The 55,581-nt window shown below is 66.6% G+C and carries 56 protein-coding genes (2 of these 56 cut by a window edge); 27 read left to right on the top strand and 29 right to left on the bottom strand.

What is annotated here, in order from left to right:
- The 5 genes from V7S63_RS07855 to bla form a co-directional block, all read left to right on the top strand.
- On the top strand, positions 1-934 hold the 3' portion of the coding sequence (locus V7S63_RS07855; protein ID WP_336529807.1) for an ATP-dependent nuclease. 773 nt of this gene lie to the left of the window's left edge; only the last 934 of its 1,707 coding nucleotides appear in the window; its start codon lies beyond the left edge, outside the window; it ends in the stop codon at positions 932-934.
- Positions 935-1,123: 189 nt separating this feature from the next.
- Complete coding sequence (locus tag V7S63_RS07850) at positions 1,124-1,945, top strand: hypothetical protein (protein ID WP_336529806.1); 822 nt, start codon at positions 1,124-1,126, stop codon at positions 1,943-1,945.
- Positions 1,946-2,133: 188 nt separating this feature from the next.
- Positions 2,134-3,309, top strand: a complete 1,176-nt coding sequence (locus V7S63_RS07845) for a phosphoserine transaminase (protein WP_336529805.1) — start codon at positions 2,134-2,136, stop codon at positions 3,307-3,309.
- Positions 3,310-3,494: 185 nt separating this feature from the next.
- Positions 3,495-5,084, top strand: a complete 1,590-nt coding sequence (gene serA, locus V7S63_RS07840) for a phosphoglycerate dehydrogenase (protein ID WP_336529804.1) — start codon at positions 3,495-3,497, stop codon at positions 5,082-5,084.
- 178 nt (positions 5,085-5,262) lie between these two features.
- Positions 5,263-6,273, top strand: coding sequence for a class A beta-lactamase (gene bla / locus V7S63_RS07835; RefSeq protein ID WP_336529803.1), 1,011 nt, complete (start codon positions 5,263-5,265; stop codon positions 6,271-6,273).
- 69 nt (positions 6,274-6,342) lie between these two features.
- Here bla and V7S63_RS07830 read toward each other — a convergent pair whose 3' ends face one another.
- Together V7S63_RS07830 and V7S63_RS07825 are read right to left on the bottom strand one after the other, a co-directional pair.
- A complete protein-coding gene (locus V7S63_RS07830) occupies positions 6,343-7,662 on the bottom strand; it encodes an MFS transporter (protein WP_336529802.1) in 1,320 nt (439 codons plus the stop codon).
- A gap of 59 nt (positions 7,663-7,721) precedes the next feature.
- Positions 7,722-8,384, bottom strand: a complete 663-nt coding sequence (locus V7S63_RS07825; RefSeq protein WP_336529801.1) for a flavin reductase family protein — start codon at positions 8,382-8,384, stop codon at positions 7,722-7,724.
- 149 nt (positions 8,385-8,533) lie between these two features.
- On the opposite strand from V7S63_RS07825, the gene V7S63_RS07820 reads away from it, so the two are divergent.
- The 4 genes from V7S63_RS07820 to V7S63_RS07805 all read left to right on the top strand — a co-directional run bounded on the left by V7S63_RS07820 (position 8,534) and on the right by V7S63_RS07805 (position 10,408).
- Positions 8,534-9,178 (top strand): GntR family transcriptional regulator, encoded by a 645-nt coding sequence (locus V7S63_RS07820; protein ID WP_100959571.1) that lies wholly within the window; start codon positions 8,534-8,536, stop codon positions 9,176-9,178.
- Between the two features lie 262 nt (positions 9,179-9,440).
- Positions 9,441-9,650: a cold-shock protein gene (locus V7S63_RS07815; RefSeq protein WP_091836184.1), complete on the top strand. Its 210-nt coding sequence runs from the start codon at positions 9,441-9,443 to the stop codon at positions 9,648-9,650.
- Positions 9,651-9,840: 190 nt separating this feature from the next.
- Positions 9,841-10,107 carry a 30S ribosomal protein S21 gene (rpsU, locus tag V7S63_RS07810; protein WP_091836186.1) on the top strand — a complete coding sequence of 89 codons (267 nt, stop codon included), beginning with the start codon at positions 9,841-9,843 and terminating at the stop codon, positions 10,105-10,107.
- A gap of 22 nt (positions 10,108-10,129) precedes the next feature.
- A complete protein-coding gene (locus V7S63_RS07805) occupies positions 10,130-10,408 on the top strand; it encodes a hypothetical protein (protein WP_091836189.1) in 279 nt (92 codons plus the stop codon).
- Between the two features lie 235 nt (positions 10,409-10,643).
- Here the strand turns inward: V7S63_RS07805 and V7S63_RS07800 are convergent, their stop codons facing one another.
- Entirely contained in the window at positions 10,644-11,552 is a 909-nt protein-coding gene (locus tag V7S63_RS07800; RefSeq protein ID WP_248307361.1) for a DMT family transporter, read from the bottom strand.
- A gap of 113 nt (positions 11,553-11,665) precedes the next feature.
- Here V7S63_RS07800 and V7S63_RS07795 point away from each other — a divergent pair, with 113 nt between their 5' ends.
- Positions 11,666-12,547 (top strand): type 1 glutamine amidotransferase, encoded by an 882-nt coding sequence (locus V7S63_RS07795; RefSeq protein ID WP_336529800.1) that lies wholly within the window; start codon positions 11,666-11,668, stop codon positions 12,545-12,547.
- A 3-nt stretch (positions 12,548-12,550) separates the two neighbouring features.
- On the opposite strand, the gene V7S63_RS07790 is transcribed toward V7S63_RS07795, so the two are convergent.
- Genes V7S63_RS07790 through V7S63_RS07780 form a run of 3 tightly spaced genes read right to left on the bottom strand, consistent with a single transcriptional unit; the run spans position 12,551 to position 16,293 of the window.
- Complete coding sequence (locus V7S63_RS07790) at positions 12,551-15,091, bottom strand: HWE histidine kinase domain-containing protein (protein WP_336529799.1); 2,541 nt, start codon at positions 15,089-15,091, stop codon at positions 12,551-12,553.
- Entirely contained in the window at positions 15,088-15,639 is a 552-nt protein-coding gene (locus V7S63_RS07785; protein WP_100959574.1) for a biliverdin-producing heme oxygenase, read from the bottom strand. Before V7S63_RS07785 ends, V7S63_RS07790 begins: the two co-directional genes overlap by 4 nt.
- Positions 15,640-15,687: 48 nt before the next feature.
- Complete coding sequence (locus V7S63_RS07780) at positions 15,688-16,293, bottom strand: NAD(P)H-dependent oxidoreductase (protein WP_336529798.1); 606 nt, start codon at positions 16,291-16,293, stop codon at positions 15,688-15,690.
- A 77-nt stretch (positions 16,294-16,370) separates the two neighbouring features.
- On the opposite strand from V7S63_RS07780, the gene V7S63_RS07775 reads away from it, so the two are divergent.
- The 4 genes from V7S63_RS07775 to V7S63_RS07760 all read left to right on the top strand — a co-directional run bounded on the left by V7S63_RS07775 (position 16,371) and on the right by V7S63_RS07760 (position 21,669).
- Positions 16,371-16,979: a TetR/AcrR family transcriptional regulator gene (locus V7S63_RS07775; protein WP_336529797.1), complete on the top strand. Its 609-nt coding sequence runs from the start codon at positions 16,371-16,373 to the stop codon at positions 16,977-16,979.
- An 80-nt stretch (positions 16,980-17,059) separates the two neighbouring features.
- Complete coding sequence (locus tag V7S63_RS07770) at positions 17,060-18,682, top strand: ABC-F family ATP-binding cassette domain-containing protein (RefSeq protein ID WP_336529796.1); 1,623 nt, start codon at positions 17,060-17,062, stop codon at positions 18,680-18,682.
- A 213-nt stretch (positions 18,683-18,895) separates the two neighbouring features.
- Complete coding sequence (locus tag V7S63_RS07765) at positions 18,896-19,807, top strand: hypothetical protein (RefSeq protein ID WP_336529795.1); 912 nt, start codon at positions 18,896-18,898, stop codon at positions 19,805-19,807.
- Between the two features lie 182 nt (positions 19,808-19,989).
- Positions 19,990-21,669: a mucoidy inhibitor MuiA family protein gene (locus tag V7S63_RS07760; RefSeq protein WP_336529794.1), complete on the top strand. Its 1,680-nt coding sequence runs from the start codon at positions 19,990-19,992 to the stop codon at positions 21,667-21,669.
- A gap of 164 nt (positions 21,670-21,833) precedes the next feature.
- Here the strand turns inward: V7S63_RS07760 and V7S63_RS07755 are convergent, their stop codons facing one another.
- The 3 genes from V7S63_RS07755 to V7S63_RS07745 form a co-directional block, all read right to left on the bottom strand.
- Complete coding sequence (locus tag V7S63_RS07755) at positions 21,834-23,045, bottom strand: amidohydrolase (RefSeq protein WP_336529793.1); 1,212 nt, start codon at positions 23,043-23,045, stop codon at positions 21,834-21,836.
- Positions 23,046-23,224: 179 nt separating this feature from the next.
- Positions 23,225-23,803: a tyrosine phosphatase family protein gene (locus V7S63_RS07750; protein WP_336529792.1), complete on the bottom strand. Its 579-nt coding sequence runs from the start codon at positions 23,801-23,803 to the stop codon at positions 23,225-23,227.
- Positions 23,804-23,890: 87 nt separating this feature from the next.
- Positions 23,891-24,457, bottom strand: coding sequence for a dihydrofolate reductase family protein (locus V7S63_RS07745; protein ID WP_336529791.1), 567 nt, complete (start codon positions 24,455-24,457; stop codon positions 23,891-23,893).
- 304 nt (positions 24,458-24,761) lie between these two features.
- Here V7S63_RS07745 and V7S63_RS07740 point away from each other — a divergent pair, with 304 nt between their 5' ends.
- Positions 24,762-26,054 (top strand): adenylosuccinate synthase, encoded by a 1,293-nt coding sequence (locus V7S63_RS07740; RefSeq protein WP_100959581.1) that lies wholly within the window; start codon positions 24,762-24,764, stop codon positions 26,052-26,054.
- Between the two features lie 31 nt (positions 26,055-26,085).
- A complete protein-coding gene (locus V7S63_RS07735) occupies positions 26,086-27,309 on the top strand; it encodes a serine/threonine-protein kinase (protein WP_336529790.1) in 1,224 nt (407 codons plus the stop codon).
- Between the two features lie 13 nt (positions 27,310-27,322).
- On the opposite strand, the gene V7S63_RS07730 is transcribed toward V7S63_RS07735, so the two are convergent.
- Positions 27,323-28,720, bottom strand: coding sequence for a hypothetical protein (locus tag V7S63_RS07730; protein WP_336529789.1), 1,398 nt, complete (start codon positions 28,718-28,720; stop codon positions 27,323-27,325).
- Positions 28,721-28,854: 134 nt separating this feature from the next.
- Entirely contained in the window at positions 28,855-30,477 is a 1,623-nt protein-coding gene (locus V7S63_RS07725) for a peptide chain release factor 3 (RefSeq protein ID WP_336529788.1), read from the bottom strand.
- Positions 30,478-30,659: 182 nt separating this feature from the next.
- Between V7S63_RS07725 and V7S63_RS07720 the strand changes: the two genes are divergently transcribed.
- Positions 30,660-32,342: a methyl-accepting chemotaxis protein gene (locus V7S63_RS07720; RefSeq protein ID WP_336529787.1), complete on the top strand. Its 1,683-nt coding sequence runs from the start codon at positions 30,660-30,662 to the stop codon at positions 32,340-32,342.
- 16 nt (positions 32,343-32,358) lie between these two features.
- On the opposite strand, the gene V7S63_RS07715 is transcribed toward V7S63_RS07720, so the two are convergent.
- From V7S63_RS07715 to V7S63_RS07695, 5 genes are all read right to left on the bottom strand, one after another.
- Positions 32,359-33,126: an ABC transporter permease gene (locus V7S63_RS07715; RefSeq protein ID WP_091836227.1), complete on the bottom strand. Its 768-nt coding sequence runs from the start codon at positions 33,124-33,126 to the stop codon at positions 32,359-32,361.
- Positions 33,123-34,049, bottom strand: a complete 927-nt coding sequence (locus V7S63_RS07710) for an ABC transporter ATP-binding protein (protein ID WP_336529786.1) — start codon at positions 34,047-34,049, stop codon at positions 33,123-33,125. Before V7S63_RS07710 ends, V7S63_RS07715 begins: the two co-directional genes overlap by 4 nt.
- Positions 34,050-34,183: 134 nt before the next feature.
- Positions 34,184-34,348, bottom strand: coding sequence for a hypothetical protein (locus tag V7S63_RS07705; RefSeq protein WP_336529785.1), 165 nt, complete (start codon positions 34,346-34,348; stop codon positions 34,184-34,186).
- Positions 34,345-34,845, bottom strand: coding sequence for a hypothetical protein (locus tag V7S63_RS07700; protein WP_336529784.1), 501 nt, complete (start codon positions 34,843-34,845; stop codon positions 34,345-34,347). Before V7S63_RS07700 ends, V7S63_RS07705 begins: the two co-directional genes overlap by 4 nt.
- Before the next feature lie 113 nt (positions 34,846-34,958).
- On the bottom strand, positions 34,959-35,585 hold the full coding sequence (locus V7S63_RS07695) for a hypothetical protein (RefSeq protein ID WP_336529783.1): 627 nt from the start codon (positions 35,583-35,585) through the stop codon (positions 34,959-34,961).
- A 147-nt stretch (positions 35,586-35,732) separates the two neighbouring features.
- On the opposite strand from V7S63_RS07695, the gene V7S63_RS07690 reads away from it, so the two are divergent.
- A complete protein-coding gene (locus tag V7S63_RS07690; protein WP_336529782.1) occupies positions 35,733-37,028 on the top strand; it encodes a DUF3422 family protein in 1,296 nt (431 codons plus the stop codon).
- On the opposite strand, the gene V7S63_RS07685 is transcribed toward V7S63_RS07690, so the two are convergent.
- The 5 genes from V7S63_RS07685 to V7S63_RS07665 form a co-directional block, all read right to left on the bottom strand.
- Positions 37,029-37,586, bottom strand: coding sequence for a L,D-transpeptidase (locus tag V7S63_RS07685; protein ID WP_336529781.1), 558 nt, complete (start codon positions 37,584-37,586; stop codon positions 37,029-37,031).
- 65 nt (positions 37,587-37,651) lie between these two features.
- On the bottom strand, positions 37,652-38,887 hold the full coding sequence (locus V7S63_RS07680) for an FtsX-like permease family protein (RefSeq protein WP_336529780.1): 1,236 nt from the start codon (positions 38,885-38,887) through the stop codon (positions 37,652-37,654).
- Positions 38,884-39,594, bottom strand: a complete 711-nt coding sequence (locus V7S63_RS07675) for an ABC transporter ATP-binding protein (RefSeq protein WP_336529779.1) — start codon at positions 39,592-39,594, stop codon at positions 38,884-38,886. Before V7S63_RS07675 ends, V7S63_RS07680 begins: the two co-directional genes overlap by 4 nt.
- Positions 39,587-40,027, bottom strand: a complete 441-nt coding sequence (locus V7S63_RS07670) for a hypothetical protein (protein ID WP_336529778.1) — start codon at positions 40,025-40,027, stop codon at positions 39,587-39,589. The genes V7S63_RS07675 and V7S63_RS07670 overlap by 8 nt, the downstream gene beginning before the upstream one ends.
- 38 nt (positions 40,028-40,065) lie before the next feature.
- Positions 40,066-41,805, bottom strand: a complete 1,740-nt coding sequence (locus V7S63_RS07665; protein WP_336529777.1) for an alkaline phosphatase — start codon at positions 41,803-41,805, stop codon at positions 40,066-40,068.
- Between the two features lie 335 nt (positions 41,806-42,140).
- Here V7S63_RS07665 and V7S63_RS07660 point away from each other — a divergent pair, with 335 nt between their 5' ends.
- Complete coding sequence (locus V7S63_RS07660; RefSeq protein ID WP_336529776.1) at positions 42,141-42,758, top strand: glutathione S-transferase family protein; 618 nt, start codon at positions 42,141-42,143, stop codon at positions 42,756-42,758.
- Between the two features lie 8 nt (positions 42,759-42,766).
- Here the strand turns inward: V7S63_RS07660 and V7S63_RS07655 are convergent, their stop codons facing one another.
- Entirely contained in the window at positions 42,767-43,708 is a 942-nt protein-coding gene (locus V7S63_RS07655) for a pentapeptide repeat-containing protein (RefSeq protein WP_336529775.1), read from the bottom strand.
- 242 nt (positions 43,709-43,950) lie between these two features.
- Here V7S63_RS07655 and V7S63_RS07650 point away from each other — a divergent pair, with 242 nt between their 5' ends.
- Positions 43,951-44,097 (top strand): hypothetical protein, encoded by a 147-nt coding sequence (locus tag V7S63_RS07650; RefSeq protein ID WP_158673272.1) that lies wholly within the window; start codon positions 43,951-43,953, stop codon positions 44,095-44,097.
- Between the two features lie 491 nt (positions 44,098-44,588).
- Entirely contained in the window at positions 44,589-45,008 is a 420-nt protein-coding gene (gene rnk / locus V7S63_RS07645; protein ID WP_336529774.1) for a nucleoside diphosphate kinase regulator, read from the top strand.
- Positions 45,009-45,056: 48 nt separating this feature from the next.
- Here the strand turns inward: rnk and V7S63_RS07640 are convergent, their stop codons facing one another.
- On the bottom strand, positions 45,057-46,103 hold the full coding sequence (locus V7S63_RS07640) for an MBL fold metallo-hydrolase (protein ID WP_199777361.1): 1,047 nt from the start codon (positions 46,101-46,103) through the stop codon (positions 45,057-45,059).
- A 90-nt stretch (positions 46,104-46,193) separates the two neighbouring features.
- Here V7S63_RS07640 and V7S63_RS07635 point away from each other — a divergent pair, with 90 nt between their 5' ends.
- Positions 46,194-47,123 carry a tyrosine recombinase XerC gene (locus V7S63_RS07635; protein ID WP_442896434.1) on the top strand — a complete coding sequence of 310 codons (930 nt, stop codon included), beginning with the start codon at positions 46,194-46,196 and terminating at the stop codon, positions 47,121-47,123.
- Between the two features lie 80 nt (positions 47,124-47,203).
- The gene (locus V7S63_RS07630) at positions 47,204-47,785 is read left to right on the top strand and encodes a DUF4337 domain-containing protein (protein WP_100962945.1); all 582 of its coding nucleotides are present in this window, start codon (positions 47,204-47,206) and stop codon (positions 47,783-47,785) included.
- Positions 47,786-47,805: 20 nt separating this feature from the next.
- Here the strand turns inward: V7S63_RS07630 and V7S63_RS07625 are convergent, their stop codons facing one another.
- Positions 47,806-48,714: an SDR family NAD(P)-dependent oxidoreductase gene (locus V7S63_RS07625; RefSeq protein WP_244543868.1), complete on the bottom strand. Its 909-nt coding sequence runs from the start codon at positions 48,712-48,714 to the stop codon at positions 47,806-47,808.
- A 91-nt stretch (positions 48,715-48,805) separates the two neighbouring features.
- Here V7S63_RS07625 and V7S63_RS07620 point away from each other — a divergent pair, with 91 nt between their 5' ends.
- Genes V7S63_RS07620 through V7S63_RS07605 form a run of 4 tightly spaced genes read left to right on the top strand, consistent with a single transcriptional unit; the run spans position 48,806 to position 50,250 of the window.
- Positions 48,806-49,129: an ArsR/SmtB family transcription factor gene (locus V7S63_RS07620; RefSeq protein ID WP_336529772.1), complete on the top strand. Its 324-nt coding sequence runs from the start codon at positions 48,806-48,808 to the stop codon at positions 49,127-49,129.
- Positions 49,126-49,554 (top strand): SRPBCC family protein, encoded by a 429-nt coding sequence (locus tag V7S63_RS07615; protein WP_336529771.1) that lies wholly within the window; start codon positions 49,126-49,128, stop codon positions 49,552-49,554. The genes V7S63_RS07620 and V7S63_RS07615 overlap by 4 nt, the downstream gene beginning before the upstream one ends.
- Positions 49,555-49,592: 38 nt before the next feature.
- Entirely contained in the window at positions 49,593-49,814 is a 222-nt protein-coding gene (locus tag V7S63_RS07610; protein WP_336529770.1) for a hypothetical protein, read from the top strand.
- Positions 49,815-49,824: 10 nt separating this feature from the next.
- Entirely contained in the window at positions 49,825-50,250 is a 426-nt protein-coding gene (locus V7S63_RS07605) for a DUF1801 domain-containing protein (protein ID WP_336529769.1), read from the top strand.
- A gap of 152 nt (positions 50,251-50,402) precedes the next feature.
- On the opposite strand, the gene V7S63_RS07600 is transcribed toward V7S63_RS07605, so the two are convergent.
- The 5 genes from V7S63_RS07600 to V7S63_RS07580 form a co-directional block, all read right to left on the bottom strand.
- On the bottom strand, positions 50,403-51,797 hold the full coding sequence (locus V7S63_RS07600; RefSeq protein WP_336529768.1) for an amidase: 1,395 nt from the start codon (positions 51,795-51,797) through the stop codon (positions 50,403-50,405).
- Between the two features lie 27 nt (positions 51,798-51,824).
- A complete protein-coding gene (locus V7S63_RS07595; protein WP_336529767.1) occupies positions 51,825-52,682 on the bottom strand; it encodes an ABC transporter permease in 858 nt (285 codons plus the stop codon).
- Positions 52,679-53,626 carry an ABC transporter permease gene (locus V7S63_RS07590; RefSeq protein WP_336529766.1) on the bottom strand — a complete coding sequence of 316 codons (948 nt, stop codon included), beginning with the start codon at positions 53,624-53,626 and terminating at the stop codon, positions 52,679-52,681. Before V7S63_RS07590 ends, V7S63_RS07595 begins: the two co-directional genes overlap by 4 nt.
- Positions 53,627-53,776: 150 nt before the next feature.
- Positions 53,777-55,267 carry an ABC transporter substrate-binding protein gene (locus tag V7S63_RS07585; RefSeq protein ID WP_336529765.1) on the bottom strand — a complete coding sequence of 497 codons (1,491 nt, stop codon included), beginning with the start codon at positions 55,265-55,267 and terminating at the stop codon, positions 53,777-53,779.
- Positions 55,268-55,345: 78 nt separating this feature from the next.
- Positions 55,346-55,581: the end of a GntR family transcriptional regulator gene (locus tag V7S63_RS07580; protein WP_336529764.1), read on the bottom strand. Its footprint extends 502 nt past the window's final position; the window shows 236 of its 738 coding nt (coding positions 503-738); its start codon lies beyond the right edge, outside the window; its stop codon occupies positions 55,346-55,348.

Genomic DNA, 55,581 nt, shown 5'->3' with positions numbered 1-55,581 from the left:
GCCGCAGGCGAAGCTTCTCGGAAAGCACATCGCTCCTGCTGATCGGGCGATGCAGACCATCGTCGCCACTCACAGCACAGACGTGCTCCAAGGCCTACTCTCGGCTCGCTTTGGAACGACAGACGTGGTCCGACTGGCGCGTTCGAACAATAAAATAACAGTCAGGCACCTTCCGGCAGATCGGGTTGCGGCACTGTGGCGCGATCCGATACTTCGCTTCAGCAAGTGTCTCGACGGCCTATTTCATGATGGCGTTGTCATTTGCGAAGCAGAGGCGGACTGCCGATTTTATGAGGCATTGGTCGATAATTCTATTCCTGCGACAGACCGGCCAGATGTTCATTATACATATAGCGGCGGCAAAGACCGGCTCCCCGTCGTAATTGCCGCTTTGGCGGGGTTGGGAGTACCGGTCTCGACTATCGTTGATTGCGACGTGCTGAACAATGAGCAGCCATTGCGACGGATCGTCGAAGCGAGCGGAGGCGCCTGGACCGACTACGCCGCCGATTGGGTCTTAGTGAAGGACGCTGTTGAACAGCGCGGAGTTCATCTCACGGCCCCCGCATTCGCCCGGGAGCTACGCAACGTGGCTGATCAGCTTCCACTAAGTGGTGCCGTCGCCCGCGAGATACTCGCTCGAATCAAGAAAATGACACGCAACGCTTCACCTTGGGACACCGTTAAAGACGGCGGGGTTGCCAATGTTCCAAAAGGCGAGCCGACCCTGGCGGCGGAGCGGCTCTTGGCGGCTTTGGCACACATCGGCGTATTCGTTGTTCCCTGCGGAGAAATGGAGGGCTTTTTTCGGAACACCACAGCGCATGGCAATCGGTGGGTAGAAGAAGTGCTTCAAATGGATCTCGCAATTGATCCTAAACTCTCCGCTGCACGGTCCTTTGTAAAACAGGTTCTGGCCCGCCTCGGTCAGTAGGAAGTCCTGCATATGCGGACTGTTGAGCGAAAGCCTACACCTGGGGCGAGATCTACGCCTTCAGCCAGCCGTTCACCATTCCGTCGAGCCGGGGGGAACCCCAGCCGCCTCTGGAGCCCCCGAAACAGGGGGCGCTTTTCTGATCGGCACGCTGAGGCCGACTCTCCCCGCTAACAATGGACCAGGCTAATGACACTCGTAGTGATCTGGAAAACTACAAAAGGCATCGGGGTCATCGCGGACAGTCGTTTCGGCAACGGGGGCGACACGGTTTCGATCTCTGGTCCAAAGATTTTCGCATCGACACCTGTGCTGAACAGAGCGCGAGATGGGAGAAAACGCCGCCTGCCTAGCATGGGTTTCGCTTTTGCTGGAGCCACCCCTAGTGGCTTGGTCACAAACGCTTTGGCATCCACCTGCCTCCAAAACTTGGCAGCTGAAGATTTCGACGATGGGCCGACCGTCCAGGACGTCGCGAACCTCTACGAGCGATGCGGGGTACTCGCGATCGACGATTTCCGTAAATGGAAAGCCTACGACTTTTGTTTCGAAGCGGTTGTGTTCGGACGAGACGGTCCGAGTTCCCCTTCCCGTGCTTTCGTCTTGGATTTTCGAATTGGAGATGACGGAAATGCCCAATGCACTTCAGCGGAGATCGATTTCTCAATCCATCGCATGATGCTTCTCGGGGCTGGAGTGGATCAAGTCCGCGATATTTTTGCGCGCGCCGCCCCCAATGAGGTGTTGGTTCCCTCAAAGATTCTGCAGGCAGTTATGGACAACCCAGCCGTACCGAGCGTCGGAGGTTATCAGCAGGCGGCGCTCGCAGCAGTCGACGGAGTCGAACTGCACCCAAGTCTGGCATCATTTTGGCGCAAAACGCCCGAAGGAATGGAAACCGTCCTGGGCCCGACAGAGCGAATTATCGAATTCCGTCTGATGGGGTTCGAATTGAGCAAAATCGGATCTGTCGGAAGATACTCGCCTACGGCAAACCACTTCGCATCATAACCGCCTACTTCCTCCAGCAAGAGAGCAAAAGACGATCTGTTGCCATTTGATTGTTCGCTCAATGCCATTTGAAAGTTCGCGCTACAACTGCTGCATTAGCTTGACTCCCCTCCCCGTCCCATCCTACCCCCATCGACGGGACACGCCGCCCCAACGCGGCGCGCCCATCTGCAAGGATGGAGACATCGATGGCGAATACGATTCCGGCCGCGCGCCCGCGCGTGCCGCATTTCTCGTCCGGCCCCTGCGCCAAGCGCCCCGGCTGGACCCTCAAGACCCTCTCCGACGCGGCGCTCGGCCGCTCGCACCGCGCCAAGATCGGCAAGGACAAGCTCAAGCTCGCGATCGACCTGACGCGCGAGGTGCTGCAGATCCCGGCCGATTACCGCATCGGCATCGTGCCGGCCTCCGACACCGGCGCCGTCGAGATGGCGATGTGGTCGCTGCTCGGCGCCCGCGGCGTCGACATGGTCGCCTGGGAAAGTTTTGGCGAGGGCTGGGTCACCGATGTCGCCAAGCAGCTCAAGCTGGCGGATGTGCGCACCTTCACCGCCCCCTATGGCGAGTTGCCGAACCTGAAGAAGGTCGACACGAAGACCCGCGACGTCGTCTTCACCTGGAACGGCACGACCTCGGGCGTGCGCGTCGTCGACGCCAGCTGGATCGCCGACGACCGCGAGGGGCTGACGATCTGCGACGCGACCTCGGCCGCCTTCGCGCAGCGCCTCGACTGGCCCAAGCTCGATGTCGTCACCTTCTCCTGGCAGAAGGTGCTCGGCGGCGAGGCCGCGCATGGCATGATCGTGCTCTCGCCCCGCGCGGTCGAGCGGCTCCTGACCTACAAGCCGGCCTGGCCGCTGCCGAAGATCTTCCGCATGACCTCGGGCGGCAAGCTCTCCGAAGGCATCTTCGCCGGCGAGACGATCAACACCCCGTCCATGCTCGCGGTCGAGGATTATCTCGATGCGCTCAACTGGGCCAAGAAGGTCGGCGGGTTAGAGGGGCTGGTGAAGCGCGCCGACGGCAATGCCCGCGTCATCGCCAAGTTCGTGCGCGAGAACGACTGGATCGACTTCCTCGCGGTCAAGCCGAAGACGCGCTCGAACACCTCGGTGTGCCTGAAGTTCACCGACCCGGCGGTGACGGCGCTGCCGGCGGATGCGCAGGCGGCCTTCGCCAAGCAGGTGGTCTCGATCATCGAGAAGGCCGGCGCCGGCTACGATCTCGGCCATTACCGCGACGCCCCTCCCGGCCTGCGCATCTGGTGCGGCGCGACCGTGCAGAGCCGCGACCTTAAGGCGCTGCTGCCGTGGATCGCGTACGCCTTCAACGAGGCGAAGGCCGGGCTGAAGAAGGCGGCGTAAGCGCGACCTAACCCCTCCCCCTTGCGGGGAGGGGCAGGGGTGGGGGTCGCAAACGCGGGCTCGCCCCTCGGACATTTTGCGCGACGCCGATCGAGCCGTCGCGCCTCTCCGCATTCGGCTGCACCCAGTCGTTCCACCCCCACCCCTAACCCCTCCCCACAAGGGGGAGGGGAATGGAGGCTGCCATGACCAAGCCCCGCGTCCTCATCTCCGACGCCCTCTCCCCCGCCGCCGTCCAGATCTTTCGGGATCGCGGCATCGACGTGACCTTCGATCCCAACCTCGGCAAGGACAAGGACAAGCTCGCCGCCGTGATCGGCGATTATGACGGCCTCGCCATCCGCTCGGCGACCAAGGCGACCGCCAAGCTGCTGGAGGCCGCGACGAAGCTGAAGGTGATCGGCCGCGCCGGCATCGGCGTCGACAATGTCGAGATCCCGGCCGCGACCAGCCGCGGCGTGATCGTGATGAACACGCCCTTCGGCAACTCGATCACCACCGCCGAGCACGCCATCGCGATGATGTTCGCGCTCGCCCGCCAGATCCCCTCGGCCGATGCCTCGACCCAGGCCGGAAAGTGGGAGAAGAACCGCTTCATGGGCGTCGAGATCACCGCCAAGACGCTCGGCCTGATCGGCTGCGGCAATATCGGCTCGATCGTCGCCGAGCGCGGCATCGGCCTGAAGATGCGCGTCATCGCCTTCGATCCCTATCTCTCGCCGGAGCGGGCGGTGCAGCTCGGCGTCGAGAAGGTCGAACTCGAGGACCTGCTGAAGCGCGCCGACTTCATCACCCTGCACGTCCCGATGACCGAGAAGACCAGGAACATCCTCTCGTCCGAGAACCTCGCCAAGACCAAGAAGGGCGTGCGCATCATCAACTGCGCCCGCGGCGGGCTGGTCGACGAGGCCGCGCTGGCCGAGCTGATCAAGTCCGGCCATGTCGCCGGCGCCGCCTTCGACGTGTTCTCGGTCGAGCCGGCCGAGCAGAACCCGCTGTTCGGCCTCGACAATGTCGTCTGCACACCGCATCTCGGCGCCTCGACCAATGAGGCGCAGGAGAATGTCGCCCTGCAGGTCGCCGAGCAGATGAGCGACTATCTTTTGAAGGGCGCGATCACCAATGCGGTGAACTTCCCGTCGATCTCGGCCGAGGAAGCGCCGCGGATCAAGCCCTTCGTCGACCTGGCGGAAAAACTCGGCTCCTTCCTCGGCCAGCTCACCGAGGCGCCGGTCAAGGGCATCCGCATCGAGTACGAGGGCGCGGTCGCGAGCCTGAATCTCAAGGCGATCTCGGCCGCGGCGATCACCGGCGTGCTGCGCCCCTTCCTGCCCGAGATCAACATGGTCAACTCGGCCATGGTCGCCAAGGAGAAGGGCATCGTCGTCGAGGAATTGACCCGCGAGGTCGCCGGCAATCTCGAAAGCGTCATCCGCATCGTCGTCGAGGCCGAGGACATGCCGCGCCATGCCTCGGGCACGGTCTTCCATGACGGCAAGCCGCGCATCATCGAGATCCGCGACATCCAGGTCGATGCCGAGTTCGCGCCGCACATGCTCTATGTCCGCAATGCCGACAAGCCCGGCTTCATCGGCCAGTTCGGTTCCTTGCTCGGCGCCGCCGGCGTCAACGTCGCGACCTTCAATCTCGGCCGCGACAAGCCGGGCGGCGACGCGATCTGCTATGTCGCCGTCGACGAGCCGGTCTCGGACGAATTGCTCGCCAAGATCCACGAGATTCCGATGGTCAAGCGGGCGAGAAGGCTGAAGTTCTGAGGGCTGGCCTTGTCATCTCGTCATGGTCGGGCTTGTCCCGACCATCCACGTCTTCGCTTCACTGCGGCGCATGCGGTGTTCAAGGCGTGGATGCTCGCCACAAGGGCGAGCATGACGGTGGTGGCCCTACCCACGCCGCAATCACCCTCCCCTGTGGCGCCACCACAGGGGATTTTTCATGCCGACCCGCCGCGCCTTCGCCTTCGCCTCCACAACCGCCCTCGCCTTCCTCGCCGCCTCCCCCGCTTTCGCCGACTGGGACAAGGGCAAGCTCGATGCAGGCATCAAGACCATCGAGCAGGGCACGAAGGGCCGCATCGGCGTCGGTCTGATCGACCTCAAGGATCGCAAGAGCTGGACTTATCGCGGGGGCGAGCCCTTCCCGCTGCAGAGCGTGTTCAAGCTGCCGCTCGCGATCGGCGTGCTGCAGGCGGTCGAGGCTGGCAAGTTCAAGCTCGACCAGAAGATCACCGTCACCCGCAACGACCTCTCGCTCTATCACAGCCCGCTCGCCAAGGACTTCAAGGGCGAGCGCAACGACTATCCGCTGCGCGAGCTTCTGACGCGCTCGACAGCCGAGAGCGACAACACCGCCGCCGACCTCTTGCTGCGCCTGATCGGCGGGCCGCAGGCGCTGACGGCCCTGCTCAGGGACGGCGGCGTCACCGGCATCTCGGTCGATCGCTATGAGCGCGTCTTCCAGCCGGAGATCCTCGGCCTGCCCGGCTATGGCTGGGACCAGCAGATCGACACCGCCAAGTTCTACGCTGCCATCAGCGCTATACCCGCCGCAGAGCGCAAGAAGCGGCTGCAGGCGACGCTGACCGACAAGCGCGACGCCGCCTCGCCCGAGGCCTCGATCGCCTTCCTCGAAGGCCTCGCCAGGGGCAACTGGCTGCGTGATCCGGCAAACGCCGCGCTGCTCGACAAGATCATGCTGGAGGCCAAGACCGGCCCGAACCGGATCAGGGCGGGCCTGCCGAAAGGCGCGCGCTTCGCCCACAAGACCGGCCTCGGGCCGAGCGCCGACGGGCTCAACCACGCCACCAACGATATCGGCATTGTCACCCTGCCGGATGGGCGGCGCTTTGCCATCGCGGTCTATCTCGCCGGCGCCCAGGTCGGCGAGAAGGAGCGCGAGGCGGCGCATCAGGCGGTCGCGAAGCTGGCGGTGGAGAGCTTGCGCTAAGCCGCAAATTCATCACGGGCGCGCAGCCAATCACGCAGTGCGCCCGTGAACTTCTTCAAGCGGCGCCGCCTAGTTGGACAGCCGGCCGGTGTCGGGCCGGTCGAGGTCAAGCGTCCGGGTCTCGGGAATGAGCAGGCCGGTGATTAGGGTGATCCCTGAAACCACCATCAGGTAGACCAGGAACAGCCGCTGCTCGCCCGCTTGCGAGAGATAGGTGTTCACATAAGGAGCGGTGCCACCGAAGATCGCGGTCGCGAGCGAGAGTGGCCCGCTTACTCCGGTTGCCCTGACCTCGGTCGGGAAGACCTCGGCCCACACCGCTGTGTTGACCCCGAACAGGCAGGCCAGGATCAGCAAGGCGCAGATCATGGCCGTCAGCAGGCCTGAGAAGCTGTTGGTGATGAGCGCGTCGAGCTGGAAGGTCGCGGCGATGAAACCGACCCCGAACAGGATGATGAAGATGCGCCGCCCGAAGCGGTCGGCGAGCCAGCCCACGATCGGGATCGCGACGAGGAAGACCGCCTGCGCGATCAGGCTGGCGGTCAACGCCGATTTGGCGTCGAGCCCGCGATTGATCTGCGCGAAGGTCGGGCTGTAGATCAGCCAAGTGTAGAACATGATCGAGCCGCCAGCCGAAAGGCCGAAGACGACGGCAACGCCACGCCAATTCCGGACGAGCGGCCTCAGCCCGCTCCCGGTGTCGGAGCGCTGCGCTTTAACCTTCTCGAAACTGTCGGTCTCGGTGAGTTTGCGCCGCAGATAAAGTCCATAGAGGCCGAGCAATCCACCAAGCGCAAAGGGAATACGCCAGCCCCAGCTTTCCAGCGCCGGCCGATCGAGGTTGGCATTGAGCAGAAGACCGGTGACGGTCGCGATCATGGTCCCGAGCACGACGCTCATCCAGGAGGTGCTGCCATAGAGAGCGCGCCGATGTCGCGGCGCGCGCTCGACCAGATAGGTGACGGATGTACCCATCTCGCCGCCATGCGCGATGCCTTGGGCGAGCCGCGCCACGAGCAGGATGACGGAGGCCGCAAGCCCGACTGTCGCGAAGGTCGGCGCGCAGGCGATGACCAGGCTGCCGCCGGCGGTGATGAACATCGCCAGCGTCAGGCTTTTCTTGCGGCCGACGCGGTCGGCATAGAGCCCGAACAGGAAGCCGCCGAGCGGGCGGGTCAGGAAGCCGGCGGCGAAGACGGCGAGGGCCGCGAGCAGGGCCGCCGACTTGTCGGCCGACGGAAAGAACTGGAGCGCAAAATAGGGCGCGAAGATCGTGTAGATCGCCCAATCGAACCATTCCAGCGTGTTGCCGAAATTGACGGCGACGAGATCCTTCATTCGCCGGGATACGGCAGGACGAAGCTCGCCTGTTGCAGCGATGTCAGACATGGTGACCCCTCTTTTATTTGATGTTTGCTGGTGTCCGGCGCGACGTTGCGCGCGGTGCGTCAGCGGCTGGCGGCGCGCCCTTCGAGGCCGAAGCGGGCATCGGCGTCCGCTCCCGGCACGCGCATTTCGAAGGTTTCCTTCACCACCGCGTAGTCAAAGTAGCCGAGGCGGGCGATCGGCTTGATCGCTGCGATATCGAGCTTGCCATCCGCGGTGATGAACCTGTCGTCGATATGGATCGTCTCGACCTGGGCGAAGACGATATCGATCGTGCCGACCGCCGAGTTGCCCTTCATCCGGTGCGTGCTGAGATATCGGCACTCGAACTTGACCGGGCTTTCTTGGACCATCGGGATGCGCGCATTGTCCGCATACTCCCGGGTCACGCTCAGGCGATCGAACTCGCTTTCCTGCGGCGGCAGCGCCATTGCGCTTAGATTGACGTCCTCGCGCAGATCGTAGGTCGCCATGTTCCAAACGAACCAGCCGGTTTCCTCGGCATTGAGCACCGTGTCCTTGCGCCGCCCGTCCGGGTACTGGTTCGCCGAGAACATTACCATCGGTGGGTCGAAGGTCAGATTCTGCCACTGGCTGTAAGGCGCGATGTTCTCGACGCCGGCCGCGCTGACACTCGACAACCAGCCGATCGGCCGCGGCACGGTACAACTCTTGAACGGCGAATAGGGCAGCGGGCTCGGCTCGATCTGGGGAGAGTACTTCATGGCGCATCCCGGCTGTCTGGTGGCATTCAAATAATATCCCACCGATATATCGGATGGATCACGGTTTGGAAAGCCCGTGAAATCGGCTATCGAGATTCCTGGGATTCGCCGTACCTGACCGGGCACGGCCGTCGCTATGGAAAGGCCGGATGAACCAGTCGGAGCAGGCGCTCGGCGCCCTCGAGAGCCTGATCGAGCAAGGCGCTCTCAAGCCGGGCTCGATGGTGTCCGAACGCGGCCTGATGGATCTGACCGGACTCGGCCGGACACCGGTTCGCGAGGCGATCCAGCGCCTCGCCCTCAATCACATGCTGAAGATTCACCCGAACAAGGGCATCGAGATACCGGCGATTTCTGTCGAGGACCAGCTCAGCGGGCTGGAAGTGCGTCGCGTCGTCGAGGTCCTGGCGGTCGAACTCGCCTGCAGCCGGGCCTCGGCGAAAGACATCCGCGAGATCGAGGCGCTGTCGTCAGCGCTGGATGGCGAGTTCGATCTTCGCGACTACTCGCAGACCGTTCGCCAGACACATGCGTTGATCATCCAGGCCGCCCGTAACCCTTATCTGGAAGCGCTGATGGTCCCGCTGCAGACCCTCTCCCGGCGTTTCTGGATCATGCATGTAAGGGATGAGCAGCAGGAGATCGCCCACGGAAAGCTGTTGCATCAGGCCATTCTGCGAGCGATCGCCGCGAGGGACATGTCCGCAGCCACCGCAGCCTCGTTGGCGCTCAACAGCTATTTGGTGGAATTCGCCCTGTCCGTAGTCGCGCGGATGGCCGTATCGCGCAGTTGACCGCGGCTACCGGCAACAGCGAGCCTCCAATCCGGCTCCTCGTCGCTCAGCCCCGGGGCGTTCTGTCGACGCCATTTCCGACATACACGGGAAAGTTGCATTGACAAATGAAGGACAAACCCCCATTTGTAGTGCTCGATCTAGGCCGAACGAATTGGCCCGCGCTATTTTTGCGCACCGCTGACGACCTTCCTGCTCAAATCGAAAACATGCGTGGCATGCGGCTGCGCGTGAATTGCCAACCGCAAGAAGGAATATGACTATGGCCAACGGTACTGTGAAATGGTTCAACGGCACCAAGGGTTTCGGCTTCATCCAGCCGGATGATGGCGGCCAGGACGTGTTCGTCCACATCAGCGCCGTCGAGCGCGCCGGCCTGCGCGATCTGCGCGACGGTCAGAAGATCTCGTACGAGCTCGTCCAGGACAAGCGTTCGGGCAAGATGTCGGCCGACAATCTGCGCGCCGAGTGAGCTGACGCGCTGTCCAGCGTGAGAGATCAGCGGCCGGCGACCACGGATGTACTGGCGCCAGGCCCGCTCCACGCGGGGTAGCTCAGGAAGGGTCGGGATCTACCCGGCCCTTTTTGTTTTCAAGAGATGTTCGGCCAAGGCGTTTCGACCAGACGCCTCGACCAGATGCTTTCACGAGAGGTAAGTCCGAATGCAGGTTCTCGTCCGCGACAACAATGTCGACCAGGCGTTGCGCGTCCTGAAAAAGAAGATGCAGCGCGAAGGCGTGTTTCGCGAGATGAAGCGGCGCTCGGCCTACGAGAAGCCGTCGGAGAGGCGCGTTCGCGAGAAGGCCGACGCGATCCGCCGCGCCCGCAAGCTCGCTCGCAAGCAGGCGCAGCGCGAAGGCCTGCTCCCCGCTCCCAAGCCGAAGCCGCGTCCGGCCCGCCCGCCGCGTCCGGCAGCCGTCGCGTCCTGATCCTCATAAAGGAGCCGCTGCCATGGCAACAAAAGGACTGACCGCCGAGCAGGCCAAGCTTCGCGCGGAACGGAACTTCGCCAAGACCGAGCAGCGGCGACAGGAAGCCGAGAACGCCATGGCGGCGGTTCAGGCCGAGCGGCGGGCCGTCGCCGAGAAGACCGCGAGGCTGCGCGCATTGCGTCTGGCCAAGGAGGCGGCAGACGCACAGACCGCCGCCGAGCAATTGGCGGCGAAACCAGTGGCGACGAAGAAACCTGCCGCCCGTCGCACCGTCGGGAAAGCCAGCGCCGCGCGCTGACTCTCCGGCGGCGCAGCCTCGACGTCGCAGAACAGCGCAATAGTCGCTATCCCGGTCTTGTCTCGGCTGGCTTTCGAGCCGGGCAGGATAGCTGCTCAAGGCGCGCCCCGGCCCATGCCAGGAGGCGCCCTTCCCTGCAGCTCCCGGCGCATCCTTCCAGCCGGGCTCGATCCCGTCATGGTCGGCAGCAGATGCGCGATGCCCGCGTGGCAGTCGATGCGGCCCCGGGGCGATGTCAGCGCGGCCTGCGTTCGGCGATCAAGATGCCGCCCAGCACCAGCGCCAGCGCGAGTCCGTGATAGAGCGCGAGCTGCTCGCCGAGGATCGCGACGGCGAGCAATGGCGCGAACACCGGCACGAGATTGACGAAGACGCCGGCACGGCCGGGTCCGATCAGCTCGATCGCGCGCATGAAGAAGAGCTGCGACAGGATCGAGGGGCCGATCACCACAAAGGCCAGGATCAGCCAGCCCTTCGGCGTCGGCCAGAAAGCCTTGCCGGTCGCGATCTCGACCCCGAGCAGCGGCAGCGAGACCATGCATGCGACGATCGCCATCGCAGTGAAGAAGATCAGCCCGGGCATTGGCGGGCGCGTGCGGATACCGACCGTATATCCCGCATAGAAAATGCAGGCGATCATCATCCACAGATCGCCCGGTACGAAACTGAGCTGCGAGAGGACGTGCCAGTCACCTCGGCTCGCCGTGACCAGGACGCCGACGATCGTCACAGTGACGCCGAGCGCCTGCAGGCCGCCGATCGGCGTGCGCAGGGCAAGAAAGGCACCGAGCAGCACGAAGACCGGGATCGAGCCCTGCAGAATGCCGATATTGATCGCCGTGGTCGAATAGGCCGCGATGTACATCAGCGTGTTGAAGCCGGTGAAGCCGAATGCGCCGAGCAGGATCACCTTGAGCCAGTTCACCTTCAGCGCCGGCCAATGCTCTCGCAGGCCCCGGCGGAACAGGTAGGGCATGACGGTGCAGACGAAGACCCAGCGCAGCGCCGTCAGCGTCATCGGCGCGATCTCGCCAACGGCGAGCCGGCTGGCCACGGCATTGCCGGCCCACATCAGCGTGGTCAGCGTCAGCAGCACATAGGCGTTTGCCCAGAAACGCTGCGGGAGGGAGGCTGCCGGCTGCAAGACGCATGATCCTCATGTCTGCGGAGCGCTTGCATAGCCTTGCACACAGCGCTTCTCCTATGAGAGGAGGCGCAATACAGCCCGTCGCCGCACGCAAACGTGCCAAGGACCTCATGAACGTGTTCAGCCGCAAGCCGCTCCGCGTCCTCGTCGTCGACGGCTACAAGCGCGAAGGGCGCGAGGAGTACATCCGCGACGCCGGCGCGACGCCGTCGGAGGCCTATGCGGCGGAACTGCGCCGCATCGAGCCTTCGCTGATCACCGATATCTGCCTGCCTGCCGACGAAGGCGCCAACCTCCCCGACGGCGCCGGCCTGTCCGCCTATGATGGCATTGCCCTGACCGGGTCTTCATTGCATATCCACAGCCCCGAGCCCGCCGTGACCCGGCAGATCGAGCTGATGCGAGCGATCTACAAGAGCGGCACGCCCTGCTTTGGCTCGTGCTGGGGCATCCAGATCGGCGCCGTCGCCGCCGGCGGCACGGTCGCGCTCAATCCTAACGGTCTCGAGATCGGCTTCGCCCGCCGCATCGCGGTCAACGAGACCGGCGTCCGCCACCCACTGCTCGCCGGCCGGCCTGCCGCGTTCGATGCCCCGGCGATCCATTTCGACAGCATCGTCGTCCCGCCCAGCGACACGACCATCCTGGCCTCGAATGCGATGAGCCCGATCCAGGCCGCCGAGTTTCGCCAGGACGGCGGCACCTTCTGGGGCGTGCAGTACCACCCGGAATTCTCCCTGCGCCTGATCGCCACCATCCTGCGGCGGCACAGCCGGACCCTGATCGAGCGCGGCCTGCGCAAGGACGAGGCCGCCGCGGCCGCCTGGATCGCCGATCTCGATGCGCTCGACGCCGACGCCACCCGCAAGGACCTCGCCTGGGGACTTGGGCTGGACGAGGAAGTGCTCGATCCGGTCAAGCGCGTGACGGAGCTGCGCAACTTCCTGGAAATGCGCGTCAAGCCCCAGGCGAGCGTCCGCGGGCGCGCTTAATCCTCAGCCGCGGCTCAGGGCGGCGAGCGCGCTCGCCAGCGCCGCGCGTGTATAGGGCTTGCGCAGGGCCGGTACGCCAGCTTCCAGGGACGGTACCGCATCATAGCCCGTCGCGAAGATATAGGGCACTTCGAGCTCGCGCAGGCGCTGCGCCACCGCGTCGGAGTTTTCGGCGCCGAGGCTGACATCGAGCACGGCGCATTCCGGCTTGCGCCGCCCGATCGCGGCGAGTGCCTCGCGCACGCTCGCACAGGAGATGACCTCACCTGCCCCGAGCCCTCGCAGCATTTCCTCGACCTCCATCGCGATCAGGAACTGATCTTCGACGAGGAGCACGGTCTTGCCGGCCAGCGGCTCGCCTTCATCCAGGAGCGCCTCATCAGGTCCGCGCTCGGTCTGCGCCTCTTCAGCGGCCGGCGTCGAAAGCCAGGTCACGAACACCGCCGGAATCGCGAGGCGCGCCTCGACGCCTTCGGGTAGGTACGAGACCTCGCTGCTGCCACCCAGATCGAACGGAATGCTGCGCGAGACCAGAACGCTGCCGAAGCCCTCGCGCGTCGGCGCACTCACAGGCGGGCCGCCGCGCTCGCACCAGAGCAAACAGCAGCTGCCATCCTCGTCCCGCTCCCAGCTCAAGGAGAGCTGTCCGCTCTCGCGCGACAGCGCGCCGTATTTCGCGGCGTTGGTCGCAAGCTCGTGGATGACCAGCGCCATCACCGAGAAGGCGCGCGAGTCGAGCGCGACTTCGGGCCCGGCGATCGACAGACGTCCGGGCGCCGTCTTGTACGGGCTGAGCTCGGCCTCGATCAGCGCCCTGAGCGCGCCGCCGCCGGCACTGCGCATGACCTGGTCATGCGCCAGCGACAATGCTTCGATACGGCCCTTGATCGTCTCGACATAAGCGGCGATCGCGACTTCGTCGCCGAGCGGATAGGAGATGATCGACTTGATCACCGAGAGGATGTTCTTGACCCGGTGATTGAGCTCCTGGTTGAGGATTTTCTGGCGCAGATCGGCCTTCTTGCGCTCCTCGGCCAGCAATTCGCCCTGGCGCAGCACCACTTCGACGAGCGCGCTGCGTGCCGATTCCGCCAGCTCGCGCTCGATCTGCGTCCACGGACGCGAACGCTTCTCCACCGTCTGCTTCCAGACGGCGAAGCTCTGGCGCGGCGTCAGCCGGTCGCCGAGCGGGCCTGAGGTGTAGGTCTTGTTGGGATCGCCGCCCCATTCGATCGTCTGCACGAATTCGCGGCGGAAGAAGAAAAGATGATCGCGCGGCAATTGCGAGAGAGGCACGGCGATCACGCCGGAGACGTCGGCGCTGAAGGCGGCAGCGTCCGGCAGCGAAGCGCTCAGGCAATCGCTGCTCCAGACGCTCCCCGGCGCGATCATGCCGACATGGCCGGCGAGCTCCGGCACGAACGCCTCAGGCGGCACAGAACCGATCGCCGACCACTGTCCCTCCATCAGCAGCCCAATGCCGTCGCAGGCCAGCAATTGCCGAAACTGATCGAGGTTCGCCCGCAGAAAGCCCGCGACATCCGTGCTGTGCGAGGCCGAGGCCAGGAGATTGCCGAGAAAGGCGCGTGCCCGGTCGATCGCCTCCAGCGCCTGCTTCTGCGTCAGGGCACTGAGTTGCAGCGCGAAGAACTCGCCGAAGATCTCGGCCGCGATGCGCTGGTTCATCGACATCGAGCGTGGCGTGTAATGGTGGCAGGCAATCAGCCCCCAGAGCTCGCCGTCGACGATGATCGACACCGACATCGACGCGGCGACACCCATATTGCGCAGATATTCGCAATGGATCGGCGAGACGCTGCGCAGATGCGCATAAGACAGGTCGAGCGGCTCGCCGCCCTCGTCGAGCACCGGCTCAATCGCGAAGCGCTCGCCGCTCGAATTGGAGACCAGCCGGATCGGGTTGAGCAGATAGAGCTGCCGCGCCTGCTTGGGAATGTCGGAGGCCGGAAAGTGCTGCCCCATGAAGCTTTCGAGATCGGCGCGCTTGGACTCGCTCACCACCTGGCCGGAGCCGTCGGCCGCGAAGCGATAGATCATCACCCGATCGTACTGCAGCACCGCCCGGAGCAGGCGGGCCGCGCTCGATATCAGGTCGCGCGGGTTGGACGCGCTCGACAGGCGCCCGACCAGCGTGCGCGCGAATTCGAGCGGTGAGCTCGTCCCGTCTGGCGCCGACCGCTCGAATTCGATGATGGCATTGCCTTTGAAGCGGTGGACGCTGACATCGAAAGGCTGGTCGGATGCCGAGAAGACCATCTTCGGCATCAAGCCGGCCCGCGCCGGCGTCCCCGAGCGCGCGAGCGCGTTGCGCAATTCGTGAACCGGCTGGCCGCCCATAACCTCTTCGAGCCGCCGCCCGACCAGATTGCCCTCGGGCAAGCCGAGGAAGTCGGCGGCATTGAGCGAATGGCGGCGGATGACCACCGCCTCCTCGTCGCAGACGAGCATGCAGCCATGCGGCTGGATGCTGCCGGGGATGTGGATCGGTTCCCGGTCGCAATTGGTCAGGTCGACTGTGCTCATCGGCCGAATCCGTTCTCCCGCATGGCGGTGGCCGCCTGCTCGAAGGTGGTTTCGGCGGCGCGTACAGCCACCGCCAGGTCGATGCTCTCCAGACGTTCCATGATAGCGAGCAGATCCCGCCAGGATCCCAACCGCTCCTGCCGCACCAGATGGCGCGCGCCATGGTTCTCGTCGTAGCCGAGGGCGCCTGCCATGCGCCTGATCAGCTTTGCCCCGAGGGCCGAGCCTTCAAGGACGTAGATGACCCCGACGAGCGAGGCTATGTCTTTTGACAGGTGGAAGGGGCGTATGTCCGGTGGCCTGGAGCCGATATCGGCAAGATCGGCCGTGATCAGCGGCGCGAGCGCGGTCGGGCGCCAAGTGCCGAACGAAGCCGGCCAGTCGGCGCCGGCGAGATAGTGCTCCACCGGTTGCCGATGCGCATAGGATGCCCTGAGAAAGCTCTGATAGGCACCAGCGCTATCGAGCCGGCCGATGGTCCGGTCAAGCTCCTCATGGGCCTGGCGCGTGTGGTCACGGAGGTGAAGGCGAAGCGAGGTCGATGTCATCGCCGCCACAGAAGGGGCGGCGAGCCAATTTCGTCAAGGCTACTTGCTTCAGGCAGCCCGCTCCGACTGCAAGGCAGTCGCCCCGAACACCTTGCCGCCGAGCGCCCGCGCCGTGACGAGATGATCGGACATGTCCGGCACCGGCACCAGGAATTCTGAAGTCACGACCGGCGCGCCGCAATAGCCGAAGATGCCATGGTCGATCTGCGTCTTCATCGCCCCGTAATAGCCATGGCGGGCGAAGGTGCGCATGTCGGCGCCGGCGAGCGCGACGAGATGGACCGGCAGATGCTCGAGCTTCTTGACCGTCTTCATGTCCTCGAGCTCCTCATAGGCCCAGCCATTGGCGAAGACGCGGTCGATCCAGCCTTTCATCAGCGCCGGCATCGACCACCAGTAGATCGGGTAGACCAGCACCAGCGCATCGGCCCGGTCGACCCTGGCCTGCTCGGCGGCGATGTCGGCGGGCTGGGCAATCTCGCGGCGATGGACGGCAAGATCGTTCAGCGAGAAGCGCGGGTCGAAGCCTTCCCTGGCGAGATCGGCGATCTCGACGCTGTGACCGGAGCCGGACACGCCATCGGCCAGCGCCTGGGCTACGGCATGGCTGAGAGAGTTTGGATCGGGATGGGCGACGACGACGAGGGCATGCATGGACTATCTCCTGGGATGATTGCGATCGGCTCGCAATCGCTATATACTTTTAGTAAGTTATTTTTGGTACATAAGACATGTCAAGCCTGGATCCCGAACGGCCGCGCCGTCAGCGCCTGACCCGCGAGGATCGCCAGCGCCAGCTCATCGAGACCGCCTGGCGGATCGTTGGCGAAGAGGGCACCGATGCCCTGACGCTCGGCCGCCTCGCCGAGCGCGCCGGTGTGGCCAAGCCGGTGGCCTACAGCCACTTCGCCACCCGCAGCGGGCTGCTGATTGCGCTCTATCGCGACTTCGACGCCAGGGAATACGCGATCATGGAGGCGGCGCTCGACGGCAGCGAGGCCACCCTCACCGGCAAGGCAGGGGCGATCGCCTCGTCCTATGTCGACTGCGTCCTGACGCAGGGGCGCGAGATCCCCGGTGTCGTCGCGGCTCTCGCTGGCTCTCCCGAGCTCGCCGCGGTGAAGCGCGATTGCGATCTGATCTTCCTCGAGCGTTGCCGCGCTCTGCTGGCGCCCTTCGCCGACGGACGGACGATCCCGACCGCCGGCTTGCGCGCGATGCTCGGCGCCGCCGAAGCGCTGTCGCATGCCGCGGCGACCGGCGAGATCGGTGCCGACGAGGCGAAGCGGGAATTGTTCGAGACGATCACCGCCATGGTCGCGCGCAGCGCGAAGGACTAACGCGACGCCACAGGGTTCCCCACACGCCGCCCACCCTGTAAGTCCGCGGCAACTCCAGTCTCGCAAGCGTCCCGGACATCATGATTCGCCTCGAAAGCATCGGCAAGCAGAACGGCCAGCAGATCATCTTCATCGAGGCCTCGGCAGCGCTGCAGAAGGGCGAGAAGGTCGGCCTTGTCGGCCCCAACGGCGCCGGCAAGACCACCTTGTTCCGGCTGATCACCGGCGAGGACCTGCCCGACGAAGGCCAGGTCAGCGTCGATCGCGGCACCACCATCGGCTATTTCAGCCAGGATGTCGGCGACATGAAGGGCCGCAGCGCCGTTTCCGAGGTGATGGACGGAGCCGGCCCTGTCAGCGCCATCGCCGCCGAGCTGAAGGAGCTCGAGACGGCGCTGGGCGATCCCGACCGCGCCGACGAGATGGAGGAGCTCATCACCCGCTATGGCGAGGTGCAGGGCCGCTTCGAGGAGCTCGACGGCTATGCGCTCGACGGCCGCGCGCGCGAGGTGCTCGACGGGCTCGGCTTCAGCCAGGAGATGATGGAGGGCGATGTCGGCGCCCTGTCCGGCGGCTGGAAAATGCGCGTTGCGCTCGCCCGCATCCTGCTGATGCGGCCCGACGTGATGCTACTCGACGAGCCGAGCAACCATCTCGACATCGAGAGCCTGATCTGGCTGGAGAGCTTCCTCAAGGGCTATGACGGCGCCCTGCTGATGACCTCGCACGACCGCGAGTTCATGAACCGCATCGTCGGCAAGATCGTCGAGATCGATGGTGGCACGCTGACCAGCTATTCCGGCGATTACGAATTCTACCAGCAGCAGCGTGCGCTCGCCGAGAAGCAGCAGCAGGCGCAGTTCGAGCGCCAGCAGGCGATGCTGGCCAAGGAGGTCGCCTTCATCGAGCGCTTCAAGGCCCGCGCCTCGCATGCGGCACAGGTCCAGAGCCGGGTCAAGAAGCTCGACAAGATCGAGCGCGTCGAGCCGCCCAAGCGCCGCCAGACCGTGCAGTTCGAATTCCAGCCAGCGCCGCGTTCCGGCGAGGATGTCGCGACCCTGAAGAACGTGCATGTCCGCTATGGCAGCAAGACGATCTATGAGGGGCTCGACTTCCAGGTCCGGCGCAAGGAGCGCTGGTGCGTGATGGGGGTAAACGGAGCCGGCAAGTCGACGCTGCTGAAGCTGGTCGCCGGCGCCACGCAGCCGAACGAAGGCACGGTCGTCGTCGGCGGCACCGTCAAGATGGGCTATTTCGCCCAGCATGCCATGGAGCTGCTCGACGGCGACGAAACCATCTTCGAATCGCTCGAAGGCTCGTTCCCGCAGGCCGGGCAAGGCTCGCTGCGCGCGCTCGCCGGCTGCTTCGGCTTCTCGGGCGACGATGTCGAGAAGCGCTGCCGCTTCCTCTCCGGCGGCGAGAAGGCCCGCCTCGTCATGGCCAAGATGCTTTACGATCCGCCGAATTTCCTGGTGCTCGACGAGCCGACCAACCATTTGGACATCGCCACCAAGGAGATGCTGATCTCGGCGCTGGCGCAATATGAGGGCACCATGCTGTTCGTCAGCCACGACCGCCATTTCCTGGCGGCGCTGTCCAACCGGGTGCTCGAGCTGACCCCGGACGGCGTCCACAATTATGGCGGCGGCTACACCGAATACGTCGCCAGTACCGGCCAGGAGGCGCCGGGCCTGCGGGGGTGAGCGCTGCGGATGCAGGCGCCGTGTTTCCCTAACGAAAGTTGCCCTGATTTACACAAAGCCACTGCCGAAAGGTGCGCCGGAGGCTAAATCCTGTTGGCGTTATCTCGCTGACTGGGTCTATGCTCCAGTCTTCCGGCGACGCGTTCTTTGGTTTGCGCAAGGACAGGCGGCCCCAGCAGCCGGCCTCGACTTGCCTGCGAATGGGGATGGCAGATGGCAGGCGATCTCGATTTACTGATCGGAACCTGGACCGTCCGGGTCAAGGGCTGGGTCTGGGAATATGATTTCCGGCGCGACGGCGGCGTAACCTGGCGCGACCTCGGCAGCATGGAGAGCGGCGTCGGCAATTGGGCCGCCAGCTCCAAGCTGGTCAACATCTGGTGGAAGGGCTCGACCACCCGCGAGAGCTGGCAAAGGCCGCTGACCAGCGGCAACGACCATACCTGGTACGAATCGTCCTATTACCGCGGCAAGTACCGCATCGAGAAGACCGGCTTCACCCCGCCTTCGCCGCCCCCGCCATCGGGACCGACCGATGCGACGCTCATCGACGCGGCCTGGGACGCGAGCCGCTCCTCCCTGCGCTTCGCGCTGAACCGGATGCGGCTGCTGCAGCGGCAGATCAAGTATTTCGAGGATTCAGGTGGCAGCGAGGACGCTTTCAACGAACTACGCCGGAACTATCGGCGCGACATCGCGGTGATCTCGCGCAAGCTGCTGGTGCCGCTGAACGCAATGGACCCGGCCTTCCGCAGCGCGCTGGCAAGTGCCATCAACCTGGTCGAGCAGAACCTCGCCTTGCCGAAAGCGCTCAATGCGGCGCGCGCCGGCGGCAAATGCGTCGATCCCAGGCCGGCCTTCGCCTGGACGACACCGCGCCGCAAGCCACCGGACACCGACCTCTGCACCTCCTGGTTCACCTCGAACGCCGATCTCCAGCGCGACGTCGTCACCCACGAATATTTCCACACCGTCGGCCTTGGCGACATCAGCGTGAACAACACCACGGATGCGCTCGGCAACGCCAACACCATGGCGCAGGTCGTCGCTTTCCTGCATGACCGCGCCCGGCAGAAGAACTCCGACGGCAACGAGCAGATGATTCCGGCGCTGCCGACGCCTTGAGGGCAGCAGGCTGCTCCTGACGTTGCGAAAACCGCACTGGCACAAGCAAGGGCCAATCATCGTCGTCGGGCGGTGATGGCGCCCTTGCGGCGCTGTCCCGCGTTCCGGCCCAATTCCGCCCTCGCCGCGCCGAAATCCACCGGACAAATCGCGGCTGCTTGATTTGTCGGGGGACTAGAATGATGAAGACCGGACTGGCCGCAGCCTTGATTTTCGCGCCGAGCCTCGCCGGCGCCGCCGAGATCGAACTTGCCTCGAGGATCGACAGTGTCACCGTCTACCCCGACGGGGCGGTCGTGACCCGTCTCGGCAAGGCCTCGCTGCTTGAGGGTGTCTCGCAGATCGTGCTGCGCGGCCTGCCTGCCAGCGTCGATCCGGCGTCGATCCGGGTCGAGGCGCAGGGCGACGGCTCCTTCGCGATCGGCGCGGTCGATGTCCGCCAGGTTCCGGGTGAGGCCCGCCCAGCCCTCGATCAGGCGCTGGAAGGCAAGATCCGGGCGCTGCAAGGCGAGAAGGCGAAGCTCGCCGGCGAGATCAGCGCGATCGAGGCCAAGCGCACCACCATCGAGAATTTCGGCAAGGTCGGCCCGGACAAGCTGGGCGAAGGCGGCAAGGTTCTGCCAGTCAGCGATTGGCCGGCCGTGTTCGACGCGATCGGCACGGCGCTGGTCAAGGTCCAGGGCGAACTGCTCACCCTGCGCAACCGCATCTCGGACCTCGACGCCGAGATCGCCGCGCTGGAGAAGGCGAGGCCCCTCGCACCGCGCGCCGGCCAGCCCAGGCGCGATGTCGCCATCGCCGTCGAGGCCAAGGCACCGGTCGCGGCCGACATCGCCGTCAGCTACCGCGTCGCCGGCGCGAGCTGGCTGCCGGTCTATGAGGCCCGGCTGACGACCGGCAGCGCCAATGCGGCCGAGATCGCCTTCACCCGCCGCGCCGAATTGCGCCAGCGCACCGGCGAGGACTGGAACGAGGTCGCAGTCGAGCTCTCGACCACACGCTCCGCGCAAGGAACGCGCGCGCCGGAGCTCACCCCCCTGCGCATCGCCTTCTACGAGCCGCCAGTGGTCTATGAAGAACGGGCGCGCCTGCAGAGGCAGGATTCCGAGCGCACCGCCAGGTCGCCTGCCCTGGCGATCGCACCGGCGCCCGTCACACCCGACCAGGCGCTCGGCGCCGCCGAGCCCAAAAAGGCCGAGGTCCAGACCGCCAGCGTCAGCGCCGGCGCCTATCAGGCCAGCTTCAAGGTGCCGGGCCGGATCACCGTCCCGCAGGACGGCTCCAGCAAGGCGGTGGTCCTGACGCAGGGCAAGGTCAAGCCGGAGCTATCCGCTCGCGCCACGCCGGAGCTGGAGGAGAAGGCTTATCTGGAGGCCAGCTTCAATCACGAGGATGAGGCGCCGCTGCTCGCCGGCGAGGTCTATCTCCACCGCGACGGCGCCTATATCGGCAAGGGCCGGCTCGGACAGGTCGCGCCGGGCGACAAGGTCGAGCTCGGCTTCGGCGCCGACGATCGCCTCAAGGTGACGCGCGTGCCGGTGCGCCGGCGCGAGAACGATTCCGGCTGGCTCGGCTCGACCCGGACCGACCAGCGCGAGTTCAAGACCGTGGTGAAGAGCCTGCACGCGCAGCCGGTCAAGCTGACCGTGACCGAGCGCGTGCCCTTCTCCGAGAACAGCGCGATCACGGTCGAGCTTTTATCGCAGAGCACGCCGCCGACCGAGAAACAGGTCGGCGACAAGCGCGGCGTCTCGGCCTGGAGCTTCGAGCTCGCTCCTGGCGCGCAGAAGGAGATCCGCCTCGCCTACCGGATCAAGTATCCCGGCGACCGCGAGGTGATCTTCGACCAGACGCGGCGGTAAAGTCCTTCCCATCTCCCCTTGCAGGTGAGCGGCCCGAAGGGCTGGATGAGGGGTCATACTGCCCTATCCGTCATGCTCGCCCTTGTGGCGAGCATCCACGTCTTGAACACGGCCTCGCCTGAAGGAAGACGTGGATGGTCGGGACAAGCCCGACCATGACGCTGTCACTCCGCCGCGATCGCCTGCCAGCCCTGGCCGAGTTCCTGCTCGACCAGGCCGACCCAGTAGCGCACGCCGGCCGGTATGATCTCGTCGTTGAAGTCGTAGAGCGGGGTGTGCAGGCCGGCGAAGGAGCCGTCGGCTGCGACGCCGTTGCCGATGCGCATGAAGGCGCCGGGGCAGACCAGCATCATCTCGGCGAAATCCTCGCCGCCGGTCCCGCGCAGCATCTGGCCGTTGACATGCGCGGCCCCGACAGCTGCCGAAGCCGCCGCGACCGCGACCTGGACCTGCTCGGCCGCGTTTACCAGCGGGCTCGTGCCGCGATGGTAATGCGCCTCCGCCTCGCAGCCCCAGGCTTGCGCCGTCGCCGCGGCAAGCTCGGCGATGCGGCGCTCGACCAGATCGCGCACATCCTTCGAATAGGTTCGCGCCGTGCCGCCGATGACGAGTTCGGACGGGATGACGTTCGAGGCGTTCTCGTCGCCGCCATGGATGAAGCCGACGCTGATCACGGCGGTGTCGAGCGGCGCGACATTGCGGCCGATGATGCCCTGCAGCCCCAGCACGAAATGCGCCTGCGCATAGGTGATGTCGGTCGAGCGATGCGGCTGCGAGCCGCCATGGCCACCGACGCCGCGGAAGGTCACTCGCCAGGAATCGGCCGACGCCAGGAAGGGGCCGACCGCCGTCCCGAAATGCGACGCGGGCAGGCCGGGCGTATTGTGCAGGCCGTAGATCGCATCGCAGGGGAAGCGCTCGAACAGCCCGTCGGCCAGCATGGCGTTGGCGCCGCCGCGGCCTTCCTCAGCCGGCTGGAAGATCAGGTTGACCGTGCCGCCGAAATCCCGGTTCTCGGCGAGATAGCGCGCCGCCGCGAGCAGCATGGTGGTATGGCCGTCATGGCCGCAGGCATGCATCCGGCCGGGGACTGTCGAGGCATGCGGCAGCCCGGTCAGCTCCTCCAGCGCGAGGCAGTCCATATCGGCACGCAGGCCGATGGCGCGCTGTCCCGGCGCATTGCCGCGGATGACCCCGACGACGCCGGTCTTGCCGACGCCCTCGGTGACCTCGACGCCCCATTCACGCAGCCTGTCGGCGACGAGCCTTGCAGTGCGATATTCTTCCAGGCCGAGCTCGGGGTGGGCGTGGATGTCGCGGCGGATCGCCGTGAACTCGGCGTGATGTTCGCCGAGCCAGTCGTCGAGCTTCGTCATGATCGTATCCCCAGCCTGCGGCGTTCTTTTGCAGGCATGGCTCATGCCACAGCCCGTCCACATCCTGTTCTTCTCATACGTCCGATCGCCGCCAACTCATTCTGCGAACACGGCAAAACCGCCATGCTCCCAGAGACTGACGAGGGGTGTTCCGGCGGCGAGGGGACCTGGAAGAGTATTCAGCCCGCCATCGCGACTTCGGCGCCGCGGCCGAGATCGGCCATCCACTGGCGATAGCGCGGCTGCGCCTCGAGCTGATGGGCATAGTGCCGGCGAAGCGCCGCCGTGAGCTTCCCACCGCGCTTCAGCTGCGCATCGGCGAAGCCGATCATCACCGAATTCGGCCAGGCCTGCGGGCGGATCGTGCGCAGGCGGGCGAACAGGGCGTCTTCGCCTTCCTCGGGTTCCACCTGCGCCATCAGCGACAGCATCGCCGCGGTCGAGCGTGAGATGCCCATATGGCAATGCACCAGCAGGTGCCCCTCCTGCCGCTTGACCGCCGACTCGCGCAGTTTCGCGCCGAAGTCGAGAATCTCGGCGACATGAGCCTCGGTCGGATGCACGCGGCCGTCCTGCGGCGTGATGATGTCGTGGAAACGCAGGGTCGTGCGCTCATGCGCCTCATAGGCCACGAAGGATTGCAGTTCCGGCAGGTCGGGATCGAGCAGCGACAGCACATGGCTGACCTTGCGCGTGCTCTGCGCCGGCAATTCCTCGATCCCGCAGATGGTGAGCGTCGAAATGGCGATGGGCAGCATCGGCGTTTGTCCCTGATCCTGAAGGCGCCGGGTTAATCTGCCCGGGCCGACACCGCAACCGCGATCACAGCAGGGCTGCCCTGCCCGTCAGGGCCTGGCCTCGTAGCGCAACCACTGGATGCCTTCGCCGAGCGTCGTCGCTGCGGCAAGCGCGAGGTTGCTGCGCACGCCGTCGGCAAAAAGCCGCCCGCCGGCACCGAGCACGACCGGATAGACCATCAGGTTGTAGGCATCGACCAGCCCGGCGCGTTGCAGGCCATGGACAAGCTTCAGGCTGCCATAGACCAGGATGTCGCCGCCGGGCGCTTGCTTCAGAGCTGCGATGGCGGCAAGCGCATCGCCTGCCAGGATCGCCGTGCCCTGCCATTCGGCGTTCATCAGCGTCGTCGAGGCGACATGCTTCGGCAAGGCATTGATCTGGTCCGCGAACGGGCTGTCGGTCACATGCGGCCAGACCGCGGCAAAGGCGTCGTAGGTCCGGCGGCCGAGCAGCAGGGAACCCGCGGCGTCGAGCTCCTCCTGCTTCAGCCGCTCGCCTTCCGGCCCGCGCGAGAACGGCCCGGTCCAGTCGCCGAGGCCGGAATTCTCCATGCCGACCGGATCCTCGATGACACCGTCGAGCGAGATGTACTGGGTGACGACGAGCTTGCGCATGCTGCTTCTCCTGCGATCCAGCGGGCAGCGCTGTGTGCCCGTTCTGCCCTGTCGTCGAAGCAGGAGCGGCGGAATCGACAGCATGCGCAAAAATTCTTTTCCCGGGCTTTGCCGCCGTCAGCCTTGACCTCGCCATTCTCTTGGACGAAGAGGGCTTGCAAGGACCTCACCCGAAACCCCGGCCTTGCGCCGGGGTTTTTATTCGTGCGGACGCTTGCGCCAGCGCGCTTTCCGTTCGGCCGGTCCGGTCGAACGACCGGAATTCGCGCTGACTCGATAGGTCAGCAAAGAGGGAATCTCCTCCATGGCGAACGTGGTCGTGGTCGGCGCCCAGTGGGGCGACGAGGGCAAGGGCAAGATCGTCGACTGGCTGTCGAGCCAGGCCGATGTGGTGGTGCGCTTCCAGGGCGGCCATAACGCCGGCCATACCCTCGTCATCGACGGCACCGTCTACAAGCTCTCGCTGCTGCCTTCGGGCATCGTGCGCCCCGGCAAGCTCTCGGTGATCGGCAACGGCGTCGTCGTCGATCCCTGGCACCTGGTCGAGGAGATCGCCCGGCTGCGCACGCAGGGCGTCGCGATCAGCCCCGAGAACCTGCGCATCGCCGACAACGCCACGCTGATCCTGCCGCTGCACCGCGAGCTCGACCATTTCCGCGAGACCTCGAACTCGGCGCTGAAGATCGGCACCACCAAGCGCGGCATCGGCCCGGCCTATGAGGACAAGGCCGGCCGCCGCGCCATCCGCGTCATCGACCTCAAGGACGAGACTGTCCTGAAGGCCAAGATCGAGCGCCTGCTCGCCCATCACAACGCGCTGCGCCGCGGCCTCGGCATCGACGAAGTCGACGGTGTCGAGCTGCTGAAGCAGCTGACCGAGATCGCGCCGCAGGTGCTGCCTTACGCCGACACGGTCTGGGCTCTGCTCGACGCCGAGCGCCGCGCCGGCAAGCGCATCCTGTTCGAGGGCGCACAGGGCGCCCTGCTCGACGTCGACCACGGCACCTATCCCTTCGTGACCTCCTCCAACATCGTCGCCGGCCAGGCCGCGACCGGCTCCGGCCTCGGCCCTTCCGCAGTCGGCTATGTGCTGGGCATCGCCAAGGCCTATACCACCCGCGTCGGCGAAGGCCCGTTCCCGACCGAGCTCTTCGACGAGATCGGCGAATTGATCGGCCAGAAGGGCAAGGAATTCGGCGTCGTCACCGGCAGGAAGCGCCGCTGCGGCTGGTTCGACGCCTGCCTGGTGCGCCAGACGGTCAAGACTTCCGGCATCGACGGCATCGCTCTGACCAAGCTCGACATCCTCGACGGCTTCAAGGAGATCAAGGTCTGCACCGGCTACAGGCTGGACGGCGAGATCCTCGAGCACCTGCCGGCCGGCCAGCGCGACCAGGCGAGGGTCGAGCCGATCTACGAGGTAATCGAGGGCTGGGAGGGCTCGACCGCCGGCGCTCGCTCCTGGGCAGAATTGCCGGCGCAGGCGATCAAATATGTACGCCGTATCGAGGAGCTGATCGGCGCCTCCGTCTCGGTGCTGTCGACCAGCCCCGAGCGCGACGATACGATCCTGGTCCAGAACCCGTTCGAGGGTTGACGGGCCAAACCAACCCGGACATGTGAGGCCAATGGCCGATTTCCACCCCATTCTGGCGCGTGCGATCGCCGGACTGACCGACAAGTCTCCGGAAGCACGCCGCGCGGTCTATGATCGCGCGCGCACGGCGCTGCTCGCGCAATTGCGCAGCCTCGACCCGCCGCTTTCCGAAGCCGACATCACCCGCGAGCGACTCTCGCTCGATGAGGCCGTGTCACGCATCGAAGCCGAGATCGCCCTCGCCGAGGCGATCGAGCCGAGCCTGCCACCGCTCCTGCTGGACGAGCCGCCGGCGGCTGCCGCGACACCGCCTGCGCGACCGGAATCGAAGCCGCGCCCCGCGGTATCGCAGGAACCGCCGCGCTTCGACGAGCAGGTGGCCGCTCGTGACGAAGCCCAGCCGATCCGCCCACGCGTCGCGCCACCGCGCAAGCGCAGCGTCAACCCTGGCCATGTCCGCACGGCCATCGTCGGTGGCGGTGTTGCGCTCGCCGTCGCGGTGATCGCCGGCGCAGCCTATTACGTCAACAAGGTCGCCCCGCAGGACCAGCAGGTCCGCCCGCGCGTCGAAACCCAGGCTCCCCCGGCGCAGCAGGATCAGGCCGGCAAGATCAGCGAGCGCGCCGGCGGCGAGACTGCCCCGACGCCGAGCCAGCCTTCCGGCCAGCGCCCGAACCAGCAGGCCGGCGCCCAGCCCGGCAGCGACATCGCCGTCGCCCAGCGCGCCATCCTCTATATCGAGGTCCCCGAGACCCCGCAGCAACCGCGCACCGTGCAGGGCCGCGTGCTCTGGCGGCTCGACAGCGACACGGCCGGTCCCGGCCGACCGGTCGAGACGATCGTGCGCGCCACCATCGAAATCGCCGATGCCGGGCTCTCCCTCGACTTCACCATCCGGCGCAACACCGATAGTGCCTTCCCCGCCTCGCACATCATCGGCATGCGCTTCACCACCTCCGGCGAAGCGGCGAACGACGCGATCCGCGAAGTCGGCGTGCCGCAGTTCAAGCTCGAAGAGGGCGAGCGCGGCGCGCCGCTCTCCGCGATCTCCTCGGCGCTGGGCGAGAACCTGTTCGTGGCGGCCCTCTCGAACGTTCCGGTCGAGTCCGAGCGCAATCTCGACCTGCTGCGCAACCGCAACTGGATCGACCTGCCGGTCCGCTTCAACTCCGGCCGGCGCGCCATCATCACCTTCGAGAAGGGCGGCGCCGGCAACCAGACGATCGGCGATGCGCTGAACCGCTGGCAGGGCTGAGGCGAACAGGACCTCAGCGCTCCTGCCGCGTTGCAAGCTGCCGCATGACCTCGGCCATCACGGGATCCTTGCCGGCGGCATAGTCGGCAAAACGCGGCGCAATGGTCACGGTCGGCCGGAGATCGCCTGCCGGCACGCCGTAGATGTAGTTCAGCAGGAAGCAGGTCGTGATCTGCGACAGGCTGCAGCCGTGTTCCCAATCATGGAAAGCGGTGGTGTAGCGCAGCGCCAGCTTCGCGTTCGGCAGCACGGTACCTCCACCTTCGCCCCAGAATTCCGAGCGGTCGCCCATCGCCTCTCCCATGATGATGGCGCGCTGTCCGGCGAAATGTCTCAGCCGCGCCGCCGTGCTGATCGCCGCGGAGAATGTGTGTGCGCTGGTCAGGATGAAGAGCTTGCCGGACGCAGGCAGAAGCTCCGGCAGCCGGCGCGTGAAATCGGCCGTCAATGTGTAGTTGCCGCCGGGATTGAACCGTAGATCGACGATGGCATTGCGAATGGGCTTCTTCGCCGCTTCGTCGAGCATTTCGGAGAGATAGGCGGATAAGCCGACCGGTCCCTGATCGCTCACACGGTTGATCTGGACATAGAGCAGGTCATCGGCCGGAAAATCGTGCCAGTAATTCGCGTCGAGATGCGTGAGATAGGTCGGCAAGACGACACCGTCGAGCACATGTCGCCATCCGCTCGACCGGCCCGGCGGGCTCAGATTGTCGCTCGGCCACACGAAGCGATCGTGAGGCGGGCGAGTGGCCGCCTTGGCGACGAGCTCGACCGAACCAACGGCCCCATCCGCAAAACGCATTTCGAAGCTGCTGCCCTCAGCCGTCGCGGCAAGACCGGCCGCATGGAGCAGCTCCGGCGAGATCAGGAGGTTCGGCACGAACTCCCGGGCGAGATTTGCCGGCCCTCCAACATAGGGACGCAGCGCCTCGACCAGTGCAGCGAGCGGGCGTCCGTCGACGCCGAGCACTTGCCCGCCGAGAAGACGCTGCCTGTCCTCGTCGGTCGCGATCACGAACAGCCCGTCGGCGAACCAGCCGAGACGGATCGGCGCGGCGTTGAAACCGCGATCGCCCGCCAGCCCGAGCACATTGGTATGGCCGTTGTCGGCAAGAGCCACGGCCTTGGCCGCAGCCATCGCCAGGCCTGCCCGGTCGAGCTCGCCGGCGCGCGGCTCGATTGCGGCGACCGCCTGCCCGAACGCCGTACGGCTCTGCGCCGTGAAGCTGCGCTCGACCTCCGGCAGGCGGCGCAGATGGGCGAGGTCCTGGAGGTTCCTGTCGCGTTGCGTGGCAGCGGCGGGGACATCCGCTTTCGGATAAGGCTTCAGCGTCGGATAGAGGATGAGGCCGAGCGGGACCGTGGCGAGGGCAAGCAACGCTGCTGCGACCGCAAGCAGCCGGACCACGCGTCGGCGCCACGATCGCATGGGGTTCTGATCGTCTCGTCGCATAGGCGCACCGGTCTCCGCCGCATGGCGCCACGCTTAACACCGATCCGGACAGATGGCGGCAGCACGGAACGGCGCCGCCGCCCAAAGCCTCAGCCCCCCGACACCTTCTGGTAGTCCTTCACATCGGAGAAGACGATCTCGGGCGCGCGCTCGGCGTCGTATTTCAGGGTGAACTGCGACGAGGCCATGAAGACCGGATCGCCGTCGAGATCGTCCGCCATCGAGGACGGCTTGGCCGCAGTGAACTTCTGCAGCGCGACCTTGTCCTCGCTGGAAATCCAGCGCGCAATCGAAAACTGGCAGGGTTCGAAATCCACGGGGAGCGAATACTCCGCCTCCATGCGCTCCTTGAGCACGTCGAGCTGCAGCGCGCCGACGACGCCGACGATGGCGGGCGCACCGTCATGCGGCAGGAAGAGCTGGACCACGCCCTCCTCCGCCATCTGCTGCAGCGCTTCGCGCAGCTTCTTCGCCTTCATCGCGTCCTTGAGCTTGACGCGGCGCAGGATTTCCGGGGCGAAGCTCGGCACCCCGCGGAAGACGATCTCCTCGCCCTCGGTCAACGTGTCGCCGATGCGCAGCGTGCCATGGTTCGGCAGACCGACGATGTCGCCGGCGAAGGCCTCCTCGGCGATCGAGCGGTCGCGTGCGAAGAAGAATTGCGGCGCGTTCAGCGGCAGCGGCTTGCCGGTGCGCACCAGCTTCGCCTTCATGCCGCGCGAGAGCTTGCCCGAGCAGACCCGCATGAAGGCGATGCGGTCGCGATGGTTCGGGTCCATGTTCGCCTGGATCTTGAACACGAAGCCGGTCATCTTCGGCTCGCCCGCCTCGATCAGCCGCTTGTCGGCCGATTGCGCCCGCGGGCTCGGCGCCAGGCGCCCCAGCGCGTCGATCAGGTCGCGCACGCCATAGTCGCGCAGCGCCGCGCCGAAATAGACCGGGGTCAGATGGCCCTCGCGGAAAGCCTCGAGGTCGAAGGGCTTGCAGCCCTCGCGCGCCAGGAAGACCTCCTCGCGGAAGGTGTCGGCAGCGCCATGCGGCAGCAGCTCGTCGAAGAGCTTGTCGTCCTCGCCGTCGACCTTCTGGCCGGCATCGCTCTCGTCGCCCTTCTGGTTGCGGCGCAGCGTGTTGGAGGCGAGGTCGAGCGTGCCGACGAACTCGCGCCCGCGCCCCACCGGCCAGGTCATCGGCGCCACGTCGAGCGCCAGCGTCGTCTCGATCTCGTTGAGCAGGTCGAAGGGATCGCGCGTCTCGCGGTCGACCTTGTTGATGAAGGTGACGATCGGGATATCGCGCAGGCGGCAGACCTCGAACAGCTTCTTGGTGCGCGCCTCGATGCCCTTGGCGGCGTCGATTACCATCACGGCACTGTCGACCGCAGTGAGGGTCCGATAGGTGTCTTCCGAGAAGTCCTCGTGGCCGGGCGTGTCGAGCAGGTTGAAGACGTGCCCGTCGTATTCGAAGGTCATCACCGAGGTGACGACCGAGATGCCGCGCTGGCGCTCGATCTTCATCCAGTCCGAGGAGGTCTGACGCCGGCCGGCCTTGGCCCGCACTTCGCCGGCGAGCTGGATGGCGCCGCCGAAATAGAGCAGCTTCTCGGTCAGCGTGGTCTTGCCCGCGTCCGGGTGCGAGATGATGGCGAAGGTCCGCCGGCGCGCATGGGGCGCCGCGGCAGCCGCCGCGTTGTCGATGGTCGAAAGATCGGTCATGGCGTGGTCAAGACAGGATGCCGCCCCTCCTGTCAATCGGGCGACGCATCATCCCGGCACCTCGCTCCGCCGGCACATCGCCCAGGCTCCCAACGCAAATTTAACCAAACCATGCCCTTATGGGCGATGGGTTCCCCGCTGCGCACCGAGAGAAAGCCGCGGCCTGCCGTTTCGCGAAACAGATGGCCACCCTGCGCACCATCTCGAGCCAGATCCTTGCCGCGATAGCACTTCTCGTCATCGCCGCCGCCCTCGCCATCGGCCTCGGCGTCCATAGCCTCAGCCGCTATGCCACGATGACCAACGAGATGCAGTCGGTCACGCATCGCTCTGCCATCGCCGAGCGGATCAATGGGCTGGTGAACGCCGTCGTCATGGAATCGCGCGGCATTTACATGAGCGAGGGCGCCATAGGAGCCGAGCGTTTCGCCCCACCGCTCCTGCAAGGCCTCACCGAGATCGAACTGCTGATGGCCGAATGGAAGCCGCTGATCGAGGCGCAGGAACGGGCCGACTTCGAACTCCTCGAAGCGCGTGTCCGGGAATTCATCCAGTTCCGTCGTGAGATCGTTCGGCTCGGGCGCCAGGGCGCCACGATGGCGGCGCGTGCAGCCGGAAACGACGACGCCAATCGCGACAATCGCAAAGCGCTCAATGAGACGTTGAAGCGCATCGCCGGCAGCTATGACAGCCGCAGCGCCGCGCTCGATGCCAGGCTCGAAGCGATGCAGCGCGACAGCGTCAACCTGCAGATCGGCGTCGGCGTTCTTTCGATCGTCGTCGGCCTCGGCCTCGCGCTCCTCGTCGTGCATCGCCGTGTTTCGCATCCGCTGCGCAGGCTTGCGACGACGATGCATAGCTTGGCGGCAGCCGAACTCGTCCCGAATATCCCGCTCGTGCACCGCCAGGACGAGATCGGCGCCATGGCTCGCTCGGTCGAGGTCTTCCGCGAAAATGCTCAGGCTAGAGAAGCTCTCGAGGTTGCAGCGGCTCGAGAGGACGCCGGGCGCACGGCGCGCCAGCAGCGGATCGCCGAGATCGTTGCCGCCTTCGATGCGCGCCTCGCCGACGCGCTGGAGACGGTCGAGACCGGCGCCCACACGCTGGAGGGTGCGGCAAGAGCGGTGAGCGAGATCGCCAGCGCCCGCACCATGCAGATCGACGGGGCGCAGAACGCCTCGCAGGATGCCTCCGACCGGGTCCAGCATGTCGCCGTCGCGGCCGAGGAACTGTCCAACTCGATCGCCGAGATCGCCGACCGTGTGACGCGTGCGAGCACCATGGTCAGCAGTGCTGCGCGGGACGCCCAGGGAGTGAGCCGGCGCGTCGATGGTCTCGCGCAGGCCTCCGAACGCATCGTCAGCGTCATCGACCTGATCCGCGACATCGCCGAGCAAACCAATCTCCTCGCGCTCAACGCGACGATCGAGGCTGCCCGCGCCGGCGAGACCGGGCGCGGCTTTGCCGTCGTCGCCGCCGAGGTCAAGACCCTGGCGAGCCGGACAGCCGAGGCGACGAACGGTATCGCCAGCCAGATCGAGGCCTTCCGGGGCGAGGCCCGGGATGCCGTCGCAGCGATCGGCGCCATCGCCGCGACGATCACGGACGTCTCGCAGCACACCGGCGCCATCGCCGCCGCGACCGAGCAGCAGAAGAGCACGACCTCGGAAATCGCCCGCAACGCCCAGGCGACCGCGGACGGGGCCGCGACCGCGGCACTGGCGCTGGGCAGCCTTGCCGCAGCTTCCGGCGAGGCGACGAGCGCCGCCTCGGACACGCTGCGCACCGCCGAGAACCTGGCGCGCGAGGCGGAGGCGCTGCGCGGCGCCGTCGCGACCTTCTTCAGCCAGATCAAGGCAGCCTGACGCGGCTGCCGGATCGTCAGTTCTTAAGCCGGTAGCCGGTCTTGAAGATCCAGGCGATCACGGCGATGCAGGCGGCGAGGAAGACCAGCGTCATGGCGAGGCTGACCGCGATCCCGACATCGGCCGTGCCGTTGAAGCTCCAGCGGAAGCCGCTGATCAGATAGACGACCGGATTGACCAGCGTCACCGCCCGCCAGAACGGCGGCAGCATGTCGATCGAGTAGAACGAGCCGCCGAGGAAGGTCAGCGGCGTGATGACGAGCAGCGGAATCGCCTGCAGCTTCTCGAAGCCATCCGCCCAGACGCCAATGATGAAGCCGAACAGGCTGAAGGTCGTAGCCGTCAGGATCAGGAAGAGCAGCATCCAGACGGGATGGGCGATCTTCAGCGGCACGAACAGGAAGGCGGTGGCGAGGATGAGCAGGCCGAGCACGACCGACTTCGTCGCCGCCGCCGCCACATAGGCGAAGACCGCCTCCCACCAGGCGATCGGCGCGGAGAGCAGTTCGAAGATCGTACCGACGAACTTCGGGAAATAGATCGCGAAGGAGGCGTTGGCGATGCTCTGCGTCAGGAGCGAGAGCATGATCAGGCCCGGCACGATAAAGGCGCCATAGGGCACGCCGTCGATCGCCTGCATATGCGAGCCGATCGCCGCGCCGAAGACGACGAAATAGAGCGAGGTCGAGATCACCGGCGAGAGCACGCTCTGCAGCGGCGTGCGCCAGGTGCGGGCCATCTCGAAGCGGTAGATCGCCTTGATCGCGTGGAAATTGACGCTCATGCGTTCGCCCTCAGAAGGCCGACGAAGATGTCCTCGAGCGACGACTGGCTGGTGCGCAGGTCGCTGAAGCGGATGCCGGCCTCGGCCAGGTCCTTCATCAAGGCGGTGATGCCGGTACGCTCGGCCTTGGTGTCGTAGGTGTAGACGAGCTCAGCTCCCTCGGCCTGCAGCGCGAGCCCGTAGCGGGAGAGCGCTTCCGGCACCGCCGCGAGCGGCACCTGGAGGTGCAAGGTGAGCTGCTTCTGGCCGAGCTTGCGCATCAGCTCGGCCTTGTCCTCGACCAGGATGATCTCGCCCTTGCTGATCACGCCCACACGGTCGGCCATCTCCTCGGCCTCCTCGATGTAATGCGTGGTCAGGATGATGGTGACGCCGTCGTCGCGCAGGCGCCGCACCAGCGTCCACATGTCCTGTCTGAGCTCGACATCGACGCCCGCGGTCGGCTCGTCGAGGAAGAGGATCTGCGGCTCGTGCGCCAGCGCCTTGGCGATGAGCACGCGCCGCTTCATGCCGCCCGACAGCGTCATGATCTTGCTGTCGCGCTTGTCCCAGAGCGAGAGGTCGCGCAGCACCTGCTCGACGATGGCCGGGTTCTTCGGCTTGCCGAACAGGCCGCGGCTGAACGAGACCGTCGCCCAGACCGTCTCGAAGGCATCGGTGGTCAGCTCCTGCGGCACGAGGCCGATCCGGCTGCGCGCAGCACGATAGTCGCGGATGATGTCGTGGCCGTCGGCGAGGACCGTCCCGGTGCTAGGCCGGACGATGCCGCAGATGATGCTGATCAGCGTCGTCTTGCCCGCGCCGTTCGGCCCAAGCAGGGCGAAAATCTCCCCGCGCCTGATGTCGAGATCGACGGTCTTCAGCGCCTGGAAGCCCGAAGCATAGGTCTTCGACAGGCCGGATATCTGGATGATCGGTTGCATGGGCGAACGCTATACTCGCAGCACGGCAGAGGGGGATAGCGGGATGCTGCCGTTTCGCCCTGCCGGCACGACATCCCGCGAAACAAGAATGGCCGGGCAAGCCCGGCCATAGCAAGTCCTTCTACCAGATCCTGTCAGCGCATGAAGAACCAGAGCAGGATGATGATCGGGATCGGAACGCCCACCAGCCACAGAATGATCGAACGCATCGACGCTACCCCCTTGATTGCCATCGGATCAGGATGACGGGACAACGTCGCGGACAGGCCGGCGGTTCCACCGCCCGCCATCGATCTCATTTGTAGGCGATGCTGTCGATGATCGCCGACATCGCCGCGTCATGCGTCTTGTGGCCCTCGAGCGAGGCCCAATAGGTCATCATGATGATCGTGCCGCTCGCCACGTTCGGATTGATCGCGATGTAGCGGATCAGCGACTCGCCATCCTTGCTCTTGGCCTTGAGCTCGGTGAACGACCACGCCTTGCCCTTCACCTCCTGCTTCACCGTGTCGGAGGCGCCGGTAATCGTCACGCCTTCCTTCTCGAAATAGACGTTGTGCTCCTTCTGCAGCGTGTCGAGCTCGGCGGGCGCCACCAGCTCGAACCAGAGATAGATCTCCTCGTCCGGCGTCCTGATCTCGACGCCGCGCTTGATCTTCGCCGTGGTCCAGGCGTCCGGCACGGTGACGACCGCGATCGGATCGGCATCGGTGATCTGCAGCGCCCCGGCAAAAGCCGGCGAGCCGCTGAAACCAGCGAGCGCCAAGGCCAGCGCACAGACGATCTTCCGCAACATGAGTGTCCTCCCCCGGGGATCGGCCGGGTCCCGCGCCCTTGCGCGCGCCGTGATCCGCCGGGCGCGAGGGTGTGCCACAGCCCGCGGCGATGACAAGGCTGGGTAGCCGCGATTCAGGCCAGTTCGGCGGCGCTCGGATGCCAGAGAAGTTGATAGCCGTTCACAAGCGCGGCCAGAGATGTCGGCGGGGTGACGACGGCGACCGGACCGGACGGACGCGGCCGGCGCGCGACATAACCTGAGGGCGACCAGAGCAGGGTCTTGTCCCCGCGCACGGCCAGGAATTCGCCCTCGGGCATGGCGATCATCGCGCCATCCGGCAGGCTTTCCGCCGCCAGCCGATGCAGGCGCTTCCCGCGGCCCGTCCGGCGCTCGCGATCGAGCCGCTCGTCGATCGCAGGGAAGAGCGGCACTTCGGGAAGCCCGAGTCCTGCGACCAGCGCGGCCCGGTAGGCATGCGCATCGCTGCGTCGGCATTCGACGCAGGGACGGTGCCCTGCGGCGAGCGCCGTCACCTCGTCGCAGAAGAACAGCTCGGTGTAGTAGCGGCCCCAGACATCACGCTGCCGGCCCTTGAAGGAAAGCACGCAGCAGATCCATTGCTTCGTCGCGAACAGCCGCGTCGGCAATGCTTTCGTCGCCGGATCATGGAACTTGCCGCCGCGATTGCCGAACAGCAGGCCCCGCGCCGGATCGGCGAAGAGCGAGCCATCGGGGCGAACGCGGTTGGGCAGCGGCATGGGACGAGCTTATGAAGCGGTGACGCCCCATCATGTCACCAGTCCACTGGCCTTGCGACACCGTGCCGGACTCGCAGCTCATCATGCTTTCCGGCAAGCTCCCTGAGCGGAAGAAGCCGAAGGGCGCACGCAAAGGGGCAGGACAGCATGGACGGGATCACCGAAAACGGCACGCCGCCGCTGGTCGCACATCCGTCGCGCGGCGCCATCCTCGGCGAGATCCACGCCCGCCCCTTCGCGCCGCTTTCGACCCCGCAGCGGCTCCTGCACTTCGCCTTCATGACCGACCAGGCGCAGGCCGCCGCAGATCGCGAGGCCCTCGCCCGCTTCTGCGCCCAGCGTGGCGTGCCAGGGCCGGCCGAGGGTGCCAAGCACCATCGCACCAGGCTCGGCGAAACCAGCCTGCGCTGGGAGCAGCACAGCGAGTTCACCACCTATACTTGGGAACTGTCCTCCCCCGGTTCGGCGCCCTTCCTGCCGGCGACCACCATCCTGCCGCACGGCATGCATGCCTTGCCCCAGCCGGGGCCGCACCTGGCGTCGATCGACCTGCATCTGCTGCCGGAACGGGCGGCGTCCGAGCTTGACGCGGTGTTCGATGCGGCCAGCCTCGCCGCGTCGCTGGTCGATGGCGAGGCGGCGATCGCCGCGACCGATTTCCGCGCCGGCGCCGACGGCTTCGTGCGCATCCTCGTGCTCGACCGGGCCTTGACCCCGGCCAAGGCCGGCGCACTGGCGCAGCGGCTGCTCGAGGTCGAGACCTATCGCGTGCTTGCCCTGCTCGGCCTGCCGGAGGCCCACCGCCTCGCCCCCTCAGTGCGCCGCACCGAAGAGGTGCTGGTGCGCATTGCCGGCACGATGACGCTGACCGATGGGCTCGCCGCCGACAACGCCCTGCTCGACGAGATGACCGCGATCGCCGCGACGATGGAATCGGAAGCCGCGTCCTCGAATTACCGTTTCGGCGCCAGCCGCGCCTATGACAGCATCGTCGGCCAGCGCCTGGAAGCGATCGACGAGGCGCCTTATGGCGGCTGGCCGACCCTTGCCGCCTTCCTGTCGCGGCGCATGGCCCCGGCGATGCGTACCTGCCAGATGCTGCAGCAGCGCCAGCTCGACCTGTCGCGCCGGCTCGCCCGCGCCGCCAACCTGCTGCGCACGCGCGTCGACGTCGCGCTCGAACAGCAGAACCGCGACCTGCTTTCGGCGATGAACGACCGCACCCGGCTGCAATTGCGGCTGCAACAAACTGTCGAGGGGCTCTCGGTCGCGGCGATTGGCTACTACGTCGTCAGCCTGTTCGGCTATCTCGCCAAGGGCGCCAAGGATGCCGGCTACCTGCCGATCGATGTCGGCATCGCGACCGCGCTGTTCGTGCCTGTCGCGATCCTCGGCGTCTGGCTGATGGTCCGCCGCATCCGGCACGGCCACCGCGACGGCTGACTAGCGCTGCACGATGACCTTGGTGCCCGGCCTGACGCGGTCATAGAGATCCGTCACGTCGCGATTGGTCATCCTGATACAGCCGGACGAGACCGCGGCGCCGATCGTGTCGGGCTCGTTCGAGCCATGGATGCGGTAGAGGCTCGAGCCCAGATAGATCGCCCGCGCGCCGAGCGGGTTCTCCATCCCGCCTTCCATGTAGCGCGGCAGGTCGGGCCGGCGCTTCAGCATCGCGGCGGGCGGGCGCCAATCCGGCCATTCGCGCTTGCGCGTGACGGTCTTGGTGCCCGACCAGCTGAAGCCCTGCCGGCCGACGCCGACGCCATAGCGGATCGCCTGCCCCTGCCCGAGCACGTAGTAGAGCCGCCTCTGGCTGGTCGAGACCACGACCGTGCCGGGCGCCTGCTTGCCGCTCCAGGGCACGACCTGGCGCGGCACCGGCTGTTCGCTGAAAATGTTGAGGAAGTCCGCAACCCCGCGGCTGAACGCGTTCGAATAGGCGAAGGCCGGTGCGCAGAAAGTAAGACTGGTGACGATAAGAAAAATGGCGCGCAGCATGATGATCCCTGCAACGCCCCCCGCCGGGATTTAACCGGAAGAGGCAAAGCAGGGTCAACCCCGGATCACCCCCGCAGGCCGGCGGTGATCGAGCCGCGATAGGACAGCGCCGCCGGAATGAGCGCCGCCAGCGAGCCGAGCAGCAGGATCAGCCCGACCTTGGCGAGCTCCGCGGACCCCAGCGCGAAGGAGAGCCGCAGGCCCGTCTGCGCCTCGAACAGGCAGGAGACCGCAAGCGTAGCGGCGGCGCCAAGACCCAAGCCGACAAGGCAACCGGCCGCGACCAGCCCGGCCATGCCGAGCCAGACCACCAGCAGCACATAGGCCGGCGGCGCCCCGAGCGCGCGCAGCACGGCATAGCGCCGCCGCCTCAATCCCGTCACCGCGACGAGCAGCAGGAAGATCGCCGCCAGGATCAGCACCGCGTTGAGCGCGGAGGCGACGCTGAGCACCTGCCCGACATCGCCGAGCGTGCGATAGAGCCCGACCAGCACCTCGGCCGGGAAGAAGGCCATGGTGCCGCCCTGGCGATAGCGCGCCCTGAGCGCATAGGCGTCGGCAACCGCCTTCGGCTTCACCACCAGCGCCGGCACGCCGGGAATGCGCTGGCCGTCGAAGGGCGGGCCGAGCGCGGCGCCCTCGCCGGCATGGCCGTTGCCGAGCCCATGCACCTCCCAGACGCTCTCGACCGGCACCAGGATCGCCCGGTCGAAGGGTGAGCCCAGTCGCGGCAGGCGGCCGACCGCGACATAGGCATGGCCCTCATGGCGATGGCTCGCCTCGTCCGAGTCGGCGACTCCGCGCCTCGGCCAATGCCCGGCGATGGCATGCGAGGGCTCGATCTTGTCGCCGAGCCCGTAGGTGACGTCGGCGCCGAGCACGGCCTCGCCCTCGCGGGAGAACAGCCGGCCTTCGCTCGGTTGCACGCGCCCCCAGCGGCCGGCGAATGCGAGCGTGGTGCCGATCACCGGATGGCCGCGGGCGATGTCGCCGAAGGCGAGCGGCGCCACTGCAGCGACACGCGGGTCGCGAACGAGTTCGTTGAGCAGGCGCCCATCGACCAATGGCAGCGCCTCCGGCTGGAGATAGATCGCCGACATCACGAGCTGCGTCTGGCTGCCGGGTGCGCCGATCAACAGGTCGAAATCATCAGCGGCGCGGGCCGAGGCCTGGCGCAGCGCCCGCTCCTGCGCACCGATGGCGACGCCGATCGCCACCGCCAGCGCGACCAGCGCCACGATCGCTGCCGCCGTCCAGCGCAGCGCCCGCAGATCGGCGATGACCATCGGCAGCGGGTTCACGCAGCCGCCTTCAGCTGGAGCGGGCCGTCGCCGATGGTAGCGACCTGCTGCATCCGCGCCAGCAGCACAGGATCATGCGAGGCGCAGAGCAGCGTCGCGCCGCTTTCCCTGGCAACCTCGACGAGCAGAGTGCCGACCTCGGCCGCGTGGGCTGGGTCGAGGCTCGCCGTCGGCTCGTCGGCCAGGATCAGGGCCGGCGCGTTGAACAGGGCCCGCGCGATCGCGACGCGCTGCTGCTCGCCGCGCGAGAGCACGGCTGCACGGCGGCGCAGATCAGTCAGCCCCATGCGCCCGGCGAGTGTGGTGGCACGCGCGACCTGCTCGCTCGTCTGCCGCCAGCCCGAGAAACTCGCGGGCAGAGTGATGTTCGCGAGCACGTCTAGCTCGGGCACGAGATGAAAATCCTGGAAGACGAAGCCGACCGTGTCGCGCCGCCAGCGATCGCGCGCCGCACCGGGCAGCGTGGAGACCACGACATCGCCCCAGCCGATGCTGCCGGCATCGGGCACGAAGAACCCGGCAGCGAGATGCAGCAAGGAAGTCTTGCCCGAGCCGGACGGACCGCGCAGGCCGATCAGCGCCCCGGGCGGCACCCTGAAATCGGGAATGTCGAGCACCCGGAAGGCCCGCCCGTCGCCGTCGCGATGATCGACCTGGATGTTGGAGAACTGCAGCGACCGGGCCCCGCCGGCGGATCGCTCAGACACTGTGGAAGCCGGCATCGACCAGCCTGATCTGGCTGACGAAGCCGGTCTCGGCATCGGTCGAGGAGCCGATCTCGAGCCGGCCGCTGACCGCGACCTTCTGGCCGGCACTGACCATCGGCGTCGCGGCACGCATGAACACGACGACGATGTCGACCGGCCAGTCGGCGTCCGACTGGCAGAACGGGCAGATGGCGAGTGGCTCGCGCGTCAGCACGAAGAAATGGCTCTCCGGCTTGAGCGGCGGCGCCATGTAGCCGATCATCCTGACCGGCTTGCCGCGCAGAAAGGTCGCCCGATCGGAGAACTGGAAGCCGAGCACGCCGAAGGATTTGTAGAGCCCGTCGAAGGTCAGCGTCTCCGCCTCGGCCGCAGCTACGCGTAGCGAGACGGGCAAGGCCGCGAGCCCCGTGAGGAGCCCGCGGCGGGAGAGCATACGGCGCCCCATCGGGCGCCGGCCTGATGCGTCGTTGGTCACTTGCCGCCGAGAGCCAGCGCCTCCGCCATGACGCGGAAGACGAAGACGTTCGGCTTGTGGCCGCGGAAGCGCTCGGCGCCCGGGCCCATCGCGGTGAGCAGCACGTCGTCCGCCGCGTGGACGCCGGAATTGGCGTCGAAGGGCAGGTTGCCCTGCTTGCGGGTGGCGAGCGGCAAGGTGCAGTCCTTCTCGTTGGCGATGTTGGTCTTGCCGTCGGGGCCCTTCACGGCCGGGACACGCTCGCCATCAAGATAGGGCCGGCCGGTGTCGCAGGTGTCCGGATAGCTGCCGAAGGCGACGGCGAGACGGCGCGAGGTATCGACCTTGGTCGGGTAGCCGTCGGCATCGCGCGGGCCGTAGTTCGGCGGCAGCGAGTCGGCGTAGGTGCCGAGCTTGTCGCGCAGCAGCTGGCCCGGGCGATCGTCGTCATAGGTGCCGATGATCGAGATCGGATGGGCGTGGTCCGGCACGACGATGATCAGCGTGTCGTTGCGGTCGCCGGCGAAGGCTTTGGCGACCTTTACGGCGTTGTCGAGCATGATCGTGTCGAAGACCGCGCGCTCCCAGTCGAGCGAGTGGCTGTACTTGTCGATGCGGGCCGATTCCACCATCAGGAAGAAGCCGTCCTCAGCGCCCTTCAGCATCTCGATCGCGGCCTTGGTCTGCTCGACCACGTCCGGCTGATCCGGGAACTTCGAGATCGAGCCCTTCTTGGCAACGCGCAGGTCGAAGGCTCCGTCGATGTTCGAGGTGTTGTAGAGGCCGAGCAGCTTCCTGGCGCCGCCGGCGACCGCGGCGTTCATCTCGGTCTTGGTGGTAGCGAGGGCGTAGCCGGCATCCTTGAACTTGGCGATGAAGTCGAGATCGTCGGTGCGCTTGGTGCCCGGGGTCGACTTCGGGAGGAAGTTCGGCGAGCCGCCGCCCATGATCACGTCGGGCTGCACGTCGAAGAACATTTTGACGATGTCGTTGTAGTCCGAACGGCGGCGGGTATGGGCGACCATCGAGGCCGGGGTGGCATCCTCGATCTCGGAATTGGTGACGACGCCGATCGCCATGCCCGAGCGCCTGCGCTTGATCACCTCGGAAATGGTCTCGACCTTGGGATGGTCGAGCGTCAGCGCGTTCTTGGCGCAGTAGATGCCGAGCGCGTTGACGCAGGATTTGTGGCCGGTGGTGTAGGCGCTGGCGGAGTTGGCGCTGTCGGTGACAACCGAGTCGGTGCCCGAGGTCGAGATCAGGGCCATGTGCGGCATGTCGTCGATGGCGAGCTCGCCGCCATAGAGGCCCTGCTCCCAGCCCTTAGACAGGATACGGGCGGCGGTGCGATGCGCGACCGACATGCCGTCGCCGACGAAGAGGATGACGTTCCTGGCCTTGCGCTCGGGCGTCGCATAGACGGTCCAGTTGACGCTCGCCCTCTCGCTGCCCTGCGTCGCCTCGATGACGTACTGGCCGGCCGGCAGCTGCGCGCCGCGCAGCCAGAGAGCCGAATGCTTCTGGCCTTCCTCGCTCTGGACGAACTGGGCCTCGCGGCCGAAGGCCTCGTTTACCGGCTTGCCGTTGATCGTGACCTTGACGTCGGCCGAGGCCGGTGCGTTCGGGAACTCGACCTTGAAGTCGAAGCGCGAGCCCTCGAGGATCTCGGCGCGGTTGAGCGGATAGATGGTCTGCGCCGTCGTCGGCGCCACGCTGGCGAGCATCGCCGCCGCTATCAGCCAAGTTCGCTTCTGCATGATCTTCTCCGCCCCAATGCATCCGGTGGCCGGTCGGTTAGGCGCGCGAGATGACACTATGATTACTTTGCTCCGGCCAAATTGTTATACTATAACAACTTGCGATCATCGAGATCGGGCGGCCGGAATGCCTGCGCACAGCGCCTAGGGACGCGCCCCTTCATCGTCGCGCGCGAGACATGGTCCGAAAAGCAAGAGCGGGCGGAGCCATTCGCACCCGCCCGCGTTTCGACCAGTGAGTATCGGGCACGTCAGGCTCATCCTGACAACTCCTGACACATTGCTTTCCTATCAGCCTCGTCGTCGCACGAGGAAACGCCGAAAGAGACATCGCCATGCTGACCTTCTATCACGCGCCGCAGTCGCGCTCCTTCTCGATCCTCTGGCTGCTTGAGGAGCTCGGCCAGCCCTATGAGACGGAGATCGTCGACATCCGTGCCGAAGGCGGCCCGCCGGAAAGCTATCGCACCATCCAGCCGCACAAGAAGGTACCGGCAATCGTCCATGACGGCACGACCGTCACCGAGCGCGCCGCAATCTGCCTCTATCTGACCGAGCAGTTTCCCGAAGCCGGGCTGGCTCCGGCGACCGGCGACAAGGACCGTCCGGCCTTCCTGACCTCGCTGGTCTATACCGACGCCGTGCTCGACCCGATCATCGCGACCTCAGTCCACAAGTTCAAATACGAGGCACGCGGCTTCTCCTTCGGCTCGCATGCCGACACCGTCGCCAATCTCGCAAAAAAGCTCGGCGAACATCCCTACGCCGCCGGCGAGCGCTTCACCGCCGCCGATACTCAGCTCGGCGCCGGCATCCATTTCGGCATGAACGTCGTCGGCGTGCTGCCGCGCCTGCCGGTCTTCGAGGCCTATATGGCCCGGATGATGGAGCGGCCGGGGCTGCAACGGACACTGCAGAAGGACGGCACGCCCGCCACCGCCCAGGCCGGCTGAACCAGTGCTCAGCGCCGGCCGAAGCGGAACTGCTCCAGCGCCGCAAGCTGCTGTGCGACTGGGGAAACCTGCGCCGCCAGCGAAATCCCCTCGAAATGCCGGCGGCCGCGGAAGCGGGCCCGCTCGAAATTCGAGCGACCGTCAAAGGCGGCGTTGCTGAACCAGGCGCCTCGGTCGAAACGAGCCGCGGCGAAATTCGCCATCTGCCCGAACCGCGCATCCTCGAAGCCGGCATTGCCGGCGAACTCGGCCTCGCCGAAATCGGCCGCGCCCGCGAAGTGGCAATCGCCGAAGCCCGCCTCGCCGGCATGGCGCACGCCGCGGAACTGTGTCACGCCGTCGAAACGCGAGCCCCGGAACCAGGCATCGCCGACGAATTCCGCCTCGACGAAGCAGGCCGTGCCCTCGCAGCGCATGTCGCGGAACTCCGCCGTGCCGTGCAGGGTCGCCGCGCCGAAATCGGCATCCCCGGCGAAATGTGCCCGGTCGAAGAAGGCGTCGGCACGGAAGCTGGCATCGCGGAAGCTGGCCGGCCCATGAAAATGCGCCTCCGAGAACCAGGCATCGCCGCAGAAGGCGCTGCCGGAAAAGCGGGCCGCCGCCGGAAAGATGATGCCGGCGACATTGAAATCGCCCTCGAAAATCTCGTCGACCAGCTCGACATCGGCAAAGAGGCGCCAGAGCGCCAGCAATGCGCCGTCGGTACCGATTCGGCTGCGCAGGCGGGTCATCTCACCGGCCCAGCCATTCCAGGCCGCTGCGCCCTCTCCAAGCCGCGCCAGAATCGCCTCGCGCCGGGCAGCCATGAAGGCAGACGCCTCCGGCCCGGCCGCGCCGAAGCGCGCCGCGCGCTGCGCAGCGGCAAAGCCGGCCTGATGCGGCCGCGCCCAGGAATTCAGCTGCAGGAGTTCGGCGCGTGCATCGGGCACGAGCCGGAACAGGCTGGCCATAGTTGGATGACGCCCCGGTTAACGATTCATTAGCCATAGGCGAGCCGCCGATTGGGTTCAATCGCTGCTTTACGCGCAGCAGGCTCCCACGCCTTTCGTCGATGGACCGTCCGCCCGCGGATTTCTCCGCCAGGGGCAGTACATCGTTAAGGCTACGGGTCGATAAGCCGCTGTAGCGTAAGGCATTCGAAGTATTTTCAGCGTCATCCTGAGCCGTATCTCCACGCGGACTGCCAGCGCCGATGAATGCCATCCTGCCGACGATCCTGTTCACGGCTGCGGCCGACGCAGTGGCGCCGTCGACATCGAAGCACCATATTGCTGGAAACGATGCAGTGAAGATCGATGGTGGCGAGCTGATTCTCACCATCTTCATCGCCCAGAACTGAGGGACGCCATGAACCTGCTGGTCCGCTTCATCCTCCGCCTCGGCGCCGTGCTCGCCCCGGCCCAGCCGCAGCTGAAGCCGATCCCGGTCCCGGTGCGCCGCCCTCAAACGCGGCGCTGAGCCGCCCCGCAAGCTTCTCCCCAGAAACCATCAGGCCAGGCCATCGCTCTCGCGATGGGCTTGCTCGCATCCGAACTTGCCGCGACATCGTCTTGGGCCGGTGGCGGCCCCCCGGCCTTGACAGCAGGCCGCCTGCCCCCAACTCTATGGATATGACGACGAAGTATCGCCTCGTATTCCGGGTCGCCCCGATCGCGGAATCTTAGCCCCGGACTCGGCCCGAGCGCGCCCCGAGTCCAGGGGTGTCGTCGATGCTGTCCGCCGCCATGGCAGCACGATTGTCCAAGGCGTCTCCCCCAATACATAACCTCAGACCTTGCCGGTCGCGCCCTGGCGCCGCCGTCGCGCGCGTCATCGCAGGACACCAGCCCCATGACCCAGCCGAGCCAGAAGACCCATCGCAAGCCGAAGATCATCGTCGGCGAGATCGACCATGAGCGCCTGACCGGCCTTGCGACCACCGCACTCGATCGCATCCCGGAGGTCGCCGAGGAACTGCTCGCCGAGATGGACCGCGCCAAGGTCGTCGCGCCGGCCAAGCTGCCGGCCGACGTCGTACGCATGGGCTCCTTTGTCACCTTCGATTCGGACAGCGCCCAGCATCGCCGCGTCCAGCTCGTCTATCCCGGCGAGGCCGATATCGAGCAGGGCCGCATCTCGGTTCTCACGCCGATCGGCGCCGCGCTGATCGGCCTTGCCGCCGGCCAGTCGATCGCCTGGACCGCTCGCGACGGCAAGAAGCATGTGCTGACGGTGACCGCAGTCGAGCAGCCCGCCATGGCGGCGACCTGAGCAGATGACGGCCGCCCCCGCTCGCTTGCGACGGGGAGGAAGCTGCCCTCAGCCGGCCGCCATCACCTTCATGGTCCCGCCCTGCGGCTCGGCCCAGCGCAGTTCGCCGAGCCGCAGCATCGCGTTCACATGCGCGAAGACCTCGCTGAAGGCGAAGGAGAGCTGGTGCGGGTCGAGCGCCCGCGTGAACATCACCGGCACCAGCTCTGCGACCGAATGCGGCCCCTTGGCGACTGCGCCCGCGATCAGCCGGCAGCGCTCGGCGTGATGGGCGCTGAGCGCGGCGCAGCGCTCCTGCAATCCATAGAACGGCAGCTGGTGCCCCGGCAGGACCAGCGTCCCGGGCGGGATCGCCTGCGGCAGCGCCCGTAGCGAACGCAGATAGAGGCCGAGCGGATCACCCTCCGCATCCACCGCCCAGACGCTGATGTTGGGCGTGATCTTGGCGAGCACCTGGTCGGCCGCCAGGAAGACGTTCGCCTCCGGGCAATGGAACATCAATTGCTCCGGCGCATGGCCATCGCCTGCGAGCACGAAGAAGTCACGTCCGCCGATACGCAAGACGTCGCCGGCGACGACCCGGGTGAAGGTCGGCGGTAGCGGCGTCACCTGCCGGAGATAGCCATGGCCCAAAGTCGAGACGACCTGCGTCACCTCGGCCGAGAGGCCGTGACGCTGATAGAACTGCTTATAGACCGGCGCCTCGGACGCACCCGGGCTGAGCGAGATGTTGAGGCAGCCGAGATAGCCGGTCTGGCTGGTCAGGAGCGGCGTGCCGAAACGCTCGCAGAGCCAGCCGGCGAGGCCGATATGGTCTGGATGGAAATGCGTGACGAAAAGCCGGGTCAGCCGCTTGCCGGCGAGCGCCCCGGCCATCAGCGCGAGCCAGGCCTGCTTGGTCGCCTCGTCGCCGATGCCGGTGTCGATCACGGCGAAGCCGTCGCCATCCTCGATCAGGTATATGTTGACGTGGTCCAGCCGGAACGGCAGCGCGATCCTGGCCCAGAAGATGCCGGGCGCAACCTCGATCAGCTGACCGGGCGCCGGCGGCTCGGGAAAGGGGAAGGTCAGGCCGTGCGGATCGGGAGCGTGCAATTTGGTCAGCCCTGAACAATGTCTGCAGGGTTCATAGCAGGCGATGATCGCGCCGGACAACGGTTGTTAAGCCTCGCGCGGCAAGATCGCATGATGAGCGATTTCGACATCCTCCGACGCGACTGGCTCGCCCATCTCGGCCATGAGCGCCGGCTCTCGCCGAAGACGCTCGAGGCCTATGGTCGCGACATCGAGCAATTCGCCACTTTCCTCACGCATCATCTCGATGCGCCCCCTTCGCTGAAGGCGGTCGCCGCCCTGAAGCCGGCCGATCTGCGCGCCTTCCTCGGCTATCGCCGCCGCGACGGCGTCGGCAACCGCACGCTGATGCGCCAGCTCGCAGCGCTGCGCTCGCTCGCCCGCTTCGGCGAGCGCAGCGGCCGGTTGACCGCTGCCGCCTTCGCCGCGACCCGCGGACCGCGGCTCGGCAAGGGCCTGCCGCGCCCGCTCGACGCCAAGGCCGCCGCGGCCGTGACCAAAGCCGACAGCCGCGCCGGCGAGGAGCGGCCCGACTGGGTTCTCGCGCGCGACGCCGCCGTGCTCTCCTTGCTCTATGGCAGCGGCCTGCGCATCTCCGAGGCGCTCGGCCTCAAGCGCTCGCAGGCACCGCTCAGCACCGCCGATGCGCTGACGGTGCTCGGCAAGGGCGGCAAGACCCGGATGGTGCCGGTGCTGCCGGTGGTGGTCGAATCGATCGGCGGTTATCTCGCGCAATGCCCGTGGCGGCTGGCGCCGGAGGGGCCGCTCTTCGTCGGCGTGAAAGGCGGGCCGCTCTCGCCGCGCATCATCCAGCTCGCGGTCGAGGGCCTGCGCGGCTCGCTCGGACTGCCGGGCAGCGCGACGCCGCATGCGCTGCGCCATTCCTTCGCCACCCACCTGCTCGGCCGCGGCGGCGACCTGCGCGCCATCCAGGAACTGCTTGGGCACGCTTCGCTCTCGACCACGCAGATCTACACCCGCATCGATTCAGTCCGCCTGCTCGCGGCTTATGATTCCGCCCATCCGCGCGCCCGGGGATAACCGCTTACCTTCGGTAAATTCGTCTTGATTCCGTCACGCGCACCGGGCATCAGGCGCGGCCTTTCCGGGGGGAATCACTGATGGCCTCAGTTGCACCAGACGTCACCGAAGACAACCAGCCGACCAGCAAGGTCAACAAGCGCATCGCGCTCCTGATCGGCATTCTCGCGCTCCTGCTCGCCTTCTCGGAGATCGGCGGCAAGAACGCCGAGCAGGACGCGCTCGCCAAGAACATCGAAGCCTCCAATCTCTGGGCCTTCTTCCAGGCCAAGACGATCCGCGGCACGACGCTGCGCACCGCCGCCGACGCGATGGAGGTCGAGCTCGCCGGCACCACCGACCCGGCCGTGCGCGAGCGCCTGCAGAAGCGCATAGACGGCTGGAAGGCGACGATCGCCCGCTATGAGTCCGAACCCGAGACCAATGAAGGCCGCAAGGAGCTGATCGTCCGCGCCAAGGCGGCCGAGGCCAAGCGTGACATCTCCAGCGCTCGCGACGACAAATACGACATCGTCTCGGGCCTGCTGCAGATCGCGATCGTGGTCTCGTCCGCGGCGATCATCACCGGCGTCGCCCTGCTTGCCTGGACCGGCGTCGGCCTCGGCGCGCTCGGGCTCGCGCTGATGATCATCGCCGAGGTCGCGCCGACCGCGCTGTTCTGATCAAGCCGAGGGCGCGGCACTCAGTAGTGGATCGCGCCCTTCGAGCCGCCGCCGCAGGCGATCGCGTCGCCATTGATCGCGACGCTGCGCGGCGAGGCCAGGAAGGCGACGATGTCGGCGACCTCGGCCATGTCGACCAGCCGGCCGATCGTGACATTGGCGGCCATGCGGCGCTCGACCTCTTCGGGCGCCAGCCCTGACGCCGCCACCCGTGCCGCGACCACGCCCGGCGTCTTCTCGGTCCGCGTCGTGCCGGGATGCACCACGGTGACGTTGATGCCCTGCGGGCCGAGCTCGTCGGCGAGGTTCTTGGTCAGCGCCGCCACCGCGACATTGCGGATCGAGCCGATGGTCGAGCCGGTCAGGCGCGCCGCCAGCCCGCTGATGTTGATGATACGGCCCCAGCCACCCGTCGCCATCACCGGCGCCGCCTCGCGGGCCATCCTGAGATAGCCCATCACCTTGACGTTGACGTCGTCGAAGAACAGCGCGTCGGTGATCTCGGCGAGCTTGGGCGGCGTTGCCTGACCGCCGGGCTTGGCCGCGGCATTGACGAGGATGTCGAGCCCGCCCAGCGCCGCAACGGTGCCGGCGACCACCGCCTTCACCGAGGCATCGTCCTGCGTATCGACGGTCAGGCCGACGATGTTGCGGCCGGTCTCCTTCGCCAGCTCGGCCGCGGCGGCATCGAGCTCCGCCTGGTTGCGCGCCGCGATGACGACGTCGACGCCTTCCAGCGCCAGCTGCCGCGCAATGGCACGGCCGATCCCCTTGCTGCCGCCCGTGACCAGAGCGCGCTTGCCGTTCAGCATCAGATCCATGGTGAGGTCCTCGAAGGCGGGATGGCGGGGCGCGTAGACTGCATCGGTCCCCGCAGTTTCGGGCGCATCCTGCGTGAGCCGCGCGACCTGGTCCAGCGCCCCTGTCACACCCCCGTTCTGCTTTGCCCGCGAAGGCGCTTGACCAACTCATATCTCTCTGGTTATGAATAAACCCATAGCCAATGGGTTATCGATTGTAATGTCAGACTCCCACGACATGCTGTTCAGGACGCTCGCCGACCCGACGCGGCGCGCCATCTTCGAGCGCCTATGCCGCGATGGCGAGCTGACCGTCGGGGCGCTGACCGCGCAGGCCGGTGTGTCGCAGCCGGCCGTCTCCAAGCATCTCGGCGTGCTCAAGCAGGCCGGGCTTGTGCGTGACCGGCAGGCCGGCCGCCAGACCCATTACAGCGCCCAGCTCGGCGCCCTCAGCCCGCTGATCGACTGGACCAGCCAGATGGCCGGCTTCTGGGAGGCGCGGTTCGACGACCTCGAAGATCTGCTCGCAAGGATGGACCAATGACCACCGCCACACTGACCCGCTCCGTCACCGTCGAGCGCGAGATCGCCCATCCGCCGGAAAAGCTCTGGCGCGCCCTGACGCAGCCGCACCTGATCGCGGAATGGCTGATGAAGAACGATTTCGCGCCGGTCGTCGGCCATCGCTTCAACCTGCGCGGGGAATGGGGCGGCGTGCTCGATTGCGAGGTCCTCGACATCGAGCCGAACCGGATGCTGTCCTACACTTGGGATTTCGCCCATGACGATCCGGCCTTCAACCTGAAGAGCACGGTGACCTTCACCCTGACACCGACGCCCAAAGGCACATTGCTGCGCATGGAGCAGGCCGGCTTCCAGCCTGAGCAGAAGCAGGCCTTCGGCGGCGCCAAAGCCGGCTGGCAGGAGTTCCTCGGCAAGCTGGAAGAGCTGCTGGCGCGCGAAGCGTGAACGCTCGCCCTGGCTCTCATCTCAAGAAGGAGGTTCCGTTGACCTGGAACCACGTCATCCGGCAGGGCCATCGCTGGCTCGCGTTCATCTTCACCGCGACGGTGATCGCCAATTTCGTCGCCATGGCACTGGGGCAGCCGCCGGCCTGGATCGTCTATTCCCCGCTGCCGCCGCTGTTCCTGCTGATGTTCTCCGGCCTCACCATGTTCGCCCTGCCCTATGCCGCCAGCTGGCGCCAAGGGCGACGGGCGCAAGGCTAGGAGCCGAGCCATGGCTGGCAAGACCTCGAAAGCGGCGCCGAAGCCGGAAGCCGAAGCCTCGGCCTCGGAGCAGATCGACGCCCGAATCGCGGAACTGACCGACTGGCGCGGCGCGACGCTCGCGAGGGTCCGCGCCGTCATCCGGGAGGCCGATCCCGAGGTCGAGGAAACCTGGAAATGGCGCGGGGTCCCGGTCTGGGAGCATGCCGGCATCATCTGCACCGGCGAGACCTACAAGGCCGTGGTGAAATTGACCTTCGCCAAGGGCGCCTCGCTGCCCGATCCCGCGAGCCTGTTCAATTCCAGCCTCGACGGCAACACCAGGCGCGCCATCGACATCCATGAAAGCGATGCGATTGACGAGGCGGCGCTGGCGGAACTCATCCAGGCGGCCGTTGCACTGAACACAGCCGGGAAGAAGCCGAAGAAGGCCTGAGAGACTCCCATTCACAGCCCTCATCCTGAGGAGGCCGCTTGAGCGGCCGTCTCGAAGGATGCTCCAGTTGTCTCCGGAGCCTCCTGGAGCATCCTTCGAGACGCGCTCCTGCGGAGCGCTCCTCAGGATGAGGCCTGTGGTTCCAGAACGGTTCAGCGAGCCGGCGGCGTCCGCGGCCAGTCCGGCCCCTGCCCCCGCAGCCTCTCCCAGGCCTGCGCCATCTGCAACACGCCGAGATCGTCGAAGCGCTTGCCGGTGATCTGCAGGCCGATCGGCAGGCCCGACGCCGTCATGCCGGCATGGACCGAGATCGCCGGCTGGTCCGACATGTTGGCCGCGACCGTGAAGACGATGTGCTCGAAGGGCCGTTCGGGATCGTGGATCGGCGAGGCCAGTTCGGCGGAAAAGCTCGGCACCGGCGAGACCGGCGAGAGCACATAGTCGAAGGGCTGTGCCGCCTTCAGCGCCGCATGGCGGATCGCCAGCATCTGGTTCATGCCGCGATGCACCTGGGCGCCGGTGAGAGAGCGTCCGCGCTCGGCCCAAGAGTAGATATAGGGCAGCACCTTGTCCTGCCGCTCCGGCGGCAACGAGCCGATTTCGGCCCAGGCGCGCTGGCGCCAGAAATCGTCGAGCCCGTCGAGCATGTCCTGCGTCAGGAAGGGCGGCGCCAATTCGACGATCGCCCCCACCTTGCGGAAGGCATCGGCCGCCTTGACGATCGCCGCCCGCACCTCCGGCTCGACCGGCAGGCCGATGTCCGCTTCGAGCTGGAGCCCAACCTTCAGCCCGCGCGGCTCGCGCTCCAGATCGGTCCAGGCGATCTCCTGCGGCGGCAGACTCATCGGATCGCGATCGTCCGGCTTCGAGAGCTCGCGCATCATCAGCGCCGCATCGGCGACCGTGCGCGTCATCGGCCCGGCGACGCGGCCGTAATAGGTTGGGTCGATCGGCACGCGGCCGAAGCTCGGCTTGAGGCCGACCAGCCCGCACCAGCCGGCCGGCAGGCGGATCGAGCCGCCGATATCGGTGCCGACATGGAAGGGCCCGTAGCCGGCTGCGCCGGCCGCCGCCGCACCGGCCGAAGAACCGCCCGGGTTCTTCGTGAGGTCGAACGGGTTGCGCGCCAATTCGTGGAAGCTCGACAGGCCGGAGGAGAGCATGCCGTAATCCGGCATCGTCGTCTTGGCGAAGATGACGCAGCCGGCCTCGCGCAGGCGCTGCGCCGGCGGCGCGTCCGCAGCAGCGGGGGCGAGCTCCATCGCCGCCGTCCCGAGCGGCACTGCCGTGCCCTTCGTCGCGATGTTCTCCTTGATCGTGCAAGGCACGCCGTCGAGCGCCAGCGCCTCGCCGCGGCGCCAGCGGCCCTCGCTTTCCTTCGCAGCGATACGTGCGCCCTCGGGATCATAGGCGTAGAGCGCCTTCAGCGCCGGCTCCCAGAGCGCGACGCGCTGGATCACCGCCTCCGTGACCTCGACCGGCGAGAGCTCGCGCGAGCGGAAGGCCCGGAGCATGTCGACGGCGCTGAGATCGGCGAACTCGATCATGACTGGAACTCCGCAAGCATCGTCATATCAGTCCCGGGATCGGCGCATGCGCGGATCGACCGCGTCGCGCAACCCGTCGCCCAGCAAATTGAAGGCCAGCACCGAAAGCGCGATCGCCGCGCCGGGGAAGATCGCGAGCCAGGGCTGCGCCGCCATGAAGGTCTGCGCCTCGTTGAGCATCCGGCCCCAGGAGGGAGCCGGCGGCTGCGTGCCGAGACCGAGATAGGACAGGCCGGCTTCGGCGAGGATGGCGAGCGCGAACTGGATCGTCGCCTGCACCACCAGCACGCCGGCGATGTTGGGCAGGACGTGCTGGCGCGTGATCGCCAGCTCGGTCAGACCCGCCGCGCGCGCCGCCAGCACATAGTCGAGTGCCCAGCATTGCAGCGCCGCCCCGCGCGCCAACCTGGCGAAATAGGGCAGGCTGAACAGCGCGATCGCGATCACCGCGTTCATCATGCCCGGGCCCCAGACCGCGCTGATCATGATCGCCGAGAGCACGGCCGGGAAGGCGTGGCTGAAATCGGCCATGCGCATGATCAGGTTGTCGAGCAGGCCGTCGCGCCGGATCGCGGCGATCAGCCCGAGCGCGCTGCCGACCGTCAAGCCGAGCCCGACCGCGCCCAGCCCCACCGCCAGCGAATTGCGAGCGCCGACCATGATCATCGAGAACACGTCGCGGCCGAACTGGTCGGTGCCGAACCAGTGCTCGGCCGAGGGCGGCCGCAGGCGCTTCAGGATCGCCATCTGGGTCGGCTCGTAGGGCGTCCAGAGATAGGAAATCAGCGCCATCGCGACGACGAGCCCGCCGAGCAGCAGGCCGGCCAGGAAGGACGGCGAAGCCCACCAGCGCCGCGGGCGCGAACGTGGCGCGACGGCGCTCATGACGCCTGCCGCAGGCGCGGATCGATCAGCCCGTAGAGCAATTCGATCGCGAAGTTGATGAAGACGACCAGGCCTGAGAACAGCATCACCAGGTCCTTGACCACGATCAGGTCGTGCTGGGCGATCGACTGGAAGACGAGGCGCCCCAGCCCCGGGAGGGCGAAGACGTTCTCGATGATGATCGCGCCGGCCAGCAGCACCGAGAACTGCAGGCCCAGCACGGTGACGACCGGGATCAGCGCATTGCGCAGCACATGCCGCAGCATGGTGCGCCGGCGGCTGACGCCCTTGGCGCGGGCGGTGCGGACATAATCCTCCTGCATCGTCTCCAGCATGGCCGAGCGGGTGACGCGGGCGAGGATCGCCGCCTGCGGCAAAGCAAGCGCGACCGCCGGCAGCAGCAGCGATTTCAATGCTGGTACGAGCCCGGCCTGCCAGCCCGGAAAGCCGCCGGCCGGCAGCCAGCCGGCGCCGACGGCGAAGACCAGCACCAGCAGGAGGCCGAACCAGAAATTCGGGATGGCGAGCCCGGCCTGCGCGAAAACCATCACCGCCGCATCGCCGGCGCGGTTGTGATTGGCCGCGGCGAGCGCGCCTAGCGGGATGCCGATGGCCGAAGCGAGCAGGATCGCCATCGAGGCGAGCGGCAGCGTCACCACCATGCGCTCGCCGATCAGCTGCGTCACCGGCACGCGATAGGTGTAGCTGAGACCGAGATCGCCGGTGACGAGGCCGCCGATCCAATTGAAGAAGCGCAGCAGCGCCGGCTGATCGAGCCCCATCTCCGCCCGCAATGCCGCAAGCGCCTCCGGCGCCGCATTGAGTCCGAGCGTCACCGCTGCCGGATCGCCCGGCAGGATCTCCAGCACGAGGAAGATGACGATCGCCGCGCCGAGCAGCGTCACGGCGAAGGCGAGGAGGCGGCGGAAAATGTACGCGATCATGAAACACAACCCGCGCCGTCATCCCGGACGAAGCGCAGCGGAGATTCGGGATCCATTCCTGAGCCTATCCGATAGAGGTTCCGGAATGGGTCCCGGGTCTCCCTCCGGTCGCCCGGGACGACCGGGAACATGCAGAGATACGTGCCAACGCTACCGCCACTTCACCTCCGCCAGCGGCGTCAGCGGCAGCGGCCAGTCGGTCCACATGCCCTCCAGATCGGCCTTTGTGACGGTGATCTTCGGCAGGATGAACAGGAAGCCGTTGACGGCATCGCGCGCCAGCATGCGCTGGGCGTCGCCATAGAGCTTGTTGCGCTCGGCCTCGTCGACGGTGCGGTCGATTGTCTCGATCAGCGCCTTGAACTCGGGATTCCTGTACTGGAAGTAGTAGTCGTCGCGTGCGTAGTTGGCGATGTCGAGCGGCTCGGTATGCGAGATGATCGTCAGGTCGAAATCCCTGTTCTTGAACACCCGTTCCAGCCATTGCGGGAATTCCAGCGGCTCGATCTTCGCTGTGATGCCGATCTGGGCCAGCAGCGCAGCAATGATCTCGCCGCCGCGCCTGGCATAGGCCGGCGGCGGCAACCGCAGCGTGCATTCGAAGCCTCTCGGGAAGCCGGCCGCCGCGAGCAGGGCCTTCGCCTTGGCGAGATCGACCGGGTAGGTGCCGGTCAGGTCGACATAGGCCGGGTGCAGCGGCGAGAAATGGCTGCCGATATAGTCGAGGTCGAAGCCGTAGATGCCGAGCGCGATCGTCTTGCGGTCGAGCACATGCGAGATCGCCTGGCGCACCCGGATATCGCTGAACGGCGCCTTGGCGTTGTTGATCGCGAGGATGGTTTCGCCCTCGGTCTTGCCGAGCGTGACCTTGAGCTTCGGATCGGCCTTGAGCTGCGGGATCGCTTCCGGCGCCGAGAGATTGGTGAAGGCGTCGATGTCGCCCGCACGTAGCGCCGCGACCTGCGCCTGCGGATCGGAGATGAAGCGGAAGGTCGCCTTGGCGAGGGCGGGCTTCGCGCCCCAGTACTCGTCGTTGCGCGTCAGCTCGAGCCGGTCGCCGCGGTTCCAGCGCGCGAACTTGAACGGGCCGGTGCCGACCGGATTGGTCTTGTTGTTCGCTGCTGTCGCCGGCGAGACGATGATCGCATCGCCCCAGGACAGCCCGTAGACGAAGTTCGCCGTCGGCTGCTTGAGCTTAATGATGACCGTGATCGGATCGGGCGCCTCGATGCTCTCGATCGGCGTGAAGATCCAGCGCTGGGCATTGGTCGAGTCGGGCGCGACCGCGCGCTCGAACGAGAACTTCACGTCGCGCGAAGACAGCGGCGTGCTGTCGTGGAAGCGTGCGTTCGGCCTGAGCTTGAAGGTGTAGGTGAGGTTGTCGGGCGCCAGCGTCCAGCTCTCGGCCAGCGCCGGCACCAGCTTGCCGGTGCGGTCCATCGCCACCAGCCCCTCGAAGATGTTCTGCAGCACGACCTCGCGGATCGCCTGGGCCGCACCCGAGGTCGGGTCGAGCGTCGGCGGCTCAAGCGTCATGCCGATGGTGACGCTGTCTCTGGCCTGCGCGAGCGCGGCGAACGGAAGCTTGGTTGCGAGCGCTGCGAGGCCTGCTCCCGCCAGAAGATCGCGCCGCGTCGTCATCGTCCGCCTCCATCGTCATTGCGGCGCAGGATGGCGCGGGAGGCAAGCGGGAGGCAAGAGCGCCGGCGCGCAGCCCTGTCAGACGAAATAGTCCGGATAGCTCGCCTTGAGGTGCACGAGGTCGGGCAGCAGCGTGCCGAGATGCTGGCGCATCGCGACGACCGCGGCCGAGGCGTCGTGCCGCCTGATCTCGTCGACAATGGCGAGATGCTCGCGGATCACCATCGCCATCCGGCCCGGCACCGGCAGCGTCATCCGCCGGCAGCGATCGATCTGGCTCTTGGCGGCCTGGGCGAGCTTCCAGACGCCGGGAT

Source organism: Allobosea sp. CCNWLY174 (genome assembly GCF_037120455.1).
GTDB lineage: Bacteria > Pseudomonadota > Alphaproteobacteria > Rhizobiales > Beijerinckiaceae > Allobosea > Allobosea lupini.
The sequence above is the reverse complement of the archived record's forward strand: the minus strand, read 5'-3'. Positions and strand labels throughout refer to the sequence as shown.

Bases quoted from the DNA above. Each gene is read 5' to 3' on its own strand.
- V7S63_RS07655 (WP_336529775.1), bottom strand. From the start codon at position 43,708: ATGGCCAGCCTGTTCCGGCTCGTGCCCGATGCACGCGCCGAACTCCTG.
- V7S63_RS07665 (WP_336529777.1), bottom strand. From the start codon at position 41,805: ATGCAGAAGCGAACTTGGCTGATAGCGGCGGCGATGCTCGCCAGCGTG.
- V7S63_RS07795 (WP_336529800.1), top strand. From the start codon at position 11,666: ATGAACGTGTTCAGCCGCAAGCCGCTCCGCGTCCTCGTCGTCGACGGC.
- V7S63_RS07785 (WP_100959574.1), bottom strand. From the start codon at position 15,639: ATGACATCGACCTCGCTTCGCCTTCACCTCCGTGACCACACGCGCCAG.
- V7S63_RS07720 (WP_336529787.1), top strand. From the start codon at position 30,660: ATGGCCACCCTGCGCACCATCTCGAGCCAGATCCTTGCCGCGATAGCA.
- V7S63_RS07620 (WP_336529772.1), top strand. From the start codon at position 48,806: ATGTCAGACTCCCACGACATGCTGTTCAGGACGCTCGCCGACCCGACG.
- V7S63_RS07650 (WP_158673272.1), top strand. From the start codon at position 43,951: ATGAATGCCATCCTGCCGACGATCCTGTTCACGGCTGCGGCCGACGCA.
- rpsU (WP_091836186.1), top strand. From the start codon at position 9,841: ATGCAGGTTCTCGTCCGCGACAACAATGTCGACCAGGCGTTGCGCGTC.
- V7S63_RS07755 (WP_336529793.1), bottom strand. From the start codon at position 23,045: ATGACGAAGCTCGACGACTGGCTCGGCGAACATCACGCCGAGTTCACG.
- V7S63_RS07790 (WP_336529799.1), bottom strand. From the start codon at position 15,091: ATGAGCACAGTCGACCTGACCAATTGCGACCGGGAACCGATCCACATC.
- V7S63_RS07725 (WP_336529788.1), bottom strand. From the start codon at position 30,477: ATGACCGATCTTTCGACCATCGACAACGCGGCGGCTGCCGCGGCGCCC.
- V7S63_RS07735 (WP_336529790.1), top strand. From the start codon at position 26,086: ATGGCCGATTTCCACCCCATTCTGGCGCGTGCGATCGCCGGACTGACC.
- V7S63_RS07590 (WP_336529766.1), bottom strand. From the start codon at position 53,626: ATGATCGCGTACATTTTCCGCCGCCTCCTCGCCTTCGCCGTGACGCTG.
- V7S63_RS07715 (WP_091836227.1), bottom strand. From the start codon at position 33,126: ATGAGCGTCAATTTCCACGCGATCAAGGCGATCTACCGCTTCGAGATG.
- V7S63_RS07585 (WP_336529765.1), bottom strand. From the start codon at position 55,267: ATGACGACGCGGCGCGATCTTCTGGCGGGAGCAGGCCTCGCAGCGCTC.
- V7S63_RS07660 (WP_336529776.1), top strand. From the start codon at position 42,141: ATGCTGACCTTCTATCACGCGCCGCAGTCGCGCTCCTTCTCGATCCTC.
- V7S63_RS07700 (WP_336529784.1), bottom strand. From the start codon at position 34,845: ATGTTGCGGAAGATCGTCTGTGCGCTGGCCTTGGCGCTCGCTGGTTTC.
- rnk (WP_336529774.1), top strand. From the start codon at position 44,589: ATGACCCAGCCGAGCCAGAAGACCCATCGCAAGCCGAAGATCATCGTC.
- V7S63_RS07825 (WP_336529801.1), bottom strand. From the start codon at position 8,384: ATGAAGTACTCTCCCCAGATCGAGCCGAGCCCGCTGCCCTATTCGCCG.
- V7S63_RS07605 (WP_336529769.1), top strand. From the start codon at position 49,825: ATGGCTGGCAAGACCTCGAAAGCGGCGCCGAAGCCGGAAGCCGAAGCC.
- V7S63_RS07615 (WP_336529771.1), top strand. From the start codon at position 49,126: ATGACCACCGCCACACTGACCCGCTCCGTCACCGTCGAGCGCGAGATC.
- V7S63_RS07850 (WP_336529806.1), top strand. From the start codon at position 1,124: ATGACACTCGTAGTGATCTGGAAAACTACAAAAGGCATCGGGGTCATC.
- V7S63_RS07845 (WP_336529805.1), top strand. From the start codon at position 2,134: ATGGCGAATACGATTCCGGCCGCGCGCCCGCGCGTGCCGCATTTCTCG.
- V7S63_RS07820 (WP_100959571.1), top strand. From the start codon at position 8,534: ATGAACCAGTCGGAGCAGGCGCTCGGCGCCCTCGAGAGCCTGATCGAG.
- V7S63_RS07765 (WP_336529795.1), top strand. From the start codon at position 18,896: ATGGCAGGCGATCTCGATTTACTGATCGGAACCTGGACCGTCCGGGTC.
- V7S63_RS07740 (WP_100959581.1), top strand. From the start codon at position 24,762: ATGGCGAACGTGGTCGTGGTCGGCGCCCAGTGGGGCGACGAGGGCAAG.
- V7S63_RS07830 (WP_336529802.1), bottom strand. From the start codon at position 7,662: ATGTCTGACATCGCTGCAACAGGCGAGCTTCGTCCTGCCGTATCCCGG.
- V7S63_RS07760 (WP_336529794.1), top strand. From the start codon at position 19,990: ATGAAGACCGGACTGGCCGCAGCCTTGATTTTCGCGCCGAGCCTCGCC.
- V7S63_RS07630 (WP_100962945.1), top strand. From the start codon at position 47,204: ATGGCCTCAGTTGCACCAGACGTCACCGAAGACAACCAGCCGACCAGC.
- V7S63_RS07705 (WP_336529785.1), bottom strand. From the start codon at position 34,348: ATGAGATCGATGGCGGGCGGTGGAACCGCCGGCCTGTCCGCGACGTTG.
- V7S63_RS07595 (WP_336529767.1), bottom strand. From the start codon at position 52,682: ATGAGCGCCGTCGCGCCACGTTCGCGCCCGCGGCGCTGGTGGGCTTCG.
- V7S63_RS07775 (WP_336529797.1), top strand. From the start codon at position 16,371: ATGTCAAGCCTGGATCCCGAACGGCCGCGCCGTCAGCGCCTGACCCGC.
- V7S63_RS07770 (WP_336529796.1), top strand. From the start codon at position 17,060: ATGATTCGCCTCGAAAGCATCGGCAAGCAGAACGGCCAGCAGATCATC.
- V7S63_RS07670 (WP_336529778.1), bottom strand. From the start codon at position 40,027: ATGCTCTCCCGCCGCGGGCTCCTCACGGGGCTCGCGGCCTTGCCCGTC.
- V7S63_RS07685 (WP_336529781.1), bottom strand. From the start codon at position 37,586: ATGCTGCGCGCCATTTTTCTTATCGTCACCAGTCTTACTTTCTGCGCA.
- V7S63_RS07690 (WP_336529782.1), top strand. From the start codon at position 35,733: ATGGACGGGATCACCGAAAACGGCACGCCGCCGCTGGTCGCACATCCG.
- V7S63_RS07695 (WP_336529783.1), bottom strand. From the start codon at position 35,585: ATGCCGCTGCCCAACCGCGTTCGCCCCGATGGCTCGCTCTTCGCCGAT.
- V7S63_RS07780 (WP_336529798.1), bottom strand. From the start codon at position 16,293: ATGCATGCCCTCGTCGTCGTCGCCCATCCCGATCCAAACTCTCTCAGC.
- V7S63_RS07745 (WP_336529791.1), bottom strand. From the start codon at position 24,457: ATGCGCAAGCTCGTCGTCACCCAGTACATCTCGCTCGACGGTGTCATC.
- V7S63_RS07805 (WP_091836189.1), top strand. From the start codon at position 10,130: ATGGCAACAAAAGGACTGACCGCCGAGCAGGCCAAGCTTCGCGCGGAA.
- V7S63_RS07635 (WP_442896434.1), top strand. From the start codon at position 46,194: ATGATGAGCGATTTCGACATCCTCCGACGCGACTGGCTCGCCCATCTC.
- V7S63_RS07710 (WP_336529786.1), bottom strand. From the start codon at position 34,049: ATGCAACCGATCATCCAGATATCCGGCCTGTCGAAGACCTATGCTTCG.
- V7S63_RS07750 (WP_336529792.1), bottom strand. From the start codon at position 23,803: ATGCTGCCCATCGCCATTTCGACGCTCACCATCTGCGGGATCGAGGAA.
- V7S63_RS07815 (WP_091836184.1), top strand. From the start codon at position 9,441: ATGGCCAACGGTACTGTGAAATGGTTCAACGGCACCAAGGGTTTCGGC.
- serA (WP_336529804.1), top strand. From the start codon at position 3,495: ATGACCAAGCCCCGCGTCCTCATCTCCGACGCCCTCTCCCCCGCCGCC.
- bla (WP_336529803.1), top strand. From the start codon at position 5,263: ATGCCGACCCGCCGCGCCTTCGCCTTCGCCTCCACAACCGCCCTCGCC.
- V7S63_RS07600 (WP_336529768.1), bottom strand. From the start codon at position 51,797: ATGATCGAGTTCGCCGATCTCAGCGCCGTCGACATGCTCCGGGCCTTC.